Here is a 53,583-nt window from a genome sequence, read left to right on the forward strand (position 1 = left end):
ATGAAGAGAATGAAGCTGTGCCCGCAGGACAGGGCCTGGGCGTTTTCGGTGGCCAGCTGTACCAGATCCGGGTCCGTGCCGGAGGTGCGGATCAGGCAGGCGTCGGAGGCCTCGCAGAAGGCCAGGCCGAACTTCGCTCCGGGCACGGTGTTGACCATGGCCTCGTGCACGTCCTCCACGGTCTTGATGAAGTGGGACATGCCCAGAATCATGTTCAGGGACTGGGGGTTCTTGATCGGGACGATGGTCAGCTCCATCGGGTGCTCCTTGATGTGGAATTGGCTACTTCTGGACCCTGGACGAACCGTCGTTGGCGCGCAGGACGCGCACCCGTTCGCCGGGCGAGAACGGGACGTCTGCTTCCTGGACGATGGACAGGATCTGCCCGGTGTCGAGTTCAACCATGATTTCGAGGCCGTTGCGCCTGGTCAGGCCTTCTTCGGACACGGCGCCGATCGCCGCGCCGCCCAGGGCGCCGAGCACGCCGCCCACGACCCGTCCGGCTCCGCCGCCGACCTGGCTGCCGAGCACGCCGCCGGCCACGCCGCCGGCCACGGTCCCGAGGCCGGTCTTGGAGCCTTCGATCTGGACGCTGCGGACTTCACGAACGGTTCCGTAGTTTACGGTCATTTCCTGTCGCGCCTGGTCTCGGGAATAGACCTGCCCCGACCGGCTGGATGCGCAGGATGCCAGGAACCCTGTCCCGACAAGCAGAACGAAGGCGAGGATGCATGTCATGTTGCGTTTCAGCATTGTTCGCTCCTTGGTTTCGGTGTTCGGAAATGTCCGGCGTCCATGCGATGCACGGTCGAAACGAACCATACTCCATATGTATAGGAGTTTCGCAAGGCGGGTCAAGGCAAGCCCCCGTCTGGAGGCTTACTGACCGAATGCGGACGGCTGCGCGGCCTGGGCGGTCCTGTCGCTTGGCCGCAACGCGTCGTGGAGCACGGTCTCGGGGTCGGCGATGTTCTTTGCCCGCAGTACCTTGAGGAGCTTTTCATAGAGCGTGTCGAGGTCCACGTACTGGGCCACGGACTTGTACTCCGGCAGGGTCAGCACCGAGGAGTAGACGGGCAGGTTGTCCGCATCGTGGCCGTTCAGGATGACGAAGGAGAACGCGCGTTCGCCCTGTTCGAAATCCAGCTTGAACTCCTTGATGTCGGTGTTGGTGATGGTGCTCAGGTTGGAGATGGACTTGGCCCGGGCGAAGATGCCGGTCAGGATGCGCAGGCTGTCCTTCTTGACCTGAGCCAGGGCTTCGCGTTCGGACAGCTCGATGAGCAGGATGGACTTGTTCAGCTCGTAGTAGAGGTCCTCGAAGATGCCGTGCTGCTTGAGTTCGTCGTAGAGGGTCTCGAACTCCGTGTGGTTGATCTTGCGGAAGTGGGCCATGTCCGGCCGTTCGTTCTCGACGGCCTCGAAATCCTCGCACACGTAGGGCACGATGGACGTGGTCTCGTAGAGGTAGAATTCCAGACCGATGGACCCTTCCTCATCAAGCATGGCGGACACGGACAGGTCGGCCAGCAGGATGCCGCCGTCGATGTCCAGGCCGTAGCCCTCGTAGGCCTTGCGCAGCCTGGCGTCGGAGGCGTCGATGACGTAGTTGTAGATGGGGTAGGCCAGGCCGTCCTGGTCGTGGATGGCCAGCTCCTTCCAGGTTGAAAAGCGCGTGGCGACCATGTGCTGAAAAACCTTCTTGATGAATTTTTTCAGGCACATGGTAAAGAGCTTCAGTTCTTTGGCCCGGGAATTGGGCTCGTCGGATTCCTTGCCGGACGGCAGCTCGTCGAAATCTTCCTCTTCTGGCTTCATGCGTTTCCTCGTTTTCGTTCGCCGTAGGCCTTGGCCAGGCCGCCATGGGATGTCTCCCGGTAGAGACTCGGCAGGTCGTGCCCTGTCTCTTTCATGACTCGCACCACTTCGTCAAAGGGGATGCGGTGGGAACCGTCGGACAGGAGCACCATCTGCGCGATGCTCATGGCCTTGGTCGCGGCCATGGCATTGCGCTCGATGCAGGGGATCTGGACCAGGCCGCCCACGGGGTCGCAGGTCAGGCCCAGGTGGTGCTCCAGCCCCATCTCGGCGGCGTACTCGATCTGGCGGATGGTGCCACCCATGAGCTGGGCCGCGGCCGCCGCTGCCATGGCGCAGGCCGAGCCGACCTCGCCCTGACAGCCGACCTCGGCCCCCGAGATGGACGCGTTGTTCTTGATGACCAGACCGATGAGCCCGGCCGTGGCCAGGGCCTGGAGGATGGCCCTGGGGCGCGATTCCATGGTTTCCTTCAGGTAGCGCAGCACCGCGGGCAGGACGCCACTGGCCCCGCAGGTCGGGGCCGTGACCACCGTGCCGCCGGCGGCGTTCTCCTCGGACACGGCCAGGGCGTAGGCAGCCAGCAGGCCCGTGCGGCGCAGTTCGGCCCCGCCCAGGATGGCTTTCTGGTGGTACGAGCAGGCCTTTCGCGCCAGGCCGAGGCCTCCGGGCAGCACGCCTTCGGTGGTCAGGCCGCGCTCGATGCAGTCCCGCATGGTGTCCCAGACGGTCTGCAGGAAGTCCCAGATTTCCTCGCCCTCGTGCCGGGCCACGAACTCCCAGTAGGTCATGCCCTCCTCGGCGCACAGGTCCATGATTTCGGTCAGGGTGTGCAGGGGGTATACCTCGGGCGGGCGGCTCGACACGTCGTCGTCGCGCAGGGCGCCGCCACCGATGCTGAAGACGGTCCAGGAATCGATGACGTTCCCGTCGCCGTCCAGGGCCATGAAGTCCATGGCGTTGGGGTGCTCGGGGCGCCGCAGGCCCGGGGACCAGACGATCTCCACGGGCAGGGGGGCCAGGGCCTGGGTCACGGCCTTGTCCGTGAGGTGCCCCTTGCCCGTGGCGGCCAGGCTCTCGTAGAGCACGACGCGGAAACCGGCCGCCTGGGGCACGCGGGCCCGGAAACGCTCGGCCGCCAGTTTGGGGCCCATGGTGTGGCTGCTGGAGGGGCCAGCCCCGATGCGATACAATTCCCGGATGGATTCCATCCGCACCTCGCCAAAAATTGTGGTTGACCGGTCGAAAAAACCTGGGCCATGGAGTGCGTCACGGGCCGAAGAGCCGCGGGCGCTGGCCCTTGGACTAGCCGTCCCGCATAACTACGTCAACAAGGAGCCGAAATGAAACGACCGGAACTCGAGTTCCCGCTCCACTGGGAATTCAAGATCATCGCCGTGCGCACCGACGAGGCCTTCGCCGCCATCTGCGAGGTCATCCGCAGCCATGGCTTCGAAGAAAAGCTCGCGGCCAGCAACGTCTCGCGCAACGGGTCCTACGTGACCTACACCGTGCGCATGCGTCTCGAGACCCGCGAGGTCCTGGACAGTCTGAGCCGCGCCCTGGCTGCGTGCGAGGGCGTGAAGTATCTGCTGTAGAAGAAAGCCGGAGAGGGGAGAAACGGTAATGTGACAAAAGGTTTTTTTTTCCCCTTGACGAGCAACGGGGAAAACCGTAGAAGCCTCTTCGTTGTCGGCGCGAAACAAGTTTGTGTAGCTAATATGTTGACATGTTTCGCCTATTCCGACCTGTGGGCCAATAGCTCAATTGGTAGAGCATCTGACTCTTAATCAGCAGGTTCAAGGTTCGATTCCTTGTTGGCCCACCAGCTGAAAACATCGACCCCGCCAAAGACGTGAAGTCTTTGGCGGGGTCTTTCGTTATGGTCTGCGTCGTCCCGTTTGAGGTGGGCTACATAAAACGTTCAGCCATGCTTCCGCCCCACTCCCGCAACGGCCAGCAAGCCCAGGCCGAGGAGAAGCATGGTGGAGGGTTCAGGTACGGTTGGCGGTTGCTCGCCTGCGCCTACAACACCGACGGTGAAGCCATGCCAATTCTCCGAGGTGTGGGTGAATGAGATGGCGCTGTATGTGCCCGGCAATCTGATCACGCCGTGAACTTCGCCGTTTCCGTAAAAACCGTCCCTGTCGCTATTGAGAATGGGCGTCCCGGTGCCAAAATAGCCTGCGCCGTAGCTGAGAATTTCTATCGGCACTCCGAAGTCGACGGTGTTGAAGTTCCAACTCACCAACGCGATAAGAGGATCAAGCACCGCTTGGGAAAACGTGATGTTGACGGTTCCCCCAGTGCTCAGGGCAATGATGTCAGAGGCCGGTGGCGCGTTGCCGACGACTGGGGAGATATACGGAGTAGAAGGGTTCCAGTAGTTCGTTCCTCCGCTTGTCTGCGCAAAGGAATAAGTTCCGGAAAACGCGACGTTGATCGCTCCCGACCCTGGGTCAAGGGTGCCGATCACGCCGGGAGATGCCGACGTTACGCTTGTCCAGTCCGTCCAGTAGACGGTATCCGCACAAACAAGAGTTGCTGAGAGCAGTATTGCGCAACTAACTAATATACTGCTAAAAATTAACTTTTTGTTCATGGCTCACACCTCCTTGCCGGTGTCATGATATGAAAGGCATGCATCCGGCATACCACTGCGGTAACCTGCCAATCCGATTCATCTCTTCGATTTTAAATGTTTTTTACGTCTGGCGGTGTGTAAGCGATTCCGACAGGAAGAACGTCCCCGCGAGAGCGGTTCAATGAAGATATGCTTCTATTTCGGATGGATGCATGCGGAGGTTGGGTGTAAAAAAAGGAAAGACACCGAAAATCGGGCAACGGCTTGCCCGTCGGCGGGATGGGCCGCCTGGCGATGACGGATGTCGTCGAGAGATGATTGGTTGGCGTGTTTCGGAATGGCCCGACTACTCCCGTTCCCCAGAAGACCGACGACGCGATTTTCCCAAAGGAAAGGAAGAGACGGGGCAGGTCCGGCATCGCCGGAAGGTTTTTGCGGCGGGCGAAGGCCGGGTTATTCCGTCCGCGCCCGCCCGAGTTTCGGCAGCAGGGCCAGGACCAGGGCGCTGGTGGCCACGCCGACCAGGGCCAGGGTTAGGATCTTGTTGTCCCAGGGCAGGGCGATGAACCACATGGCCGTGGCGCCGCCCACGAAGTAGGTGAACATGATGAGCGACGCCGCCGAACCCGCGTCCTGCCGGACCTGTTCGAGCAGGAAGTTGCTGCTCGGCGGGCGGGTCATTCCCAGGCTCATGGTCAGGAAAGCCATGGGCACGGCCATGCCCCAGGGACCGAGTTCCGCGCAGAAGGCCAAGGCCACGGCTCCGGCCAGGATGCCGCAGTACCCCATGATGATGATCTTGAACCCGGGCACATGGCGCTTGAGCAGGCGGCCGCAGATCCAGAAGCCGAGCATCAGCGCCCCCGAATTGAAGGCGAAGAAGTAGCTGTAGACCTGTTCGCTGAGGCCGAAGTGGTCGATGAAGATGAACGCGGACCCGCCGATGAAGCAGAAGAGCGGGGTCATCCCCAAGGCGATGAGGGTGCACAGCGTCATGAAGCGCAGGTTGGCTATGAGCTTCACGTAGGCCGCCAGGACCTGCCCGAGGCTGCGGCCCGTGGCCGGAGCGGGTTCCTTCAGCCGCCACACGCCCCACATGGACACGACGCCGAGCACGACCTGGGTGTGGAAAATGAGCGGCCAGCCGGCGAAATTCAGGATGAGTCCGCCGAGCACCGGGGCCAGCATGGGCGCCAGGGACACGATGACGGCCATGTGGGCCATGACGCGCTCGCGCTCGGCTCCTTCGAAACAGTCCTTGGTCATGGCCAGGGAGAGGGTCGAGGCCGAGGCTGCGCCCATGCCCTGCAGGATGCGTCCGAACACGAGCATCCACGGGCTGTCGGCCGCGGCGCAGACCAGGCAGGCCAGGATGTAGATGGAAATGCCGGCCATGAGCACGGGCTTGCGGCCGTAGCGGTCCGAAATGGGGCCGTAGAAGAGCAGGGCCAGGCTGAAACTGACGAAAAAGGCCACCAGCGTCAGGTTGATGGTCGCCTCGGTGGTGTTCCAGAGGGCCGTCAGGGAGGGCAGGGCCGGCAGATACATGTCCGTGGACAGCGGCGGAAAGGCCGCCAGCAGGGCCAGGATGAGCAGGGCGCGGATTTTGGTCGGGGCTGATGTCGTCATGGTCTTTGTGTGGTGAAAGGGTGAGGGGCAGCCCTACTCCTCCGACCGCAGGCAGGCAAGGGAAAACCCCTTGCCCCGGTGAATTCCGGCCTTCTGGAACGCGGCCTGCAAGAGAAGGGGTGCAAGGAATTTTTTTCCGGAGGCATCCCATGACCATCGCTCCCCTGGCCGTCCTCGGCATAGCCAAAGCGGCGTTCTCCGTCATCGGCTCCCTGGCCGACGCCGTCAGCCGTCCCGACCCCCGTCCTTCCCAGACCATGCGGCAGGCGTTCCCGCAGGCGCAGGAGACCGTCTGGCATCAGCTCGGCAAGGGCGTCGACGTCCGCGCCCTGTCCCGGGACGAGTTGGCCGCCGTGTCGCAGCAGCTCTACCGCAGCGGGACCATCGGCCTGGACGATCACGCCGCCATGAGCCTCGACCCGAGCTTCGCCGGCTCCACCGAACTGCTGACTTCGCCCGACGGCAGCGGCCGGGTGGACTGGTTGGCTGAATTCCAGGCCCGCCTGGCCCGCCATCTGGAGCAGGGCGACGAGAGCTCCGCCGCCCAGGATCGGCGCGTTCTCGACATCCTGGGCCGCCTGCAGGCCGGCGGCAAGGGCGTCACGTCCATCAGAGTCTGAAACGGCAAAGTTTGCCCGTCACCGCTCAGGCCCGGGCGTTGTTCCCGCCTGAAGATTCTTCCTCGTCACCGTTCCCGCCCCTTGTCCAGAACCGCGCCAGGGTCATTCCGGCCAGGTTCTGCCACAGACTGAAGATCGCCCCGGCCAAAGCCGCGCCCGGTCCGAAAAACGTTCCGGCCAGGGCCACGGCGAGCCCCGAATTCTGTATCCCGACCTCGATGGAGATGGTCCTGGCGGCTTGCCGCGTGCCGCCCATGGCCTTGGCTCCCCAGTATCCGCAGAGGAATCCGAGCCCGTTGTGCAGGACCACGGCCAGCATGACCAGGGCCGGAAACTGCAGGATGGTCTTTTGGTTCAGAGCCACGACGCAGGCGATGACGGCGGAGATCGTCAGCACGGAGATCGATGGGAAGATGCCGATGACCCCGCTCAGCCGTTTGCGCAGAAGCCTGCGCAGCACGAGGCCGTCCAGGAGGGGGAAGAGCACGATCCAGAAGACGGACCGGACCATGGCCCAGAAGTCGACCTCGACCCGCGCGCCGGCCAGCAGCTCCACCAGGGCCGGAGTGACCAGCGGGGCAAGCAGCGTCGAGGCCAGCGTCATGACCACGGACAGGGGCACGTCGGCGCGGGCGAAGTAGGCCACGACGTTTGAGGCCGTGCCCGAAGGGCAGCAACCCACCAGAATGACGCCCAGGGCCGCTTCGGTCGGAAGGTTGAGCGCCAGGCACACGGTCCAGGCGATGGCGGGCATGAGCACATACTGCAACGCCACGCCCAGGCCCGCCGTGCGCCACTGCCTGCCCACGCGGACGAAATCCGAGAACTCCAGGGTCAGTCCCATACCGAACATGATGATGCCCAGGCCCAGGGAGATGTGCGGCCTGATCCAGGCGAAAAGCGGGGGATGCAGGAGGGCGAGGGCGGAAAAGCCGACGGCCAGGGTCAGGAAGTGCCGTTCGATCCATTGGGCCAAATTGCCAGGCATGGGAACTCCGGTATCTGTTGGTTTCGGTCCCGGATGTGGCCCGGAACGGCGGGGCGCGTCAACGTCCGCGCAGAAAAAGAAGGAAAGAAACGGCGCGCCCTGATGAGGCGCGCCGCGTTCCGGAAATCAGGAAAAGGGGGGCGGATTCAGATGATGTCTTTCCGGGGCTTCAGGGAGACGAGCTCAATACCGGCCTGGTACATGCCGGACCAGCCTCCCATCTGCTGGTTGCACCACCGGACCATCCCGACCATGAAGTCCGGTCGCTCGTAGTCGATGGCGCCGGTCGCCTCGTCGCCCGGGAAGACCTTGATCAGCACGTCTTCGACGGGCAACGGGTAATCGAGCTCAAGCAGCAGGCCGTAGGCGCTGTGGTTGATGATGCGGGCGGGGAAAGGCGAGTCGTAGGCCGGGGAGATGATTCCGCACCGTCTGAGGCTGGCCGAGCGCGGGTATTTTCTGTTTTCCGAGTTGTCCGGCATGGTTGTCTCCTGCTGTATTGACACAGGTGTGGCTCTCTGCATTCCCAGAGCATGCTGCCGCCAAGTTGCCGGGTCAGGAGTTGGCCCGGCCGTGTGTCACTTTGTCAACAATTCGGTATCATTCTCTTTTCAAGTTGCCAATCCTTGTCTTACATTTTTTCTCGCTGAGGATGTATTTTCGAGGGCGAGGCGCCCCCGTCAATTTCAGGAGGAGCGGAAACGCGGAAAGGCGATCATGTGCTGCGCATGATCGCCCCTGCGTCGTTGCCCCATGAAGGCAATTCTAGACCAGCACGTCCAACGGCTCGGCCACCGGTTCGGCTGCGGCCCCCGTGGCCGGTTCGGTCACGCCGCCGCCGATCAAGGTGTTGTATATTTCCAGAAACTTGGAGTAGGCCTGCCCGTTTCCCCGCGGCGGCGAAAGGGGAGGCAGGGCCTGGGTGTCCGTCACGCTCTTCCGCAAATCGGCCATGAGCTTCGTGAGTTCCGTGCGCAAAAGGTCGTAAGCGGAGGGACCGGGCGTATCCGCAGGCTGATCGGTGGATTCAATCCCCTCCTGGTCCTGGGCCGCGGCGGTGATCGTGGTGCTGAGGTCCTCGGTGTTCTCCACCGGCGCCTCGGCCTCGGCCGCGATGTCTGCAGCCATCTCCGGGATGGTGTCGGCTGCTTGATCGGCCGCCGGTTCGGTCGAGGGTTCCGCTGCCGGTTCGGCTGCAGGCACGGCGGGTTCCGCCAGGGACATCAGGGCGGCTTCGAGGGCGTCCAGCGCGCCGTTCAGGTCCGTTTCCCCGCTGCGGAATTGAGCGAGGATTTCTTCGGCGTCCTGCTTGAAGCCGTCGGCCAGCGCGGTAAGGTCGTCCGCCGTCATGTCGTCGGTTCCGAGCAGTGCGGCCAAGGGCCCCTCGCTGGTCTTGCCGAGGGTATCGATCAGGCCCTGCACGCCGCTGTCGAGTGTCCGTGCGGCATTGGCGGCTCCCGCGGCCTGAAGTTCGTCAAAGAAATTGATGCGCAGGCGCACATCCGCCACGCCCTTGAAGTGCCCTTCCTGCAGGAGGCGGATGACCCCTCTGGCGCCACCGCCCTCGCCATCCGCAACCGCCGCATCGACGGCAGACGGCCTGGCCGTTTCCCTGGCTGCATGCCTGGCCTCCCGGGCGTTCATGTCGCCCTGTTCCGGCCGGATATTTCCCCATGCCTGCGAATTTCCCGCACCGTGCACGTTCATGGCCTTGCCTCCCGTGAAACAGATACTCTTGCCATGTAACGTTTATCGGCATTGCGCGTGTTTTCTTTACCGCAGATGTCCCTCGCTTTTCCCGCTGGCATGGCGTTTACATTGTCCCGGCCATCGGGTAGGGCGCCCTTGTTTCGTGCGGCGTTTGGAAATGTAGTGTGAAATGAAAGTGTTATGATCGAAAATCGATAATGTGTAGTAGATGGGCAAGGAGCGTGCAGTGTCTCAGGAACTGAGCAAGAAATTCGGTCTGTTCACCGCCATCGCCATGGTCGTGGGCATCGTCATCGGCAGCGGCGTGTTCTTCAAGGCGGAGAAGATCCTCACCGCCACGGGCGGGAACCTGCCGCTGGGCATCCTGTCCTGGGTCATCGGCGGGCTGATCATGATCTCCTGCGCCTGCACCTTCGCCATCATGGCCACCAAGTACGAGCGGGTGAACGGCATCGTGGACTACGCCGAGGCGGCCATGGGGAGGACCTACGGCTACTATGTCGGCTGGTTCATGGCCATGATCTACTACCCGACCCTGACCTCGGTCCTGGCCTGGGTCTCGGCGCGCTACACCTGCGTGCTCTTCGGCTGGGACATCACCGGCGGGCAGTGCATGACCATCGCCGGCTTCTACCTCGTGGCCAGCTACGCCCTGAACGCCCTTTCGCCCGTCCTGGCCGGGAAGTTCCAGGTCACGGCCACGGTCATCAAGCTCATTCCCCTGGCGCTCATGGCCGTTGTCGGCACGGTTTTCGGCATGGGCAACGGCATGATCATGCGCAACTTCACGACCGTGGTGACCGAGGTCGAGCCCACCGTGGCCCTGTTCACGGCCGTGGTGGCCACATCCTTCGCCTACGAGGGCTGGATCATCGCCACGAGCATCAACGCCGAACTCAAGGACTCCAAGCGCAACCTGCCCATCGCCCTGGTGGCCGGCACCTTCGGCGTCATGCTCGTCTACATCCTCTACTACGTGGGCCTGGCCGGCGCCGTGACCAACGAGACCCTCATGGCTGGCGGCCAGGAAGGGGCCAAGCTCGCCTTCGAGACCGTGTTCTCGAACCTCGGCGGGACGCTGGTCTTCGTCTTCGTCATCATCTCCTGCCTGGGTACGCTCAACGGCCTCATGCTCGGCTGCACGCGCGGCGTCTACTCCATCGCAGCCCGCGGCGAGGGTCCGGCCGTGGCCATGTTCCGGCAGATCGACCCCGTCTCCAACATGCCGACCAACTCGGCCATCCTCGGGCTGCTGCTCTCGGCCGTCTGGCTGGTCTACTTCTACGGGGCCAACCTGACGGACCCGTGGTTCGGCTTTTTCTGCTTCGATTCCTCGGAGCTGCCCATCGTGACCCTCTACGCCATGTACCTGCCGATCTTCGTGTCCTTCATGCGCAACGAAGGCGACCTGCCCGTGCTGACGCGCTTCGTGCTGCCGGCCCTGGCCCTGTGCGGCAGCCTCTTCATGATCTACGCCGCCTGCTACGCCCACGGCATGGCCGTGGTGGCCTACCTGAGCATTTTCGCCGTGGTCATGCTGGCCGGGGTCGTGCTGGCGAAATCCAGGGCCCGGGCCTGACGGGCTGCGACGCATCCGGATGGCTGGACATCCCCCGTAAAAAGCGAAACCCCCGACCGATGGCCGGGGGTTTCTTTTTTCAGCGCAGTTCCACCGCCCACGATTCGAGGGGCGGCATCGTCGTGACAAGCTTCTCGCGCTGCAGGAACTCCGCGAAACGCATGTAGCGGGCCCGGTCCAGGGCGCCGGGGCGCAGGGCGAAGCGGGGCAGGGTGTCGCGCCAGGCGCGGCGGTTCAGTTCGTCGTCCAGGGATGCCCGGTCGCCGGAGACGAAGAGCTTCCAGCTCTCCTCGGGGTGGTTGACCAGGAACTGCACGCCTTCCTCCAGGGCGTCGACGAAGCGGCGCAGCCTCGGGTCGGCCGTATTCTTGGACGCGGCCACGAGGATGAGCTCGTCGTAGGGCGGCACGCCGTGTTCCTCCACGAAAAAGGCCCGGCCCGGACGGCCCTCGATGTCCATCTGGTTCAGTTCGAAGTTGCGGAAGGCGCCGATGACGGCGTCGGTCTGACCCGTGAACAGGGACGGGGACAGGGAGAAGTTGACGTTGACGAGCTTCACGTCATCAAGGGTCAGGCCTTCCTTTGCAAGCATCGCCTTGAGGATGGCTGTCTCGAAGCCGCCTACGGAATAGCCGATGGTCTTGCCCTTGAGGTCGGCGATGGTCTTGATGGGGCCGTCCTTCAGGACCACCAGGGAGTTGAGAGGCGTGGCGACCAGCGTGGCGATGCGCGTCAGGGGCAGTCCTTCGGCCACCTGCACCTGGTGCTGGTGCTGGTAGGACACGGCGATGTCGGCCTGGCCGGCGGCCACGAGCTTGGGCGGGTCGTTGGGATTGGACGGGGCGATGAACTCCACGTCCAGGCCGCGCGCCTTGAAGAAGCCCTTTTCCTGGGCCACGAAGAGGGGCGCGTGGTCGGGGTTGACGAACCAGTCCAGAAGCACGGTCAGCTTCTCGGCCTGGGCCGTCGTGGCGAAGAGGAGGAGGGAGGCGAGGATGATGAGTTTTTTCATATTGCGTCCTTTGGTTAGCGTTGTGAAATGACGGGAAAAGGGGGTGTGACAGGGCGGCCGCGCACCGGCTCGCTGCGGTCCGGGGCCGCCAAAACTCCTTCGCTGGCCTCGTACTGTTTTCCCGTCGCCGCTGTCGGACGAACACCTGCACTTCGGGCGGAAGGCGACGGGAAAACAAACGATGCCCGGCTCAGTCAGACAGTTGCCGGCCCCGGACCGCAGCGAACCGGCGCGCTGGGTCGGTACTGCGGGCGGTGCTGAGACGAAGATGGATCCCCGCCTTCGCGGGGATGACACCGATATGGGCCTTTGGGTGGAACCTTCGGATGTCGTCACTGAATCCCGCGCGTCACCCAGGAGTCATTCCCGCGAAGGCGGGAATCCATGCCTTTCCGACCATAATCCTGCGCGCCAATCAGGAGTCATTCCCGCGAAGGCGGGAATCCATGCCTTTTCTTCCACTGCGTCGCGGGCTCCCCGATTCCGTAGGTTTGACTCGGGGATATGGCGCACAGGCGTCTTCATTGCCCTGCATCCTTCGGCTGCCAGAAAACCAGCCTGTCCAGCAGCCGGTCCACGAGAAAGTAGAGGCTCAAGGAAGCCGCCGCCAGGACGGTCAGGGCGGCGAACATGAGGTCGATCTGCATGCGCGCGTTGGCGTGCAGCATGAAGTAACCCAGGCCCCGGCTCGAACCGACCCACTCGCCGACCACGGCGCCGATGGGGGCCACGGCCGTGGCCACGCGCAGGCCGGCGGCGAAGGACGGCAGGGCCGAGGGGACGATGATGCTGGTCAGGACCTTGAGGGGCCTGGCGTCCATGATGCGGGCCAGCTCCAGCAGGTCGGCGTCGGTGCGGCGCATGCCGGAGTAGAAGGACGAGGCTACGGGGAAGAAGATGATCAGCACGGCCATGGCCACCTTGGAGGCCATGCCGTAGCCCAGCCACAGGACCAGGATCGGGGCCATGGCGAAGACCGGGACGGCCTGGCTGGCCACCAGCACGGGGAGCATCCAGCGCTTGAGCAGCGGCGAGAGGATCATGGCCAGGGCGGCCGAGGAGCCCAGGAGCGTGCCCAGGGTCAGGCCCAGCAGGATCTCCGTCAGCGTCGCGCCCAGATGCCCGGCCAGGGCCGGCAGGTGCGCGGCCATGGCCCGGGCCACGGGCATGGGGCCGGGCAGGATGTAGGGCGGGACCCCCGTCAGTGTGACCAGCAGCTGCCACAGGCCCGTGAGGCCGACCAGCAGGGTCAGGGGGCGCAGGGCCTTCATGCGGCCTCCGCGTTCATGAGCCGTGCCAGCAGCTGCGCATACAGGGCCGCCAGCTCCGTGCCGGGTTCCCGCGGCGTCGGGCCTTGGGGTTCGACGATCTCCATGACCCGCGCGGGTCCGCCGCCCAGGACGACGATGCGGTGCCCCAGGCGCAGGGCCTCCATGGGGTCGTGGGTAACCAGGACCACCGTGGCCCCGGAGGTCAGCTTTGCCGCCAGGTTCTGCAGGCGCACGCGGGTCAGGGCGTCCAGGGCAGAGAAGGGTTCGTCCATGAGGATGACCGGCCGCTCCTCCATCAGCGTGCGCAGCAGGGCCCCGCGTTGGCGCATGCCGCCGGACAGGGCCGCGGGCAGCTTGTCCTCGCTGCCCGCCAGGCCCGCCTCGCGGATGAGGGCCAGGGCCTTGTCCCGCTTTTCCGGGCACAACTCCCCGCGCAGTCTGGCGCCCAGCAGGACGTTGTCCAGGAGGGACAGCCAGGGCAGGAGCAGGTCGTTCTGGCTCATCCAGGACACGGCCGCGTCCGCGCCCTCCTCGAAGCGCACGGAACCCGAAAAGGCGTAATGCGGCGTTCCGGCAATGATTTTGAGCAGGGTCGACTTGCCGCAGCCGCTGGGGCCGAGGATGCAGGTCGTCCTCCCGCCCGGTATGGCCAGGTCGAGGTCCCGGAAGATGGGCCGTCCCTCGAAATCGAAGGACAGACCGTCCAGGGTGATGGCGGATGCGCCGGGCGCCTGAGCGGAAAGCGCCGGGTCGGGGCGGCTTGAAATCTCAGGCATCACATGAAGAATTTGAAGAAGTGGTGCACGGGCCCGTGCCCTTTGCCGATGACGTACCCGGCTCCGGCGCGGATGGCGCCGCTGATGTACTCCTTGGCGTTGCGCACGGCCGTCTCCACGTCGTGGCCCTTGGCCAGGTTCGAGGCGATGGCCGAGGACAGGGTGCAGCCCGTGCCGTGGTTGTTGCGCGTAGGGATGCGCTCGCCGCGCAGGGTCACGATGCGGTTCTCCGGGCCGATGAGCAGCGTGTCGTCGCTGTCGCCGGACTCCAGATGCCCGCCCTTGACCAGCACGTTTTCGCAGCCCAGGGCCGCCAGGTCCATGACCGCGGCGCGGGCCGCCTCGGCCGTGTCGATGTCGCGGCCGAGCAGGACCGAGGCCTCGGGCAGGTTGGGCGTGATGAGGGAGGCCAGGGGGATGAGTTCGCGCTTCAGGGCGTCGATGGCCTCGTCCTGCAGCAGCTTGTCCCCGCTCTGGGCGACCATGACCGGGTCCAGGACGACGGTGCGCACGCCGTGGCGCGTCAGGCCGGCGGCCACGGTGCGGATCAGCTCCGGCGAGAAGAGCATGCCGATCTTCACGGCGTCGGCCCCGATGTCGCTCAGCACCGCGTCCATCTGCGCGGCCACGAAGTCCACGGGCACGGCGTGGATGCCCGTCACGCCCAGGGTGTTCTGGGCCGTCAGGGCCGTGATGACGCTGGCCCCGTAGCAGCCGTTGGCGGCGATGGTCTTCAGGTCGGCCTGGATGCCGGCGCCTCCGCCGGAGTCGGAGCCGGCGATGGTCAGGACGCGCGCGTATGTCTTGGGCTGGTTCATGATTCCTCCCGAGCCTTGCGGATGATGGTGAGAAGCTCGGCCGCAGCCCTCTCGGGGTCGGCCGCCGAGACGATGGCCGAGACCACGGCGATGCCGTCGCACCCGGCCCGGATGACCTCGGCCGCGTTGGCCGGGCCGATGCCGCCGATGCCCACGACCGGCAGAGACACGGCCGCGCGGATGGCCGCCACGCCGGCCAGACCCAGGGGCACGGCCGTGTCGGTCTTGGTCGGGGTGGCGAAGACGGGGCTCACGCCGATGTAGTCGGCGCCCTCGGCCTGGGCGCGCACTGCGTCCTCCACGCATTCGGCCGATACGCCGATGAGCATGTGCGGGCCCGTCAGGCGTCTGGCGTCGGCGAGAAGCATGTCGGTCTGGCCCAGGTGCACGCCGTCCGCGCCCACGGCCAGGGCCACGTCAACGCGGTCGTTGATGATGAGAGGCACGCCGGTTCCGGCCAGGATGTCGCGCACGGCCCTGGCCTCGCGCACGAACTCCCGCGTGCCGCAGCTCTTTTCGCGCAGTTGCACGCAGGTCACCCCGCCGGCCACGGCCGCCCGGACGATGTCGGCCGTGTCGCGGCCCAGGGACAGCCCGCGGTCCGTGACCAGGTAAAGGGAGAAATCAGGCATGGCGCTCCTCGCGGATGCGGCACGAGGCCGCCAGCTCCTCGGGGGTGATGGCGTAGAGGGCGTCCAGGAGGTGGACCTGGAAGGACCCTGGGCCCTCGGCCCTGGCACCGGCGCGCTCTCCGGCCAGGCCGAGGAAGGCCAGCGCCGTGGCCGCGGCGGTCAGCGGGTCCGGGTCCACGGCGTGGAAGGCGCCGACCAGGGCCGAGGCCGTGCAGCCCGTGCCCGTGACGAAGGGCATGAGCGGGTGGCCGCCCTCGATGAAGAACGCGCGCCGACCGTCGGTGACGAGGTCCGTGGGGCCGGTGATGGCCAGGGTGACGCCGAGTTCCAGGGCCAGGCGGCCGGCCACGCGCGCGGCATCGTCGACGGAGTTGCAGGAGTCCACGCCCCTGATGGCGGCCGACCGGCCGGAGAGGGACAGGATCTCCGAGGCGTTGCCGCGCACCACCGAGACCTTCGTCTCGGCCAGGATGGTTCTGGCCGCATCCGTGCGCAGCTTCGTCGCACCGGAGCCCACGGGGTCCAGGACGATGGGTTTGCCGAGCTGCGCTGCCTTTTTTCCGGCCTTGAGCATGGAAGCGACCCAGGCGTCGGTCAGGGTGCCGATGTTCAGCACCAGGGCCCCGGCGAAGGCGGCCATCTCCTCGACCTCGTTCTCGGCGTGGGCCATGACGGGCGACGCGCCGCAGGCCAGCAGGGCGTTGGCCGTGGCGTTCATGACCACGAAATTGGTGATGTTGTGGACGAGCGGTTTGTCCCGCCTCACGGCGGTCAGGTTCGCGGCGGCTCTGCGGGCCAGGTCGGACATGGGGATACCTCGCACTGCTTGAAGGATGGGAGCGGTGGAGGCGAGGACTGTGAGGGGGCGCCGGGAGACCCGGCGGACGTCTTGCAATTCCCTTCGCTGGCACGACCCAGATCAGGTTCAACGGGTATCATCTCAGGCTCCTCGCCACCCCTGCAAAAACTGCTTCCCGGCTAGGGCAAGCGCGCAGAGGTGTCAAGGGCCGGTTGCGCTACAGCCCCATGCAGCAGTTCCGCCCGGCGGCCTTGGCCTTGTACAGGGCCTCGTCGGCCCGCAGCAGGGTCGCGTCGATGTTCTCGCCGGGGCGGTGCAGGGTGTAGCCGATGCTGATGGTCGGGGCCGGGGTGTCGTCGACGAGAGGGGCTTCGTGAACGTTCCGGCGCAGGCGTTCGGCCACGGCAGGTACGTTCTCCCGCGCGCAGGACGGGAACAGGAGCAGGAATTCCTCGCCGCCCCAGCGCGCGCAGAGGTCGTACTCGCGCAGGGTGAGTTCCAGGGCGCGGGCCACGGCGTGCAGCACACGGTCCCCGGCGGCGTGTCCGAAGCCGTCGTTGACGGCCTTGAAATTGTCTATGTCGGCGACCATGACCGCAAAGGTCTGTTCCGGCCTGCGCGCGGCCTGGGCGGCTGCCTCCTCCAGTCGGACGGTCATGTAGCGGCGGTTGGGCAGGCCCGTGAGGGCGTCGTAGTTGGAAGCGTGCTCCAGGCGTTCCTTGAGCTGGTGCAGCATGGTCTGGTACTGGTCGCTGATGCGCACGATCTTCTCCAGCTGCCGCACCTTGCGCTCGTATCTGGTCAGGTAGGCCTGGCTGCGATCACGCTCCGCGGCCTGAAATCGGTCGGCGATGTGGGTCAGCCTGTCCAGCAGGCGCTGCTGGTCGCGATAGCGCTGGAAAAGCTCGGCCAGCGAGTCCTTCCACCCGTCGGGGGGTGTCTGGGCCGAGAGGATGGAGCCGATGCGCTCCTCCAGGCTGTCGTTGCCGGTGCGTTCGGTCATGGTCAGGGCCTCGGGGCGATGGTGAACGGAAAGGCGCAGTCTTCCTTGAATTCCTCGGCCAGTTCGCCGACGCGTTCGTTTTCCGGGTCGTAGCTCCAGTGCACGCTGATCCCGCGTCCCCCCTGGTGGGCCTCCTCCAGCCGGTCGAAGATGTCCATCATGGCCCGGATGCTGCTCGTGTTCAGGTAGACCAGGGCCAGGTCCAGGGACAGGGGCGCGCTGCCGTCCGCCAGGAAGCCCTCGACCCAATCGATGATGGGCTGGAAGAATTCGAAGGGGTTTTCGGGGTAGGAATCTCCGGCCATGGTCAACCGCCCCTCCCGGCTGTTCGTGCGGACCAGGGGGGTGCTGGGGGTCTGGGCAAGGTCTATATCGTTCATGTCGTTCTCGTTTTGTGCTGGGGGCGTTGGTTCTAGAGCATGACGCGCAGGCTCAGGAAGCTGCGCCCGGAGTCGATGTCGCGCAATGTGGCCCCCAGCGGGCAGGAGGCCTTGCGCGCCATGTCGATGAGGCCGAGGCCCGCGCTGCCGTTCAGGGCCTCCCTGGGCTGGCGCAGCTGGGTCTTGAAAAGGGCCTTGAGGGCGGAGCGGTCCATGGCTGCCAGCTCCTCCACGCGCCGCACCAGCTCACGCCCGTCCTGCGGGGCCACCACGTTGCCCGCGCTGATGACGTAGCGCCCGTCCTCGCGGGACACGACGATGGCGGCGTTGGCCGCGCCCGGGAGCTCCGGGTGCTGGTCGGCGTAGCGGCGGATGTTTTGGGTCATCTCGATGTAGACCGCGAAGATGTCGGCCACGGCGCTGGGCGCCTCCTGCTGGTGCTGGAGGTAGTCGCGCAGGGCGCGTCCGATCTCCTCGATGAGGGCGGCGTTGATGGGTCCGTTGAAGCAGACCATGATCTGCTTGCGGTCGAAGATTTCCCGCAGGTCGTAGAGGTCCGGGGTGGTCATGAGTCGGTCTCCTTCGAAGTGGCCGGCGTCGCCTGGTCGAAACGGAAGGCCAGGACGGTGATGTCGTCGCGTTGCGGCTTTTCCCCGCGGTAGTCGTTCAGGGCCCTGGTCAGGGCCTCTTCCTGCCTCTCCAGGGGGAGGGCGGCGTTGTCCCGCAGCCAGGACGTGAAGCCGCCGCGGCCGAAGGGCAGGTCCCTGTCGCCGCCGGACTGGTCCAGAATGCCGTCCGTGACGAGATAAAAAACGCAACCCGGCTCCAGGTCAAGGGTCAGTTGCGTGAAGGTTCTCGGTTTGCGGTCATTGATCCCGCCCCGATCGCCCCTGAAATTCCTGATTTCCCCGTCGCAGGCCGCGAAGAGGTCGATGTGCGCCCCGGCGAAGCGGACCGTCCTGGAAGCCCACTCCACGTAGCACAGCCCTATGTCCATGGACGTGGCCAGGCGTTCCAGACGCTGCGTGTCGGGCAGCATGTCGCGCACGGCCCTGTCCGCGCGCTCCAGCAGCGCCGCCGGCTGGCCGAGGCCGAGTTCCACGGTGGCGCGCTCCAGGGCGGCGTGGGCGATCATGGTCATGAACGCCCCCGGCACGCCGTGCCCCGCGCAGTCCACCACGCCGAAGAGGCACCCGTCCTCGTCCTCGCGGTAGAGGTAGAAATCGCCGCCGACCACGTCGCGCGGCTGCCAGACCACGAAATAGCGGCCCTGCATGCGCGTGTCGAGCCGCCGGTCGGGCAGGATGACGCGCTGGATGAGGCTCGCGTAGCGGATGCTCTCGGTCAGCTGGCGGTGGGTGGCGGCCAGCCTGGCGTGGGTTGCTTCCAGTTCGGCCGTGCGCTCGGCCACCCGCCGCTCCAGGTCCTCGGTATGGGCCTGGACTTCGGCCGCCATGGTGTCGAAGGCGCGGGACAGGGCCCCGATCTCGTCGTCGCGCTTCGAGCGCATGCGGATGCCGTACTGCCCCTGGGCGATCATTCCGGCCGAGGCGGTCAGTTCCAGCAGGGGGCGCAGCACGAGGCGGTCAAAGCCCAGGGTCAGGCCCAGGATGACCATGAGGATGATGATTCCTCCCCCGATCAGGGCCAGGCGGATGAACCCCGAGGACAGGACCTCGGCCGCCTCGGGGTTGACGCTGCTGACCACCGTCCACCCCAGCTCAGGAAGATGGGCCAGGGCCATCATCCGCCTGCCTGCGGGGGTGATCTGCTGCATGACCTCGACACCCCCGGCCCTTCGCCGTACTTCGGCCAGCAGCCGGGAAGCGGTTTCCCGCCCGGCCTCGGTGCTCAGGCCGGCAAACAGCGTCCGGTCCGAGTCCTGCTTGCCCAGAGCGCCGTATTCGATCTTCGACGGGTCGGGATGGGCCACGATGCGGCCCGCCTTGTCCACGATGAAGCTCATGCTTCCCTGGGTTCTGGGCGCGAGCATGCTGGCCAGGAAGCGGTCGAGCTGCATGCCGGTCCCCACGAGGCCGAGAGGCTCGCCGGCCGAGTTGCGGACCTGCACGTTGATCCAGAGGTTCGTGACCTTGAGCGTCGCGTCGGGATTGACGTTCAGCGTGTAGGGCTCTACCCGGTCCATGGTCGAAAAATACCAGGAGTCCCCGGTGTTGTTGCGGTCAAGCGTGTAGCGGTAGATGGCGCGGGGACGCTCCGCGTCCGCATAGTAGTAGGCCAGGGTGCGGTGGTGGATGACGAAATAGGCCCCGTCGGCGAAAGCCGGGCGGAAGCCGGCGGCTTCGGCCAGGAATCGTCCCCGGGCCAGAGGGTCCTGCTCGGCCAGGAGCCAGTCGCCCAGGGCGGTCAGGCCGGCGAAGCGCTGGGCGATGGCCAGCTCGCGTCCGACCAGGGACTGGATCTTCTCCCGGGTCAGCTGCGCTTCGGACACGGCCAGCCTGCGGCTCAGGTCCGCGGTCAGGTCGTGCAGGATGCGCTTGCCGACGGCGGCCGACATGAGGAGCACCGCCACGGAAATGGCCAGAAGCAGGACGCCGATCTTGCGGCGAAGACCTGGTTGGCGTCGGGCGTGATCCGATGAGGAGGGGTGGTGCATCTGGAACCTCTGGCGGCGGTGTCTGACGTCCGCTTTGTATATGATTTTCAGCATAGTGCAATGACCAAAGCGCGTCGGAAGACACCCTCTCCCCCTGGTGCGAAGCCTCCGGACTTGTGCTCCACATGGTTCATGCCTAAAGTCATACGTATGCTGCGTGCCGGGTCCGGCGGGAGTGACCGGCACATCGTTGTCTGACGGGAAGGGGAGGGGTCATGATCAGATTTGGCAATGGTTGTTTCAGGGCGGTTCTCGGCGCTCTCTGCATGCGCTGGCCGGCGGGGCTGCTGATCGCGCTGGCGCTGTGCTTCCCCTCCCGGGACGCCGCCGCCCAGCAGCACCGCCCGGAACCCGTCCGGGTGGGCAGCGTCTTCGCCAGGACCGGCCCGGGCGCCGAGGAGAATTCCCCCAACTACCGCATCGTCAAGCTCGCGGCCGGCAAGATCAACGCCGCGGGCGGGGTGCTGGGCCGTCCGTTGGAAATCGTGGAACTCGACACCATGAGCACTGCCCTCGGTGCGCGCCAGGCCGCCCACGACGCCGTCAAGGCCGGGGTCGTGGCCGTGGTCGGTCCGTCCTGGAGCTCCCAGGCCATGGCCATGGGGCCGGTCCTGCAGCAGGCAGGCATCCCCATGCTCGGCGCGACGACCACCGCCCCGGACGTCACGGCCATCGGGGACTACATCTTCAGGGTCTGCTACACCGACGCCCTGCAGGCCAGGGTCCTGGCGCGCTTCGCCAGGCAGGACCTCGGCGCCGCCCGCGCCGTGGTCGTTACCATCGCCGGCGACGTCTACAGCGAGGGGTTGAGCGCCGGCTTCACGCAACATTTCACGAATCTGGGCGGGGTGGTGGCCGGACAGGTGCGCTACCTCCAGGACGCCATGGATTTCACCGGACAGATCGAGGCCGTCAGGCGGGAGGCCCCCGATCTGGTCCTGGTGGCCGGGTACACGCGGGACTCGGGCCTCCTGCTCAAGCAGGCGCGCGGCGCGGGGCTCGACATGCCGTTTTTGGGGGGCGACGGCTGGACCGCCCTCGAACACTACCCGTACCTCGATCCGGCCAAGGGCGAGAACTACTATGTCTCGCACTGGCATCCCGACGACGCGTCGCCGGCCAGCCGCGAGTTCGTCGATCTGCTCCGCCGCGAGTTCGGGCCCGACGCCCTGGAATCCACCGACGCCGGCAACGCAAACGCCTACGACGCCCTCTGCCTGGTGGCCGACGCCATCCGGCGCGCCGCAAGCGCAGAGCCTGCGGCCATCCGCGACGCCCTGGCGGCCACGGACGGTTTTCCCGGCGTCACGGGGACGATCTCCTTCAGAGGGTCCCGCGATCCCGTCAAGCCCCTGGTCGTTCTTCGCATCACGCCGGATTCCGTGGAATTCGTGAAGAAAGAGGAGCCCTGATGGCGAGGAAAAGCATCGCCCAGCGCATGAATCGGGACATCCTGGTGACCATCGCGGTCATCGCGGTCCTTTTCGTGGCCATGGGGAGCCTCATGCAGCTGCGCTGGAAAAACGACAACATCCAGTCCGTCTGCCGGTTCCTGGACATGCTCGTGGCCCGCGAACAGAGCCAGATGGCCAACGAACTCTTCGAACGCAGGCTCTCGGCCCTGGGGATGCGCGTCACGCAGATCGCGGCCCTGGATGAGGTGCTTGAGGTCGTGCTCTACGATGCCTCCGGCAGACCCCTCGTCCGCGTTGCGGGCGGGACGCCCGACCCGTCGCCGTCGGACGTGCCGGCCCTCGACGACTTCCGGCCCGAGCCGGGGGAGCCCTACCGTTTCGAGCACGATTTTACGGCCCTGCGTTTCACCAAGGCCGTCACCGCCGCCGGGGAAGTCCTGGGCTGGGTCCGCATCAGCCACGACCTGTCGCTCCTGCGCAGGCAGATGCTCAGCTTCTTCGCCTTCTTCTTCGTCCTGCTGACCATCACCCTCATCTGCATGCTGACGCTTCTGCGCAGGAGGCTGCGCCAGTCCGTGGTCGTCCCCTTGCGGGAGCTCGGCTCGTCCATGCGGGCCACGGACTCCGAAAGCCTGTCCCGCGGCGTGTCCCTGCGCCAGGGCGACCTCGAGATCGCGAACCTCGGCGAGGCCTTCGAGGAACTGCTGGCGCGCCTCGACCTGTCGTACCGTGAACTCGACGAGGCCAACGCCGCCCTCAGGCGCAGCGAAAGCCGGCTCTCGCGGGCCATCGGGGCCAGCACCGACGCCATCTGGGAGTGGTCCTACGCCACGGGGGAATGCTATTTCAGCCCCCGCTGGTACGAGATGCTCGGCTACGCCGATCAGGAGCTGCCCATGAGCTACGACACGTGGCGCAGCCTCTGCCATCCCGACGATTACGGGCTGGCCGTGCGGGAAATCCGGGATGCCGTGGGATCCGGAGGCCTCAAGTCGTACCAGGCCGAGTTCCGCATGCGGGCGAGTGACGGGGGCTGGAAGTGGATCCTGGGCCGGGGCGACGTCATCGAGCGCGACGGGGACAGAAACCCCGTCCTCCTGAGCGGCACCCACACGGACATTTCCGAGCGCAAGCAGGCCGAGGAGCGGCTTCGGCAGTCCGAGGAGAAGTTCTTCCGGCTCTTCCGCCTCTCCCCGGACACCATCATCCTCGTCAACGCCGAGACCGGGCAGCTCGTGGACGTCAACGATTCCTTCGTCGCCCTGTCTGGCTACACTCGCGACGAGGCCCTGGGCAGGACCCTTCTGGAACTGGGCCTCTACCGCGACCCGGCCCAGCGGGAGCTGCTCTACGGGCTGCTCGAACACGAGGGCACGGTGCGCAACCTGGAAATCGACGTCCGGTGCAAGGACGGTTCCGTCACGGCCTGCGCCGTCTCCAGCCAGCTCATGCAGATCGACGGGACGACCCATCTGCTGGCGGTTGTGCGGGACATCTCGCAGATGAAACAGATGCAGGAGCTCATGATCCAGAGCGAAAAAATGCGCTCCGTGGGCGGCATGGCCGCGGGCATCGCTCATGAGATCAACAATCCCCTGGGCATCATACTGCAGGCTTCCCACAACCTCGTGCAGCGCACGCGTCCCGATTTTCCGAAGAACATCGAGGCGGCCGAACGCATCGGCCTGCGCATGGAGCTTCTCGAACGCTACATGCGCGAACGCAAGCTCGACGTGTTCATCGCGGACATCCAGACGGCGGGCGTGCGCGCCGCGGAGATCATCCGCCGCATGCTCGATTTCAGCCGGATGAGCGAATCCGGCCACGCTCCATGCGACCTGCGGCGGCTGATCGAGCAGTCGGTTGCCCTGGCGTCCACGGACTTCGATCTCAGAAAAAACTACGATTTCGGCCGGATCGGTGTGGAAATCGACGTCGAGGACGGCCTGCCGCCCGTGCCTTGCACCGAGACCGAGATCGAGCAGGTCCTGCTGAACCTCCTGCGCAACGCCTCCCAGGCCATGGCCACGGCCGCCTCCCCGGCCGCGCAGCCGCGAATCCGCATCCATGCCTCGGCCCTGACCGAAGGCGTGCGCATCGTGGTCGAGGACAACGGGCCCGGCATGGACGCCGAGGTCAGCCGCCGCGCCTTCGACCCGTTCTTCACGACCAAGGCTCCGGGGCTGGGTACGGGGCTGGGTCTGTCGGTGTCCTACTTCATCGTCACCAAGAGCCACGGCGGGGACATGCGCGTCGAGTCCGAGCCGGGGAAGGGGGCGCGGTTCATCATCGATCTGCCCGCAGCCAAGGGGGAAGCGGCGTGACCCTCGACGACAAGGTCCGTCTGGCCAGGGAGCGCATGGCCGACGCCCTGGCTCGTTTCGGGGTCCGTGCCGCCGTGGGCTGGACGGGCGGCAAGGACTCCACCGTGGTCCTGGCCCTGTGGCGGGGCGTGCTGCGCGAGGCGGGGTGCGGGGAGGCGCCTTTCGCCATCAACCTCGACACCGGCTGCAAGTTCCCGGAGGTGCTGGCCTTCCGCGACAGGTTGGCGCGGGAGTGGGGCGTGGACGTGACCGTGGTCCGCCCGGAGGTCGACCTGGCGCGCTACCCTTTGGCCGCGGACCCGGTGCAATGTTGCGGCGAGTTGAAGATCCGTCCCCTGAATGAGGCCATCTCCCTCCTGAAGATACCGGCCCTGCTGACGGGCGTGCGCGCCGACGAGAACCCGGACCGCGCCCATCGCCCGTGGTTCGAGGACCACGGCGACCACGTGCGAATCCTGCCCATCCTGGAATGGACGGAACTCGACGTCTGGACCTTCCTGGTGCGCGAGGGCATCCCCTGGTGCCCGCTCTACGACCACGGCTACCGGTCCCTGGGCTGCATGCCCTGCACCTCCCGTTCGGGCCGCGGCGAACGCTCGGGCCGCGACGCGGCCAAGGAGGAGCGCATGGCGCAGCTGCGCAGCCTGGGGTATTTTTAGGCTTTTCACTTCTTCCTGAACCAATTCATACGTCGTGCCCACAGAGGCGGGTTCCCATCCCTGCAGGGAGGGGGCCGTCGCAACGCGGCCGCGCTCCCGCCCGGGACGGGCAGGAACGCTCGGGGCTGTGCTTTGGACGGATTTTTAAGCGCAAGGCGGGATGATGCTTGCTTTGGCTCAGTCCATCCCTGTCTGCGCCTCGAGCGCGTTGATGTCGGGGATGCAGATCACGCCGCGGCCTTTCAGCTCGATGACGCCGTCCTTGGCCAGGGCGTTGAGCAGGGAGGACACGGTCTGGCGCGAGGAGCCGATGATGCTGGCCATCTGTTCGGTGTTGAGGCCCAGGGAGACCATGCCGCCGTCCTCGCACCTGCCGCAGTGACGGCACTCCCGGCAGCGGGGCAGGCGCCTGGCCTCGTAGGCCAGGAATTCCAGGAGGCGGTTGCGCACGTCCTTGAAGGCCAGGGTGTCGATGACGGAGATGGCGTGGGACAGCAGGTCGCCCAGGACGTGGATCATGGCCGAGTTGAAGCTCGGCATGGAGCCGAGGTGGCGGCGGACCTCTGCCACGTCGGCCACGAGGATTTCGAGGTCGTCCAGGGCCTGCACCCAGGCCCGGGTGTGGGTCGCGTAGACGTCCCCCGCGTCCAGCACGGCCATGGTGAATTCCTTGTCGCGGTAGGACAGGAAGACGCGGGCCCTGCCCCGGGTGACGATGAAGATCCGGTTGTCCTGCCTGGGGTGGAAGACCATGGCGCCGCGGACGAAGGCGCGGGCGTGGAAGGCCTGGCGGACGGGGGCCATCTCGGGGCGTTCGAGGTCCTGCAGCAGGGTGGTGTCGGTCAGGCGCATGATCGGCTCCGTTTCCGCGTCTAGGGGGTGGATCGCCCGGCTGCCGATGGAAGCGGACTCAGGGCGGTCCAGCCGTCATGCGTTCTTTTGGCCTTCATGTCCAGGGCCTCGCCACCTGCGCGGCCTTCTACGACATTGCGTTGACGAGGCGTGCGCACACCGCGTCGATGGCGGGCCTGTCGTCCAGCCCCAGGACGCTGGCCTGTTCGAGCTGACGTTCGGCCAGGCCGGCCAGGGCCGGGACGTAGACCACGCTGCCGGGCAGCCCCTCCAGACTGGGGAGCCGGGGTTCGCCGACAACCCGGTTGACGGCCAGGACCTGCCGCGGCAGGCCGAGTTCCCGGGCCAGGGCGCCGACACGCGCCGCCGTCTCCAGGGACCGGCGGCTGGGTTCGCTGACCACCGCCAGCCCGTCCACCCCGGCCACGGTGCCCCGTCCCAGGTGTTCCACCCCGGCCTCCAGGTCCACCAGCACATGGCTTCGCTCTCGCAGCACCAGATGGGCCAGCACGGACTTGAGCAGGGCGTTGGCCGCGCAGGCGCAGCCTTCGCCGGCCCCGGTGATGGAGCCCATGGTCAGCAGGCGCTTGCGGCCCGGCCGGACGCCTTCCGCGGCCCCGACGTGCAGTTCCACGCCGAGTTCCCCCGGCAGGTCCGAGACGTCGGGGTTGAGGCTCAGGAAGCCCGAGCCGATGCGCTCCCGGATCAGATCCTCGCGGGCGCTCAGGGGAACGGGCAGGTCGCCCGGCTCCAGCCCGCAGGCCTGGCCCAGGCTCAGGGCCGTGTCCGCGTCCACGAGGATGACGTCGTGTCCCTGCCGGGCGAGATAGTCCCCGAGCCACGCGCACAGGGTGGTCTTGCCCACGCCGCCCTTGCCGGCGAATGCGATTTTCATTCGTTCCTCCTTTCGGGGTGCGGGGGAGCCGCGGCTCCCCCGCGTGTTTCCGGCCGGTTCCCGACTAGGCGGACCAGCCCAGGGCCAGGCGCTTGGCCGTGATGCGTTCGTCGATGAGCCCTGCGGCCTTCAAGGGGTCGGGCTCGACGCTGAAACAGGCGCCGAACACGTCGTCGAGGCCCTTGAGGGCCAGGTCCGTGATCATGGCGCTGCCCAGGATGTGCGGCGGCAGCCCGAGGTGGGTGTAGACGCCGCTGGCCACGGCGTAGAGGCCGATGGCCGCCGCCTTCTCGGAATACCACTCGGGGGCGCTGGCCGCCACGGGCAGGTCGCTGATGTCCAGGCCCGCGTGATTGGCCAGGACCGCGCAGAGGTGCAGGATGCGCGAGTTGTCCACGCAGCTGCCCACGTGCAGTACCGGCGGGATGCCCAGAGCCCGGCAGATGCCGGCCAGTCCTTCGCCGGCCTGGTCGGCCGCCTCGGGCTCCAGCAGCCCGGCCTTGCCCATGGCCACGGTGGCGCAGCCCGTGACGATCACCAGGATGTCGCGGCGGATGAGCTCCCGCGCCAGGCCCACGTGCACGTGGTCGTGCTTGAGCTTGGGGTTGTTGCAGCCCACGATGCCGGCCACGCCGCGCACCTTCCCGGCCTGCAGGGCCTGGATCAGGGGCTCGGGCGTGCCGCCCAGGGCGCCGAGGATGGCCTCGTTGGAGAAGCCGGAGGTGATGGAGACGGGCTTGGACGGGATCTCCACCTTGGCCGGGTCGCGCCGGGCGAAGGCCTCGATGGCCATGAGCACCGCCTCGCGGGCCTTCTCGCGGGCGTTCTTGTAGCTGAACTCCATGTGGACGCCGCCGGGGAACTTGGCCTTGTCCGACGTGGACACGAACTTCGTGTGGTAGCATCCCGCCACGTTGACCAGGCTCGGCATGATGCACTGGTAGTCGACGATGACCATCTCCACCGCGCCGGTGACGATGGCCAGTTCCGTCATGAGATGGTTGCCGGCCATGGGCACGCCCTGGCGCATGAGCACCTCGTTGCCCGTGCAGCACAGGCCCGCGATGTTGATGCCCGTGGCGCCGGCCTCTTGGGCTCTGGCCAGGATTTCGGGCTCCCGCGCCGCGGCCAGGATCATCTCCGAGACGATGGGGCTGTGGCCGTGGACCAGGATGTTGACCTGGTCCTCCTTCAGCACGCCCAGGTTGACCACGGCTTTGACGGGTTTGGGCGTGCCGAAGATGATGTCCGAGACCTCCGTGGCGATCATGGACCCGCCCCAGCCGTCGCCCAGGGCCACGCGGCCGGCGTGCAGGCAGATGGACACGGGGTCGCAGTCCACGCCCATGTGCGTGCGGTGGAGCATCTCCACGCAGTCGCGGTCGATGCCGCGCGGCGTGCAGCCGAGGCGCTCCCAGACGTCCTTGCGCTTCTGCGGGGCGCGGCCGCTGAAGGCCACGTGGTGGGACCGGCAGCCGTAGTCCTCGAAGAACAGGTCGGCCAGGGCCTTGGCCCGCTCGCGGACGGAGAGGCCTTCGACCGCGATGCCCAGTTCCGTGCAGATGCGTTCGAGCTTGGCCTCGTCACGGATGCCGTAGTCCGTGGTCTTGCCCTCGCCGATGGCGGCCAGGGTCTCCAGCAGGTCCCGGCCGTGGTCCGAGTGGGCGGCCGCGCCGGCGGCCACGAAACGGCCGAAGTTGCGCGCGACGGTCAGGTCGCCGTCGGCGCCGCATACGCCGTGCGTCTTTTTAGGCCCCTTGGGGTTGATGCGGCAGGGGCCCATGACGCACTTGCTGCAGGTCAGACCCTGGTCGCAGAAGGTGCAGTGGGGCGTCTGTTCCCTGAGCCGGTCCCAGATGAGATTCACGCCCTCGCGCCGTGCCTTGGCGATCATCTTCTGCGCGTCTTCCCACGGGCTCAGATCCTGAATTTCCCTTTCCTTGGCCATGCGAACCCTCCTTCAGTTTAACGGCCTGCGCCGGGTCCTTCCGATGATGGATGCAGCCTTGCCGCCCTGTGGCGGCCCATGGGACTGCCGTAGGCCACAGCATGCCGTTTTGTCTGTCGCCTAGCTGACAGGAGGGGCGAATTTTCGGATTTCCCCCACCTTGGCTTTGACCGCCAAATTCATTACGCTCCCCCGCCATGACACAGACAGACGCATCCATCCTCGCCCCCCGGCGCGCGACCCGCACCATCTCCGTCGGCGGGGTGGGCATCGGCGGCGGCAACCCCGTGCGCGTGCAGTCCATGACCAACACGGACACCCGCGACGTCGAGGCCACCCTGGCCCAGATCGAGGCCCTGGCCCGGGCCGGCTGCGAGATCGTGCGCCTGGCCGTGCTTGATCTGGAAGCGGCCATGGCCCTGAAGAAGATCTGCGCGGCCACGGGCGTGCCCCTCATCGCCGACATCCATTTCGACTCCCGTCTGGCCGTGCAGGCCGTGGAGGCGGGGGTGCGCGGCCTGCGCATCAACCCCGGCAACATCGGCGGCCCCGACAAGGTCGACCGCGTGGTCCACGCCGCCCGCGCGGCCGGCGTGCCCATCCGCATCGGCGTGAACAGCGGTTCCGTGGACAAGGATCTGCTGAAGAAGCACGGCGGCCCGACCCCGGCGGCCATGGTCGAGAGCGCCATGGAGCATGTGCGCCTGCTGGAGGAGCGCGGCTTTTACGACACCAAGATTTCGCTCAAGTCGTCGAGCGTACTGGGCACCGTCGCAGCCTACCGGCTCATGTCGAAGACCGTCGACTACCCGCTGCACATCGGCGTGACCGAGGCCGGCACGGCCATGCGCGGGGCGGTCAAGTCGTCGGTGGGCCTGGGCATCCTGCTGGCCGAGGGCATCGGCGACACGCTCCGGGTTTCGCTGACTGCCGATCCCGTCGAGGAAATGCTCGTGGCCTGGGAGATCCTGCGCGCCCTGGGCCTGCGGGCCAGGGGGCCGGAGATCGTGTCCTGTCCGACCTGCGGCCGGACCGAGATCGGACTCATGGAACTGGCCGCGGCGGTTGAGGATCGGCTGCGCGGGGTGGAGGAGGTCTTCACCGTGGCGGTCATGGGCTGCGTGGTCAACGGCCCCGGCGAGGCCCGCGAGGCAGACATCGGCGTGGCCGGGGGACGCGAATCAGGGCTCATCTTCCGCAAGGGCGAGGTGGTGCGCAAGGTCAAGGGCAGGGCCGAGCTGCTGCCGGCCTTCATGGAAGAGCTTGAGAAATTTCTGGACGAGCGGCGAGGCGGGGCGTGACCCGGCCTCTTCCGGCGTCCGTGGCCGTGTGAACTGAAGGGAGGGAACATGCCGGGAAAGGACATCAGGGACCGCGCCGCCGGCGCCGTCATGGGAGCCTTCATCGGGGACGGCCTGGGGCTCGGACCCCATTGGTATTACGACCTGGACGAGCTGCGCCGCGACTACGGCGACTGGATCACCGATTACACGGATCCCATGCCCGGCCGCTACCACGACGGCATGAGGGCCGGGCAGCTGTCCCAGGCGGGCTTCATCCTGGAGCTGACCGCGCGCTCCCTGGTCGAGTGCGGCGGTTACGACGAGCCGGATTTCTGCCGCCGCATGGACGAGGAGCTGTTTTCCCTCCTCGACGGCTCGCCTGTCAGCGGACCGGGCTTCTACACCAGCCAGTCCATCCGCGATGCCTGGCGGCGGCGCGTAAGGCAGCGCCTGCCCTGGGGACGGACGGCCGGTCCGGCCGATACCACCGAGGCCACCGAGCGCACCCTGGCCATTGCCGTGCGTTATGCCCTGGAGCCTGCCAGACTGGCCGAGGCCGTGTCCGGCAACGCCGCCCTGACCCAGAACGACGAGACTGTCCTGTCCCTGACCGTGGCCTACGGCGCCGTGCTGGGGCAACTGGTGCAGGGGCATCCGCTGGACACGAATATTTCCGGTCGGCTCATGAAGCTGGTCAAGAGCGGCGAGCTGCCGTTCCACGCCGTGACGCGCGACAACCTCCAGCCCCCGCGCCCCGGCGACCCGGACCCGCCGCGGGCCGGCCGCTTCGCCTCGCCCGACGCCCTGCTGTCCCCGGCCTACTTCGCCGCGGCGGCCGCGGACCCGGCCGTGCGCATCGAACCGGCCTGGAAGGTCTCCCTGGTCTACGGCATGCCGTGCGCCATCTACCACCAGCTCCCGGCGGCCTACTACCTTGCGGCGCGCTTCCGGGACGACTTCGAGTCGGCCGTGCTCCACGCCGTCAACGGCGGCGGCCAGAACCAGGCCCGCGCCATCCTGACCGGCGCCCTGGCCGGTGCCCAGACCGGCCTCTCGGGCATCCCGTGGCGCTTCGTGGATGGCCTGCAGAGGGGCAGCGAACTGCTGGAACTGGCCGAGCGGCTGGCGGAGCAGACGGCCGTCTGATTCAACCGTCCGGATTTATTGCCGGTAAAATATCGTACGCACCAAGAATTCAACCATTTCTTTACATATTCATATCGAGGAGACATTTCATGCTGTTCAGCAAGTTCTACGCGCCCACCCTGAAGGAAACCCCGGCTGAGGCCGAGGTCATCAGCCACAAGCTGCTGCTGCGCGCGGGCATGATCCGCAAGCTGACCAGCGGCATCTACACCTACATGCCGCTGGGTCTTCGGGCCATCAACAAGGTCGCCAACATCGTGCGCGAGGAGATGAACCGGGCCGGGGCCCAGGAAATCTCCATGCCCATGGTCCAGCCGGCCGACCTGTGGCAGGAGAGCGGGCGCTGGGAATTCTACGGCAAGGAACTCCTGCGCCTGAACGACCGTCACGGCCGCGACTACTGCCTCGGGCCCACCCACGAGGAGGTCATCACCGACCTCATCCGCGGCGAGGTGCGCTCCTACCGGCAGCTGCCCCTGAACCTCTACCAGATCCAGACCAAGTTCCGCGACGAGATCCGCCCGCGCTTCGGCCTCATGCGCGGCCGCGAGTTCATCATGAAGGACGCCTACTCCTTCGACAAGGACGACGAGGGCGTGAACGCCAGCTACCAGGCCATGTACGACGCCTACGAGCGCATCTTCACCCGCCTGGGCCTGCAGTTCCGCGCCGTGAGCGCCGACTCGGGCGCCATCGGCGGAAGCTTTTCCCACGAGTTCATGGTCCTGGCCGACACGGGCGAGGACACCCTGGCCGTGTGCACCTCCTGCTCCTACGCCGCCAACCTCGAGAAGGCGGAGCTCAAGCCCGGCGCGCCCTGCACCGAGACGTGCGCGCCTTATGAGCAGGTGGCCACGCCTGGCAAGCACACCGTCGAGGATGTGGCCGGCTTCCTGGCCGTGCCTGCGACGAAGATCATGAAGACGCTCCTCTTCGACGTGGACGGACGTTCCGTGGCCGTGCTCCTGCGCGGCGACCGCGAAGTGAACGACGTCAAGCTCAAGAACATGCTCGGCGCCACCAACGTCGATCTGGCCAGCCCCGAGCAGGTCAAGGCCTGGACCGGCGCGCCCGTGGGCTTCGCCGGCCCGGTGGGCTTGAAGGTCGACGCCGTCTACGCGGATTTCGAGATCGCCTCGGCCACGGATTTCGTCTGCGGGGCCAACGCCGCCGACGCGCACCTCCTGCACGTGGACCCGCGCCGCGACATCACCCTGTCCACGGACGCCACGCCCACGGGCTACGCCGACCTGCGCTCCATCACCCTGGACGACCCCTGCCCGGCCTGCGGCGGTCCCCTGACCATGCCCAAGGGCATCGAGGTCGGCCACGTCTTCAAGCTCGGCACCAAGTACTCCAAGGCCATGAACGCCACCTTCCTGGACGAGAACGGCAAGGAGCAGGTCATCATCATGGGCTGCTACGGCATCGGCGTCAGCCGCGTGGTGGCCGCCAGCATCGAGCAGAACAACGACGCGAGCGGCATGATCTTCCCCCCGTCAATCGCCCCCTTCGAGGTCACGGTCCTGGCCATGTCCACCAGGGACGAGAAGGTCATGACCATGGGCCGCGAGATCCACGACTGGCTGGAAAGCCAGGGCATCGACACCCTGTTCGATGACCGCGACGAGCGCCCGGGCGTCAAGTTCAACGAAGCCGACCTCCTGGGCTCCCCCATGCAGATCGTAATCGGCGGCAAGGGCTTGGAGAAGGGCGTGCTTGAGGTGAAGAACAGGAAGACCGGCGAGAAGCGGGAGCTGCCGGTGGCCGACTGGCAGAACACCGTTCTGGAATGGCGCAAGGAAGTTATGAAGGAGTGGGGATTGGCGTAGCCTGCAAGAGTGCACAGGCGGCGGCTGGCGCAGTGGTTTTTCCGGCCCGGAGGAGTCGAGGGATGAGGAAAAAGATCATCATAATCGGCGGTCCGAACGGAGCCGGAAAAACCACGTTTGCCCGAACGTTTCTCCCAGTTGAGGCGCAATGCTTGAATTTCATCAATGCCGATCTGATCGCCGCAGGGCTGTCGCCTTTCGCCCCGGAGGCTGCGGCCATCAAGGCTGGGAGGCTGATGCTGGAAGAAATGTCCGACTTCTCCCGTCGGGGCGAGAGTTTTGCCTTTGAAACTACGCTTTCGGGTTTGAGTTATCGAAAGCATATCCGAAGGTGGCGGGATGAAGGCTATTTGATCAGTTTGTTCTTTCTTGCGTTGCCAACGGTGGAAACCGCCATCGCCCGCGTGGCGGAACGGGTGAAGCAAGGCGGTCACGCCGTTCCCGAATCCGTGATTCGGCGTCGTTTCGTCGCCGGTCTCCGCAATTTCGAGGAAATTTACAAAAAAGAGGTTCACTCCTGGATAGAGTTCGATAATTCCGGCGTCGAGCCTGTCGTGATCGCTTGGGGAGAAAACGGATGAGCACACCTGACATTGCCGAAGCCAAGGATGAGGTCCTGCGTGCGTCATTTGCCGCGCTCCAGCGTGCTTCACTTCTGGCTCGTGAAACGGCCATTCTGACGGGCACCAACCTTGTGCTATTCAAGGACGGAAGGCTGCTGCGGATTCCCGCCCACGAGCTGCGCTCGCAATCATCTGTATCCATTCACGAAGCTCCATGCACATATTCTCCGTCCGAACCCTGACCCAAGCCATCAAGGATGTCCTTGAAGGCGAATTTCCTTTCGTCTGGGTCCGGGGCCAAGTATCGAACCTTTCCAAGCCGCCTTCGGGGCATGTCTACTTTTCCCTCAAGGACGAGGAGGCGACGCTTAACGTCGTGTGGTTCAAGGGGACCCAGCCCAAGGCCGGGAAGGATGACGGGGAGCGGGTCAACCCGCTGACCGGCGAGGTGGAGAGCGGGGCGCCGCTGCGGCTGGCCGACGGACTCGAGGTGCTCGTGGCCGGGCGCATGAACGTGTACCCGCCGCGCGGGGCCTACCAGCTCGTGGCCGAGCTGGTGCAGGGTCAGGGCATGGGCGAGCTGGCCGTGGCCTTCGAGGCCATGAAGGCCAAGCTGGCGGCCAAGGGGTATTTCGACCCGGAACGCAAGATGACGCCGCCGCGCAACCCGCGCCGGGTGGCCGTCATCACCGCGCCCCAGGGCGCGGCCCTGCAGGACTTCCTGCGCGTGGCCGGGGACCGGGGGTACGGGGCCGTCGTGCGGCTGTATCCGAGCCTGGTGCAGGGCGACAGCGCGCCGGCCCAGGTCGCCTCCGCCCTAGACAGGGCGGACCGGGACGGCTGGGCCGAGGTCGTCGTGCTCATCCGCGGCGGCGGGTCCCTGGAGGACCTGTGGGCCTTCAACACCGAGCCCGTGGCCGAGGCCCTTTTCCGCTGCCGCCTGCCCGTGGTTTGCGGCGTGGGGCACGAGGTGGACACGACCATCGCCGACCTCGTGGCCGACCTGCGCGCGGCCAATCCGTCCCATGCGGCGCAGGTGCTGTGGACCGAGCGGGCGGTGCTCAGGCAGCAGGCTGACGAGATTTTCCTGGCCCTGTCCCGGGGCATGGGGCGCTTTCTGGACGAGCGCGAGGGCGTGTTGAACCGGCTGGCGCAGGGGCTCATGTGGAACTCGCCGGCCCGGCGCATCGAGCGCGGCGGGTTCGAACTGGAGCGCCTGACGGACCGGCTGCGCCAGGCGGCCCTGCGCATGGCCGGGGAACGGCGCGAGGTCCTGTCCCGCCTGGACGAGCGCCTGCGCCGCGCCTTGGGTCCGGCCCGCATCGTGTCCCTGCAATCCGAGCTGGACCGGACCCGTTCGGCTCTGGCACAGTCCGCTTCGGCCCTGGTCGGCCGCCGCCGGGACGCCCTGCGCGACCTGGAGGGCCGCCTGGCCGCCCTGGACCCGGCCGCGCCCCTGGCCCGCGGCTACGCCCTGGTGCGGGGCCGGGACGGGTTCGTGCGTTCGCGTCTGGATGTGCGGCCCGGCGACACGATCCGCGTGCAGGTCTCGGACGGCGAGTTCGGGGCCGAAGTGCTGCCCGAGGAGCTTTCATGATGTTTCGTTTGCTCATGGCGTTTCTTCTCCTGGCCTCCGTCCTGCCGCTTTCGCCCGCCCGTGCCGCCCAGCTGAGGGTGGAGTGCCCGGAGGTCATCGGCATCGGCCTGCCCTTCGTGGTCCGGGTCGAGTCCGACGAGCCCATGGGCAAGCTCCTGGTGGAGTGGGACGGCCGCAAGCTGCAGGTGCCTGCCGCCGGCGAGCGGAGTGTGGAGTTCCTGCTCGGCTCCGATGTCCTCAAATCCAAGCCCGGTCCGCGTGACCTGCGCGTGACCAGGCTGGGGCTGAGCCCTGTGGCCGTGTCGACGCACGTGCTGGTCGAGAAGCGCGAGTTCCCCGAGCAGCGCCTGACTGTGCCGCCGGAGATGGCTACACCGCCGGCCGCCGTGCAGGAGCGCATCGCCCGCGAGCAGGCCGAGGTGCGGGAGATTCTGGCCGGGGTCTCGGCCGTGAACCACCTCTCCCTGCCCCTCATGCGACCCGTGCCGGGGGCCGTGAGCAGCGCCTACGGGCTGCGCCGCTTCTTCAACGACCTGGAGCGCAACCCCCACCGCGGGCTGGACCTCAGGGCCGAACTCGGCGAGCCGGTGCGGGCCGCGGCCGCCGGGCAGGTTGTGCTCGCGGCGGATCATTATTATGGGGGGCGTTCGGTCTTCATCGACCACGGCCTGGGCGTCTACTCCGTGTACATGCATCTCGACGCGTTCCGCACGGAGCGGGGCGCCATGGTCGAGGCCGGGCAGGTCATCGGCCTGGCCGGGCAGTCCGGCCGGGTCACGGGGCCGCATCTGCACCTGGGCTTCTACGTGCTGGACATGGCCGTGGACCCGTCGGCCCTCTTTTTCCCCAAGACCGGGCAATAACCGCAGGACAGGATATGGCGAAGACACTGAGTTTCGAAAAGCGGCTGGAGCGGGTCAGGGAGATCACGGCCCTGCTTGAGGGCGGGGAACTGCCCCTGGAACAGGGGGTCAAGCTCTTTCAGGAGGGTGTGCGCCTGTCCAGGGAGTGCTCGGCCGAACTGGAGCAGGCCCGCGTCATCGTCGAGAACGCCGGGCAGGAGCCCGGACCGGAAGCGGGGGGGGACGCATGACGCCGCAGGACATGAAGGCCGAGCTCAAGGCGCTCGGCGCGGTGGTGGAAGGGCGTCTGGCCACGGTTTTCGGCGACGGGGCCACGCCCGCGCATCTGGTCGCTTCCATGGAGTATTCCCTCATGGCCGGCGGCAAGCGCCTGCGGCCCGTGCTCTGCCTGGCCTGGGCCGAGCTTGTAGGGGGGCGCCTGGAAGCGGTGCTCGATTTCGCCTGCGCCATCGAGTGCATCCACACCTACTCCCTCATCCACGACGACCTGCCTGCCATGGACGACGACGACCTGCGCCGGGGCAAGCCCTCCAACCACAGGCAGTTCGACGAGGCCACGGCCATCCTGGCCGGCGACGGCCTGCTGACCGAGGCCTTCACCCTGGCCTCGTCCCTGAAGCTTCCGGCCGATCGGGTTCTGAGGGCCATATTTCACCTTTCGACCGCGGCCGGCCCGCGCGGCATGGTCGGCGGCCAGGTCCTGGACATGGACCTCACGGGCAAGGGCGCCGACCTCGCGCAGCTTCGGACCATGCACGCCATGAAGACCGGGGCCCTCATCGAGTCATCCTGCGTGACCGGCTGCATTCTCGGCGGCGGGGACGAGGCCGCCCTGGCCCGGGCCTCGGAATACGGCAGGGCCGTGGGCCTGGCCTTCCAGGTCACGGACGACATCCTCGACGTGGTCGGGGATACGGCCGCACTGGGCAAACCCGCCGGCAGCGACGAGGCCCAGGGCAAGTCCACCTACCCGGCGCTCTTGGGCATCGACAAGAGCCGCGCCCTGGCCCGCGAGAGCGTGGACCGGGCAGTGGGCGCCCTGGACGGCTTTTCGCACCCGCGCGCCGATTTCCTGCGCGCCGTGGCCGGGTACATTCTGGATCGAACGCACTAGGAGCATCCATGACCGAGCAAACCCTGCAGGAACTTTTCCCCACCCTGGCCGGCATCCGGCAGCCCGGCGACATCCAGGGCCTGGACGAGAAGGGACTGACCAGGCTGGGCGAAGAGATCCGCCGCATGATCATCCAGACCGTCTCGTCCACGGGCGGGCATCTGGCCCCGTCACTGGGCGTGGTGGAGCTGACCATGGCGCTCCTGCGCGTCTTCAACCCCGCCCATGACCGCATCGTCTGGGACGTGGGACACCAGGCCTACGCCTACAAGCTGCTGACGGGCCGCCTGTCGCGCTTCCACACCCTGCGCCAGCTCGGCGGCATCAGCGGCTTCCCGCGTCCGGCCGAGAGCCCCTTCGACCATTTCGGCGTGGGGCACTCCTCCACGTCCATCTCCGCGGCCCTGGGCATGGCCGCGGCCCGGGACCTGGCCAGGCGGGACAACAAGGTCGTGGCCGTCATCGGCGACGGCTCCATGACCGCCGGCCTGGCCTACGAGGGCCTGAACCAGGCCGGAGGCCTGGGCAAGGACCTCATCGTCGTCCTGAACGACAACGAGATGTCCATCTCCCGCAACGTCGGCGCCCTGTCGTCGTTTCTGAGCCGCAAGCTGTCCATGCGCTGGGTGCAGCGGTTCAAGAAGGAGGCCGAGGCCATCATGCGCCAGATCCCCAAGATCGGCGACGACCTGGCCGACTACGCCCGCCGCAGCGAGGACTCCTTCAAGAGCTTCTTCACCCCCGGCATGCTCTTCGAGGCCTTCCGCTTCACCTACATCGGGCCCATCAAGGGGCACGACCTGCGCCAGCTGACGAGCGTCCTGGAGCAGGCCAAGGGCCTCGAAGGGCCCATCCTGATTCACGTCCTGACCAAGAAGGGCAAGGGCTACGAGCCGGCCGAGACCAACCCGACGTATTTCCACGGCGTGGGCTGCTTCGAGCCCGAGACGGGTGTGGCCCTGAAGTTCGGCGCGTGCGCCTTGCCGACGTACACCGACGTCTTCGGCAGGACCCTCTGCGACCTTGCGGCCGCGGACGACAAGATCGTGGCCATCACGGCCGCCATGCCCGAAGGCACCGGCGTGGCCGGGTTCTCGGAGCGCTACCCGGACCGCTTCTTCGACGTGGGCATCTGCGAGCAGCACGCAGTGACCTTCGCCGCCGGCCTGGCCTCCCAGGGCATGAAGCCCGTGGTGGCCATCTACTCGACCTTCATGCAGCGCTCCTACGACCAGATCGTGCACGACGTCTGCCTGCAGAACCTGAACGTGACCTTCTGCCTGGACCGCGGCGGCCTGGTGGGCGAGGACGGGGCCACGCACCACGGCGTGTTCGACCTGTCCTTCCTGCGCCACATCCCGAACCTCGTGCTCATGGCCCCGCGCAACGAACCCGAGCTGCAGCACATGCTGGCCACGGCCCTGGCTTACGAAGGCCCCGTGGCCGTGCGCTACCCGCGCGGCGTGGGCGAAGGCGCGCCCCTGGCCGAAAAACCGGAAATCCTGCCCATCGGGCAGGGCGAGATGCTGCGCGAAGGCGCAGACGGGGTCATCGTGGCCGTTGGCAGCCGCGTCGCCCCCGCCCTGGAGGCGGCGCGGGTCCTGGCCGAGGAGACGGGGAAGCAGGTGGCCGTGTTCAACGCCCGCTTCGTCAAGCCCCTGCCCGAGGCGCAGCTCCTGGAGTTGGCCGCGTCGCAGCCCTTCATGCTGACCGTGGAGGAGAACGCCTTGGCCGGCGGCTTCGGCTCGGCCGTGCTGGAGCTTCTGGCCGACCGCGGCGTCCTGGGGAGCCTGCGCGTCCGGCGCCTGGGCGTGCCGGACCAGTTCGTGGAACACGGCAGCCAGAGGGAGCTTCGGGCCCGGCTCGGCATCAACCGCGACGGCATTCTGGAGGCGTTGCGCGGCCTGGTCTGAGCCCGCTGCTACATCGTCACGAAAAAAGGCGTCCGACGGGGCGCCTTTTTTCGTGAGCATTTCCCCCCCGGATAGCGAAGAAACGTTATTCGGAGGGGGTATCGTGAAACGCGGACCCCGATCTGGAGTCGGGCCGCGTCCGTGGCGGGATGACGAGGGCCTGACGCCGCCGTCGGCAATTCAGGCCCTGTCGCGTCGCTACTTCTTGACCACCAGCACCGAGCACGGCGCGTGGGTCACGACCTGGCTCGAAACGCTGCCGATAAGGAAGCGCTCCACGGCCCCGGCGCCCTTGTTGCCGATGACGATGAGGTCAATGTTGTTCTTTTCTGCGTACTTGACGATGGCGTCCGCCGCCGACGGGCTCTCCTCGACCGCGACATTGACCTTGGCACCTGCTGCCTTGGCTTGCTCCTGGGCGCGGCTGACGGTCTTCTGCACGCCTTCGCGCATCTTTTCGATAAACTCGCCCGAGATTTCGCCGAGATACAGGTTTGTGTACGGCGCGTTGGAGATGGTCAGGGCCGTGAGCTCCGCGCCTTCCTGAGCCGCGAGCTTCATGGCCTTCGTCAGTACCAGCGTGGCGTATTCAGATTGATCGATGGCTGCCAGAATCTTCATGACGTCCTCCTTTTCTCGTTGTGAAACCGTTACGGGGAAAATGGCTCCATCAGGTCCGTTTAGTGGCTCCTCGGGCCCGGGACCTGGAATATCTTGGCCTCGGTCTTGTCAGGGTGCTTGGTCGCCAGATGCTTGTATCTGTTGAGGGCCCGGCCGGACAGCAGGGCCAGTATGGTCGAGAGATCCGATCCTTCGTCGATCCGTCTGAAAATCTCGTTGTCGAGCATGCGCGGACTGAGGCGGTAGGCCGGTTCGCTGTCCGGGTCGAAGGTCACGTCCCCGGGCTGGATCTCGATCTGGTCCCCGATGGCTTTTTCCAGAAAACTGTAGACGGTGCGCTCGAAAAACTTGCGCACGTCTTCCGTCGATTCCGCCGCGTCGATCTGGATGCGATAGCGCGGCTCGACCTCTCGCTGGTGCATCTTGAAGGACATCTGATGAGTCATGTGTTCCTCCTCTGAGTATGTCACCCGGCCGGAAAGCTGGCCGGGACTGTCGTTTGCTGTGCTGCTGCGTGCGTGTGAGGCGGTGCGGGAGGTGCTGAATGTCAGGCGGAACATCAGGTGGCATTTGAGAAAAACATAACGCCCCGGGAACCTTTTGGCAATGATTTGCTGAAAATCATTCGTCTCGGTCGTATTTTCCCTCGAAATACGCGGGCCGGGAGCGGATGGCGCAGGCGACCCGGCCGGTCGGGAGTGTGCTGCCGTGGTTGCGGAACATGGTTTGCGGCCTTGTGTCGCGGCGTTGGACCGAAGTCCGGTTCGGGCGCCGTTGAGCGCGCGGCGGGGGGCCGGAGAAGCCCGCTGACTCGGCCGTTGCGGGTTGCAAAGATGGCTTCGATTGCGTAGCCTGATCGAGCACTGGATCAGGCCTCTTGTCATTTGCCGAATACGCGCGGGGCGAAGCATTGAAAAACGCAAAAAATTTCAAAATACTCCTTTTCCTGTCTTTGTTTGTGTTCGTGCATATGTTTTGCGCGTTCGCGAATGAGCTGTTGCTTACTGCACAAGAGGCGCAGTCGCTCATTGAACAGAACAAAGGCGACGATAAGTTTGTCATTCTGGATTTGCGAAGTGTGGATGAATATCGTCAGGGGCATATCGAAGGCGCGCGCTCGGTGAATTACTACGCCACGAATTTTCAGCGCATGGTCTCCCTGTTGGACCGCGACGCGACGATACTGCTCTACTGTCAGAAGGGCAGGCAGAGCACCCTGGCTTTGCGGGCGATGACGAAACTCGGCTTTTCAAGGATGTACATCCTGGACGGAGGGATTGCCGAGTGGGTCAGGGCCGGGCTGCCGCTGACCGGGCCCTGACGCGGTTGCGACGGGGCGCGGTTCAACCGCGCAGGGGAAAGGGCAGGGGCGGCAGGGTCCAGGCGTGGTGCGTGCGCGTGAAGGGGCAGGTCAGGCTCAAGCCCACGGCCAGAAGCTGCAGGCCGTGAGGGCAGGCGTTGTTGCGGCCGTAGCGCGGGTCCCCCATGACCGGATGCCCCAGGCCGGCCAGGTGGCGGCGGATCTGGTGCTTGCGGCCCGTGTCGATGCGCGCCGTCAGCAGTGTGGTTCCCGATTCAGGATCGCATTGCACGACCTTGAATTCGGACCGGCTTTCCCTGCCGTCCATGGGCTCCCCGACCGTCAGTTCCGTCCAGTCCGGGACGCCGCGCACGATGGCCATGTACTCCTTGTGTACCCCTCCCTGCCGGAACAATTCTCCCAATCTCGCCGCTGCCGCCGCGTCGTGGGCCAGGAGGATGAGTCCGCGTGCTTCGCGGTCCAGCCTGTGCACGGGGTGCAGTTCGTTTCTGGCCCCGAGGGCTGCCTGGGCCAGGCGGGGCAGGGCGCAGTGGTCCGCGAAGCGGGTGCCCTGGGACAGCACTCCCGCCGGCTTGTTCCAGACGGACCAGCGCCCGCCGTTGAAGACGAGTTCCGGTTCGGCCGGAACCAGGGCCAGCAGGGCCGGGTCGTAGTTCATCTCCAGATTATCGCCTGGTTTCACTTCGGCCGTCGCCCGGCGCAGGCGCGACGCCTTTCGGCCGGGCCGCTGCCACCACACGCCCCCCTTGGCCATGCAGTCCTTGACGCGGGCCTTGGGCAGGCCGGTCAGCCGGGCCAGGGCATCGCAGGCCGTTGACGCTTCCGTGACGGCCAGGGTGCGGGAAAAGGCTCCGGAGGTCATGGCTTGCCGCACCCGGGGCCGAATTTGTCGATGTGCAGTTCGCCGCCTGTGGCCCAATTTTCCCGGTCGAATTCCTCGATCTGGATGGAGACCAGTTCCGGCGGGAGAGCCAGGGACTGCGCCACGGCCCTGGTCACTTCGGCCGCCAGCCTGCGCTTCTGGTCGACGTCGCGGCCCTTGGCCATGCGGATGCTGACGATGGGCATGCTATCTCCGCGCGGGCAGGAAGGGGATGTAATCCTCGCGCACCGGGCTGAAGACCTCGATGGCGAGAGCCGTTTCGTGGACGACGGCGCCGTGCTCGACGCCCGGGGCGATGCACCAGCTGTCGCCGGGGCCGAAACGGTGCTCCACGCCGCCGATGGTCATGGTCATGCTTCCGGAGACGAGGTAGCCGGTCTGCTCGTGCGGGTGGGAGTGCATGGGCAGGAAGGACTTCTCCTGCAGCTCGAAGCGGGCCATCAGGGTCTTCTCCCCGTGGACGAGGGTGCTGACCCGGATGCCGGGGATGAGGTCGTGCCAGACGGCCTGGTCGTTGGTGGTGATCATGCGTGCGCTCCTGGGAGTGTTGGTGAGGCCCTCACATATACGATCGATTATCCCTTGACAAATGCCCGGTGCGCAGGCACTCGGTATGTCCATGAATATCAAGGTCACGACCCTTTCCCTTCTTTGGTGGCGGCATGAGGAACATGCCGTGGGATGCGTCTTGGCCTGAAAACCCGACCCGTAAGGGAAGAAGCGAACATCAGCCGCGGCAGTGCACACTGACCGCGGTTTTTTTTTACCCGAACTCCAAGGAGACACCCCATGACCATGCCCACAGCCGACGGATTTTTCGGCGCCTACGGCGGCCAGTACGTACCGGAACCCATCAGGGACATCCTGAACGAACTGGCACAGGCCTTTGAACGTTACCGCAACGACCCGGAATTCATCGAGGAATACGAGTATTACCAGCGGCAGTTCACCGGGCGGCCCAACCCGCTCTACTTCTGCGCCAACCTGACCAAGCGCTGCGGCGGGGCCAAAATCTACCTCAAGCGCGAGGACCTGAACCACCTCGGCGCCCACAAGGTCAACAACACCATCGGCCAGATCCTGCTGGCCAAGCGCATGGGCAAGAAGAAGATCATCGCCGAGACCGGCGCGGGGCAGCACGGCGTGGCCACGGCCGCCACTGCGGCGCTCATGGGCATGGAGTGCACCATCCACATGGGCGCCGTGGACGTGGAGCGCCAGAAGCTCAACGTCTTCCGCATGCAGATGATGGGCGCCAGGGTCGTGCCGGCCGAGAGCGGACAGAAGACCCTCAAGGAGGCCGTGGACGAGGCCCTCATGGCCTGGGTCCAGGACGCTCAGAACACGTTCTATCTGCTCGGTTCGGCCGTGGGTCCGCACCCGTACCCCCTCATGGTCCGCGAATTCCAGTCCATCGTCGGCCGCGAGGCCAAGGCCCAGATCCTGGAGGCCGAAGGGCGCCTGCCCGACTACTGCATCGCCTGCGTCGGCGGCGGCTCCAACGCCATGGGCCTCTTCGCCGAATTCATCCCCCATCCCGAGGTCAGGCTCGTGGGCGTGGAACCCGCGGGCCGGGGGCTGGGCTACGGGCAGCACGCCGCCACTCTCTGCCTGGGCGAACCCGGCGTCATGCACGGCTTCAACTCCTACATGCTCAAAGATGAAAAGGGCGAGCCCGCGGAGGTCTACTCCATCTCCGCCGGCCTCGACTACCCGAGCGTCGGCCCCGAGCACGCCCACATGAAGGACACGGGCCGGGCCGAGTACGTGCACGCCAGCGACAAGGAGGCCCTGGACGCCTTCTTCCTCCTGTCCCGCACCGAGGGCATCATCCCGGCCCTGGAGTCCTCCCACGCCCTGGCCCACGCCCTGCGCATCGCGCCGGGGCTGCCGCCGGAGACCATCATCATCGTCAACCTCTCGGGCCGCGGCGACAAGGACGTGGACCAGATCGAGCGCATGGTAGCCAGCGGCGAGGTCGTGCCGCCGACGCTCTAGAACGGCGCAAGGCCCGGTCGGTCTCCCCGGCCGGGCCTTGATCGCGGTCGCGCGCGACGGGCCTGCGCGGGCCTACCTCACCAGCCCCACGGGCACGCCTACCTCGAGCTGCATCAGGGCGTCGCCCAGCTCCAGCTTGTCCAGCTCCCTCCTGAAGGCGTCCACGTTCTGGTCCAGGACCGGGAAGGTCCCCCAGTGCATGGGGGCGACCTTCTTGCACCGAAGCATCATGGTCGCCATGGCGGCCTGGGCCGCGTCCATGGTGAAGACGCCGCCGATGGGCAGCAGGGCCAGGTCGATGCGGTGGAGCTTGCCCCACAGGGCCATGGACGAGAAGATGCCCGTGTCCCCGGCGTGGTAGACCGTGTAGCCGTCCTCCAGGCGGACGATGAAGCCCGTGGGCACGCCCGACTCGCAGGAGTGGTGGGCCTGGGTCATGGTCACGCTGATGCCCTGGTGGGTCACGGTGCCGCCGATGTTGAAGCCGATGCCGTTCAGCACCTGGCTGTCGGGCAGGCCCTGGGACTTGAGCTTGGCGGCCAGTTCCACGATGCACCCCAACGACGCGCCGGTGCGCTTGCAGATGTCCAGGGCCTGGCCCACGTGGTCGCCGTGGTCGTGGGTCACCAGGACCAGGTCGGCCTCGACGTTCTTGGCCGTGGTCTTGGCCGAGGGGTTGCCGTCGAACCAGGGGTCGATGAGGATGGTTTTGCCCTTGGATGTTATGGCGAAGGCCGAGTGGCCGTGCCAGGTCAGCGTGTTCATGTTGCCTCCTTGTGGTCGTTGAGGGCGGACCGAAGCTCCGCCGTGATGCCCGCGGTCAGGTCCAGAAGGCTCCCGGCCGCCGGGGAAAAGGTCTCGAAATCCGTTCCGGCCCTGGCCAGATCCTCCACCGCCTTGGCGGCCAGCCCTTCGGGCGTGAGCCCCATGTTCAGCAGCAGCCCCTTGACGGCGTGGGCGTGCCGCCCGGCCCCGGCCACGTCGGATCCGGCCAGGCAGACCTCCAGGCCCGCGAGGTGTTCCTTCAGGGCGTCGAAAAGGCTTTGCACCAGCGGCATGGCTTCGTCCCGCTCCAGTTCGTACTGGGCGTTCAGGGCGGCCAGGATGCGCTCGAAGAAGCCCCTCCCGCAGGCCGCGTCGGGTGCCGCCGCCTCATCCCCGGCCGTTCCGCCATGCCCGGGCTGCGCAGGATCCGCCAGTGCGGGGGCGTCCTTCCCGTCTCCGGAGCCCGCGAAGGTGCCGAGCACGGCGTACACCTCCTCGGCGCGCAGGGGCTTGGTGAGGTAGGCGTCCATGCCGATGTCCATGCAACGCTCTTTGTCCTCCAGCAGGGAATGGGCCGTCATGGCCACGATGGGCGTGAACGTCCCTGCGATCTTTTCGCGCAGGGCCCGGATGAGGATGCTGCCGTCCAGGTCCGTGGGAGCGGGCCGGCCCTGCTCGCAGGCGCGGATGACCTGCGTGGCCGTGAAGCCGTCCATGACGGGCATCTGCAGGTCCATGAAGACCAGGTCGTAGGTGTGGCGGCCAAGCATCGTCAGGGCGTCGAGGCCGTCGCGGGCGTGGTGCATGGTCTGGCCCATGCGCCGCAGCAGGAGTTCGGCCAGCTCCCGGTTGGTGGGAACGTCGTCGACCAGGAGGATTTCCAGGGGCCGCAGCCGTGCCAGCTCTTCCCCGGCCGGTTCGTCCGACGCAAGCTCCAGGCGCAGGCCGAAGGCCCCGGCCAGGGCCTTCAGCAGCTCGTCCTGCATGAGGGGCTTGGCCAGCACCGCCTTCACGCCCCCCTGGCCGGCGGTCACGGAGCGGTCGCCGATCTGGGTCAGGACGATGGTCGGCTTGTCGTGGAGGGTCCCGCCGGGGTCCATGAGCTCCATGCAGGCGAAGTCGCCGAAGTCCGTGTCGAGGATGACGAGGTCGAAGCCGCCGCCATCAAGCCCCAGGCAGTCCATGCATTCGGCCGTTTCGCAGGGCAGGCCCCAGAATTCGAGCAGGCGGCGGACCTGGCGGCGGATGAGGCGGTTGTTGGCCACGACCAGGACCTTGGCCGCGTCGTCGAAGACCCCGGCGTGGGTCGTGTCGGCCGGGGAGACGAGCCCCATGCGCGCCGTGAACTCGAAGGCGCTGCCGTGGCCGGGGGAGCTTTCCACGCTGATGTCGCCGCCCATGAGCCGTACGAGCTTGCGGGCGATGGACAGGCCGAGGCCCGTGCCGCCGTAGACGCGGGTGGAGGAGCTGTCGACCTGGGTGAAGTCCTCGAAGATGGCGGAGAGCTTGTCCGGGGGGATGCCGATGCCCGTGTCCTCGACGCGGAAGCGCAGCAGGCACCAATCTTCGGCGGTTTCGGCGACCTCGCAGGAACAGCAGACATGGCCCGAAGGCGTGAACTTGAGGGCGTTGCCGAGCAGGTTGATGAGGATCTGGCGCAGGCGGATGGGGTCGCCGCGCACCTCGCGGGGCAGGTCGCAGGGCAGGAGGCAGAGCAGTTCGAGCCCCTTCTCGGCGGCGGTGAGGCCCAGGGTGCCCACGGTGCGCTCGATGGCGGCGCGCAGGTCGAAGTCGCGAGGTTCGAGCTCGAACTGGCCGGCCTCGATCTTTGAGAGGTCCAGGACGCCGTTGATCAGGTCCAGCAGGGCCTCGGAAGCCGTCTTGACGATGTTCAGGGCGCGGCGCTGGTCGGCGCCCAGTTTCGTGTTCAGGACCACGTCCGTCATGCCGATGATGGCGTTCATGGGCGTGCGGATTTCGTGGCTGAAATTGGCCAGGAACTGCGATTTCACGCGGCTGGCAGCCTCGGCCTGCCGCCTGGCTTCGTCCAGTTCGGCCACCAGTCTGGCCAGGCGCTCCGCGTTTTCGGGCAGGTGCGTGCTTTCGGTGTTCATGAGGCTACTCCCTGGCGCGGCGCCTTGGCGGCGTGAACTGCCTGTGTGCGGGCGCGACTGCGAGAGCATATCCGAAACCGCCTCCGATTCCAACCGCGGGACCCCGGCCGGCGGAGAAACGGCGGCGAGCCGAAATTCGAAATCTCAAATTGTTTTCTTTTGCCGGAATCTTAGGTAGGGTCGCCGTGATTCGAGCATCGTCAAACCGATGGATGTCACTCGCTCATGAACACACTGCCCATACGCGTAGCCGTTTTCCTGTTCTGCATTTTCGCTGCCTGCCCGACCGGAGCCTTTTCAGCCGGTCCGGAGACGATCCGCCACAAGGTCGTCGCCGGGGACACGATCCGCGGCGTGATCCTGAAGGCCAACTGCATCTCGTCGATGTCCGATTACTCGCGCGTCCGCGAGGCCTTCGCCGGGCTCAACCCCGGCCTCACCCATTCCGAACTGCTCAAGCCCGGAACAGAGGTCCCGGTCCCGGTCCTTTTCCGGAACAAGGGCTGCCTGGACTTCCGCGAGCAGCGCGTGGTGCGGGTCGACTTCGAGAGCCGTGGGGCCATGGAGAAGGTGCTCGTCTATCTCGACGGTCCGGTGCTGCCCGATGTCTTCACCCTCAGGCAGACGCAGCCCGTGCGCGTGGTCTGCGATTTCGACGGCGCCCTGCCCGAGGCGGGGCTTCAGCGCGACGTCGAGGTGCAGGGGCGCATGATCCGCAGGATCCGCCTCGGGCACGAGGACAAGCCCTTCAAGCGCGCCCGGGTCGTGCTCGACGTGGACGACGCGGTGGCCGGGCGTATCGAGCAGGAGTTCTTCGAACAGACCAGCCTCTTTGTCCTGACGATCCACGAGGCCGCGAAGAACTGACCCTCCTCACAGAACCCCTTCCCGGGCCTTCCCGGCCCGTCCCTCAAGGACTTTTGCATGTACGTCCACGTCCCGCCCGAGGAGATCGAGCCCCGGTCCCTGGCCATCATCGACGCCGAAGTCCCCGAGCCGCGTCCCTTCGAAGGAGCGCAGTGGGCCGTGGCCCGGCGCATGGTCCACACCACGGCTGATTTCGACCTCCTGAACCACATCCGCTTCCACCCGGACGCCGTTCGCGCCGGCATGGACGCGCTGCGCGCGGGCGCGGACATCGTCACGGACACGCGCATGGCCCTTTCGGGCATCCCGGCCCGCCGCCTGACCCCGCTGGGCTGCGCCGCGCGCTGTCTCATGGACGAGCCGCGGGTGGCGGCCAGGGCGAAGGCAGATGGCGTGACGCGGGCCTGGGCGGCCGTGGACGAGGTCATGGACGGCGGCGGGGCGGACATCTTCGTCATCGGCAACGCGCCCACGGCCCTGTACCGCCTGCTGGAGCGCGTCGCCCTCGGCGCGCGGCCGCCGAAGCTCGTCGTCGGCATGCCCGTGGGCTTCGTCAACGCGGCCGAGTCCAAGGAACTGCTCCTGGCCCAGGACGCCATCCCCTACATCGCCGTGGCCGGCCGCAAGGGCGGGTCGAACCTGGCCGCCAGCGTCGTCAACGCCCTGCTCATCCTCGCCGCCGGGTAACATCCGCCGCAAAAAAAAACCGCCCCGGCCGGACGTTCGGCAGGGGCGGTTCGCATTCGCGCGGACCCTTCAGACTTCTTCGACAATGCTCAGGGACACGTTCAGGACGATGTCCGAAACCCTCTCCTGGAAGCCGCGCATGTGCCCCGAGCGCAGGTGCCTTTCCAGGGCGGACCGGTTGGCCCATCTCTCGACGATGGTCACGCTGTCCGGGTCGTAGCGCTGGCTGTCCATGCCCATGCGTACGTCCCGGGTGGGGAAGTAGTCCAGGCAGCCGGCCTCCTGGCGCACCAGCGTCGCCAGTTCGCGGAATTCACGCAGGAAAAGCGGGGATTGACCGGGCTTCAGGGCGACGCGCGCCGTGACGTGGATCATGCCCCCTCCTTGCGGCCGCCCTGGCCGCTCAGCAGATAGACGCCGAAGATCACGGCCACGCAGCCCGTGGCGAAGCAGAAGAGTCCCGCCCCGGCCTTCAGCAGAAAAAGGGGCAGGTGCAGGTGCCGGTACAGGACGGAACGCTCCGGCTTGTCCGGGTCCACCAGCACGGCCACGGTGCGGTTTTCTGCCTGGGCCGCGCGCAGGGTTTCGTGCAGGTCGGGCTGGGGGCACTCGTCCCCGATGCACGAGAACTGCCCTTCGTGACTCCGCTCCCCGAACTCGTAGGCGTAGCGCGCCACGGTCTGGTTGCCCAGAGCCTGGTCGGGGCCCGAGAGGTGTTCCACGGTGATGATCCGAGCGGACTGGGGCGTCCAGGCTTCGGCCGCGCGGAAGGTCAGGTAGCTCTGGCCGGCGTCGAGGAGAAAGCGGGTGCCCAGGATGACGAAGGGGATGCCAAGGAGCAGCAGGATCAGCTTGCGCAGCGTCGAGAACATCCGGCTAGTCCTGGGGCTCGAAGCCGATCTTGCGGATGGCGTTCTTCACGGCCGCGAGGTCCACGTCCGGGGCGGCGTCGAAGGTTGCCTGGCCGGGCGTCAGGGTCACGGAGACGTTGGTGATGCCGGGCATGGACGAGAGCAGCTTGGTGACGGAGCCGGTGCAGTGGGCGCAGGACATTCCTTTGATGGCGATGGTCGGCATGGTTTCCTCCTGTGTTTCGGACACCATGGCCCAAAGCACCGTGGAAGGCAACGGCCGGGGGCACTGGACAGCCGGGGAATTCTGCGCCAAGGTCGGTCGAACAACCAACGCAGGACCGCCATGCTTTTTCGTAACGCCAAAGCCCGTCTCAACCGCCGCAAGCTCAGTCCCGACCTGGAGTCCGAGTACTGGAAGCGCTACCGCATCCGCCTCAAGGACCAGGCCGCCATCGACGGCATCGCCCGTGCCGGAGATCTCGTGGCCCGCACCCTGGAAGTGGTCCAGGCCGGAATCCGTCCCGGCGTCACCACCGACAGCCTGAACGCCCTCGTGCACGAGTTCACCCTGGAGCACGGCGCGACGCCTGCGCCCCTTGGGTACCGGGGCTTCCCCAAAAGCGTGTGCGTGTCCGTCAACGACGAGATCTGCCACGGCATCCCCGGTTCGCGGGTCATCGCCGAAGGCGACATCGTCAACGTCGACGTGACGAGTATCCTGGACGGCTGGTACGCCGACGCCAACCGCACCTTCCTCGTGGGCGAAGTCTCGCCCGCGGCCAGGCGTCTGGTGCAGGTCACGGCCGAATCCCTGGCCCGTGGCATGGCCGCCGTCAGGCCAGGCGCGACGCTGGGGGACGTGGGGCACGCCATCCAGGCCCACGCCGAGGCCGCCGGCTATTCCGTGGTCCGGGAACTGGTCGGCCACGGAGTCGGGCACGCTTTTCACGAGCCGCCCCAGGTCAACCACACGGGCCGGCCGGGTTTGGGCATCGTCCTGGTGCCGGGCATGGTCTTCACCATCGAGCCCATGATCAACCAGGGCGGACTCGGGATCAAGCGCCTGGACGACGGCTGGACCGTGATCACGGCCGACGGCAGCCTGTCGGCGCAGTTCGAGCAGACGGTGCTGGTCACCGAGAAGGGCGTGCGCAGCCTGACGCCGTACCCCCTCTAGCCCTGTTCCCTTCCCGGCATGAAGAGAGGCCCGCCACCGTCCTGCGGTGGCGGGCCTTCTCAATGAAGAAGTGGCCGGGAAGACGGCTTCCCGGCCTGCCGATGGAGGAGGGCCGTTAGGCCTTGCTTCTGGATTTCGAGCCGAACAGCTTGGCGAACATGGCCTTGCGGTTCATGAGGCCGGGCATCGTCGCGTCGGCCACCGAGTACGGGTGGTACGACTTGGGGTCAGCCTGGTACAGGTAGATGACCCTGGTGGCCTCGGCGTCGCCCAACACCGCGTCCGGGTATTTCTTCTGCACCTCGGCCAGCCGTTTTTCGGCCAGCGCCAGCATTTCGTCCCGATCTCCGAAGTTCATTGTTCCGGTGGGGCATGACTGCACGCAGGCGGGCTTCAGGCCGTTCTGCACGCGGTCAAGGCACATGGTGCACTTGGTCATGACCTTGGTTTCCGCGTTCTGGCGCGGGATGTTGTAGGGGCAGGACTCGCGGATTTCGTTGAAATCCGGCAGGTCCTTGGTCTTTTCCGTGAAGATGATGGCGCCCGTGGCCTCGTCCTGGTAGATGGCCTTGTCGTCATAGGCGTCAGCGGTCATCTTGCAGGGGGGTTCGGTGCAGTGCCGGCACTGTTCCGGGAAGAACAGCCAAGCGGCCATGAAGCCCTTGTCGTCGGCCACTTCCTTCATGTGCACGGTCTTGTAGGTGATGGCCGAGACGTCCATGGGGTTCTGATGGGACCCGTGGTTTCTGGTCTCCTCGGCCGGGAGTTTGTTCCACTGCTTGCAGGCCACCTGGCAGCCGCGGCAGGCCGTACACTTGGTCAGATCGACGAAGAATGATTTTCCTGACATATCGACTCCTTACGCTTTCTTCACGTTGACCATGAAGGCCTTGCTTTCCGGGATGCCGGTATTCGGGTCGCCGACGGCCGGGGTGAGCAGGTTGGCGGCGTCGCCGCCGTCCTTGGGCCAGACCCAGCCGAAGTGCCAGGGAATGCCGACCACGTGGACCGGGTTGCCCATGACCTCGAAGGGCTTGAAGCGCTTGGTCACGATGGCGATGGCCCAGAGCTGGCCGCGCGGGTTCTCCAGGATAACCTTTTCGCCGTTCTTGATGCCTTTGAGTTCGGCCAATTCTTCGCTCATTTCGCAGAACATCTGCGGCTGGGCTTCCGTCAGCCAGGGCAGCCAGCGGGTCAGAACGCCCGTCTGCCAGTGCTCGGTGACGCGGTAGGTCGTACAGACGAACGGGAACCGCGGGTCGCAGGTCGTGCGCTTGTGGGCGTCTTCCGCGAACATCAGGGCAGTCGGGTTGTTGAGCGTCTTGGAGAAGGGATGCTCGGTGACCGGGCACTCCAGGGGCTCGTAGTATTCGGGGAAGGGGCCGTCGTTCAGGCCGGGGCCGTACAGGGCGCCCAGGCCGTGCGTCTGCATGATGAAGGGGTGCTTGGCGCCGGCGTCGCCGCCGCCGTCGACCACGTCGATGAGCCACTTCTTGTTGGCCCCGTCCCAGGCCAGGACCGGCTTGTTCGGCGCCCAGGGCTTGCCGGTGAGGTCAACGGAGGCCCTGTTGTAGATGATGCGGCGGTTGACCGGCCAGGACCAGGTCCAGTTCGGGAAAAGGCCGATCTTTTCCTGTTCGGGCGTCTGGGTCTTGTCGCGGCGGGCGGCCATGTTGCCCTTGTCCGTGTAGGAACCGGCGTAGATCCAGTTGCCTGAGCAGGTCGAGCCGTCGGCCTGCATGATCAGGAAGTTCGGCAGCTGGCTGCCGGCCTTGTACACGGTTTCCTTGCCGTCGGGTCCCTTGATGGTCGTGTCCTTCAGGAAGTAGCCGTTGATGAGCTTTGCGACCTTGTGCGGGTCGAAGACGTGTCCGTCGCCCCAGTCGTCGACGTTGAGGCCGAGGATCGGGTCGGGGAAGGCGCCCTTTTCCTTTTTGTAGAGTTCGCGGATCTTCAGCGCCAGTTCATAGATGATGTCGCCGTCCGGCTTGGTCTCGCCCATGGGCTTCGGACCGGCGTAGCGCCACTGCATCCAGCGGCCGGAGTTGGAGATGGAGCCTTCCTTTTCCACCGAGACGCAGCAGGGCAGGAAGAAGACTTCGGTCTTGATCTTCTTGGGGTCCACGCCCGGGCCCTTCCAGAAGGAGCCGGTCTCGTTCTCGAAGATGTTGACGTTGACCATCCAGTCCAGCTTGGCCAGGGCTTCGCGGGTCTTGTTGGAGTCCGCGCCGCTGGCTGCCGGGTTCATGCCCCAGGCGAAGAAGCCCTTGAACTGGCCCTTGAGCATCTTGTCGAAGAGGACCAGCCAGGAGGCGTTCTGGCCTTCATCCAGCTTGGGCATCCATTCATAGGCCTGTGCCGGCTCGGCTTCCTTGTAGAATGCCTTGAGCATGCTGGTCATGTACTTGGGCTGGTGCTGCTTCCAGTTGACGCTCTTGGGATCCTTGCTGACCGGGGTGATGGCCTTCAGGTAGTCGTCGTAGACGGCCTGGTTGGCCCTGGGGGTCGGCAGGTAGCCGGGGATGATGTGGAAGAGCAGGGCCTGGTCCGTGGAGCCCTGGACGTTGGATTCGCCGCGCAGGGCGTTCACGCCGCCGCCGGCCACGCCCATGTTGCCCAGCAGCAGCTGGATGATGCTCATGGCGCGGATGTTCTGCACGCCGACGGTGTGCTGGGTCCAGCCCATGGCGTACAGGATGGTGCCGGCCTTGTCGGGCTTGCCCGTGGCCGTGTAGGCCTTGTAAAGGGCCAGCAGCTTGTCTTCGGGCGTGCCGGAGATGGAGGACACCTTCTTGGTGTCGTAGCGGTCGTAGTGCGCCTTCAGGAGTTGGTACACGCAGCGGGGGTCCTTCAGGGTCATGTCCCGCTTGGGAACGCCGTTCTCGTCCATCTCGAAGGCCCAGGACTTCTTGTCGTACTTGCGTCCGGCCTCGTCGAAACCGGAGAACAGGCCGTCCTTGAAGCTGAAGTCCTTGCCGACGATGAAGGAGGCGTTGGTGTACTCGAGGACGTACTCCTTCTGGGTCAGGTCATTGTCCAGAATGTACTTGATCATGCCGCCCAGGACACCGATGTCGGAGCCGGAGCGCAGGGGGACGTACAGGTCCGCCTTGGAGGAGGTGCGTGTGTAGCGCGGGTCGACATGGATGACGGTTCCGCCCGCCTCCTGCGCCTTGGTCACCCACTTCCAGCAGATGGGATGGTTTTCGGCAGCGTTGCTGCCCATGATAAGAATGCAATCACTGTTCTTGAAGTCGATCCAGTGGTTGGTCATCGCGCCGCGTCCGAACGACTCTGCCAGAGCCGCAACAGTTGCGCTGTGTCAAATACGTGCTTGGTGCTCTATGTATGTCAGCCCCAGGCTGCGGAGGAACGCCTGGTAGATCCAGCACTCCTCGTTGTCCATGGCGGCCGAGCCGACGGAGGCCAGCCCTTCTGTGCGGTTGACGATCTGGTCCTTGGCGTTCTTGACGGCAAAGGACTCGTCACGGACTTTTTTCACGCGCTTGGCGATTTCCGTGATGGCCCAGTCCCAACTCTTCTCTTCCCACTTGTCGCTGCCGGGGGCGCGGTACTGGACTTTGGTGATGCGTTTGGGGTTTTCCGCCAGCTGGTAGTGGGCGGCGCCTTTGGCGCACAGGGCGCCTTCATTGATG

General features: G+C 66.3%; 55 protein-coding genes and 1 tRNA gene (2 of these 56 cut by a window edge). 22 read left to right on the forward strand and 34 right to left on the reverse strand.

Annotation, left to right across the window (positions count from 1 at the left end; translation table 11 throughout):
• The 4 genes from ACZ5AC_RS04675 to ACZ5AC_RS04690 all read right to left on the reverse strand — a co-directional run.
• Positions 1–257, reverse strand: the 5' portion of a protein-coding gene (locus ACZ5AC_RS04675; RefSeq protein ID WP_464249794.1) for an adenosine-specific kinase. It extends 226 nt beyond the left edge of the window; 257 of the gene's 483 nt are visible here — the first part of the coding sequence; its start codon is at positions 255–257; its stop codon lies beyond the left edge, outside the window.
• A gap of 25 nt (positions 258–282) precedes the next feature.
• On the reverse strand, positions 283–753 hold the full coding sequence (locus tag ACZ5AC_RS04680) for an outer membrane lipoprotein (protein ID WP_464249795.1): 471 nt from the start codon (positions 751–753) through the stop codon (positions 283–285).
• A gap of 126 nt (positions 754–879) precedes the next feature.
• Entirely contained in the window at positions 880–1,818 is a 939-nt protein-coding gene (locus tag ACZ5AC_RS04685) for a hypothetical protein (RefSeq protein WP_464249796.1), read from the reverse strand.
• A complete protein-coding gene (locus ACZ5AC_RS04690; RefSeq protein ID WP_464249797.1) occupies positions 1,815–3,029 on the reverse strand; it encodes an L-serine ammonia-lyase in 1,215 nt (404 codons plus the stop codon). The genes ACZ5AC_RS04685 and ACZ5AC_RS04690 overlap by 4 nt, the downstream gene beginning before the upstream one ends.
• 132 nt (positions 3,030–3,161) lie before the next feature.
• Between ACZ5AC_RS04690 and ACZ5AC_RS04695 the strand changes: the two genes are divergently transcribed.
• A complete protein-coding gene (locus ACZ5AC_RS04695) occupies positions 3,162–3,416 on the forward strand; it encodes an HP0495 family protein (RefSeq protein WP_464249798.1) in 255 nt (84 codons plus the stop codon).
• Positions 3,417–3,570: 154 nt separating this feature from the next.
• Positions 3,571–3,646 (forward strand) — tRNA-Lys (locus tag ACZ5AC_RS04700).
• Positions 3,647–3,742: 96 nt separating this feature from the next.
• Here the strand turns inward: ACZ5AC_RS04700 and ACZ5AC_RS04705 are convergent.
• Positions 3,743–4,420 carry a PEP-CTERM sorting domain-containing protein gene (locus tag ACZ5AC_RS04705; RefSeq protein WP_464249799.1) on the reverse strand — a complete coding sequence of 226 codons (678 nt, stop codon included), beginning with the start codon at positions 4,418–4,420 and terminating at the stop codon, positions 3,743–3,745.
• 435 nt (positions 4,421–4,855) lie between these two features.
• On the reverse strand, positions 4,856–6,031 hold the full coding sequence (locus ACZ5AC_RS04710; RefSeq protein WP_464249800.1) for a multidrug effflux MFS transporter: 1,176 nt from the start codon (positions 6,029–6,031) through the stop codon (positions 4,856–4,858).
• A gap of 149 nt (positions 6,032–6,180) precedes the next feature.
• Here ACZ5AC_RS04710 and ACZ5AC_RS04715 point away from each other — a divergent pair, with 149 nt between their 5' ends.
• On the forward strand, positions 6,181–6,651 hold the full coding sequence (locus ACZ5AC_RS04715) for a hypothetical protein (RefSeq protein ID WP_464249801.1): 471 nt from the start codon (positions 6,181–6,183) through the stop codon (positions 6,649–6,651).
• Positions 6,652–6,676: 25 nt separating this feature from the next.
• Here ACZ5AC_RS04715 and ACZ5AC_RS04720 read toward each other — a convergent pair whose 3' ends face one another.
• From ACZ5AC_RS04720 to ACZ5AC_RS04730, 3 genes are all read right to left on the reverse strand, one after another.
• Positions 6,677–7,639: a bile acid:sodium symporter family protein gene (locus ACZ5AC_RS04720; protein ID WP_464249802.1), complete on the reverse strand. Its 963-nt coding sequence runs from the start codon at positions 7,637–7,639 to the stop codon at positions 6,677–6,679.
• A 146-nt stretch (positions 7,640–7,785) separates the two neighbouring features.
• Positions 7,786–8,121 carry a hypothetical protein gene (locus ACZ5AC_RS04725; RefSeq protein WP_464249803.1) on the reverse strand — a complete coding sequence of 112 codons (336 nt, stop codon included), beginning with the start codon at positions 8,119–8,121 and terminating at the stop codon, positions 7,786–7,788.
• A 283-nt stretch (positions 8,122–8,404) separates the two neighbouring features.
• Positions 8,405–9,346: a hypothetical protein gene (locus ACZ5AC_RS04730; protein ID WP_464249804.1), complete on the reverse strand. Its 942-nt coding sequence runs from the start codon at positions 9,344–9,346 to the stop codon at positions 8,405–8,407.
• 229 nt (positions 9,347–9,575) lie between these two features.
• Between ACZ5AC_RS04730 and ACZ5AC_RS04735 the strand changes: the two genes are divergently transcribed.
• Positions 9,576–10,928: an APC family permease gene (locus ACZ5AC_RS04735; RefSeq protein WP_464249805.1), complete on the forward strand. Its 1,353-nt coding sequence runs from the start codon at positions 9,576–9,578 to the stop codon at positions 10,926–10,928.
• A 79-nt stretch (positions 10,929–11,007) separates the two neighbouring features.
• Here the strand turns inward: ACZ5AC_RS04735 and ACZ5AC_RS04740 are convergent, their stop codons facing one another.
• The 10 genes from ACZ5AC_RS04740 to siaA form a co-directional block, all read right to left on the reverse strand.
• Positions 11,008–11,940 (reverse strand): ABC transporter substrate-binding protein, encoded by a 933-nt coding sequence (locus ACZ5AC_RS04740; RefSeq protein WP_464249806.1) that lies wholly within the window; start codon positions 11,938–11,940, stop codon positions 11,008–11,010.
• 521 nt (positions 11,941–12,461) lie between these two features.
• On the reverse strand, positions 12,462–13,211 hold the full coding sequence (locus ACZ5AC_RS04745; RefSeq protein ID WP_464249807.1) for an ABC transporter permease: 750 nt from the start codon (positions 13,209–13,211) through the stop codon (positions 12,462–12,464).
• On the reverse strand, positions 13,208–13,987 hold the full coding sequence (locus tag ACZ5AC_RS04750; protein ID WP_464249808.1) for an ABC transporter ATP-binding protein: 780 nt from the start codon (positions 13,985–13,987) through the stop codon (positions 13,208–13,210). The genes ACZ5AC_RS04745 and ACZ5AC_RS04750 overlap by 4 nt, the downstream gene beginning before the upstream one ends.
• Positions 13,987–14,805, reverse strand: a complete 819-nt coding sequence (thiD, locus tag ACZ5AC_RS04755; protein ID WP_464249809.1) for a bifunctional hydroxymethylpyrimidine kinase/phosphomethylpyrimidine kinase — start codon at positions 14,803–14,805, stop codon at positions 13,987–13,989. Before thiD ends, ACZ5AC_RS04750 begins: the two co-directional genes overlap by 1 nt.
• The gene (thiE, locus tag ACZ5AC_RS04760) at positions 14,802–15,437 is read right to left on the reverse strand and encodes a thiamine phosphate synthase (protein WP_464249810.1); all 636 of its coding nucleotides are present in this window, start codon (positions 15,435–15,437) and stop codon (positions 14,802–14,804) included. Before thiE ends, thiD begins: the two co-directional genes overlap by 4 nt.
• Positions 15,430–16,245, reverse strand: a complete 816-nt coding sequence (gene thiM, locus ACZ5AC_RS04765) for a hydroxyethylthiazole kinase (RefSeq protein WP_464249811.1) — start codon at positions 16,243–16,245, stop codon at positions 15,430–15,432. The genes thiE and thiM overlap by 8 nt, the downstream gene beginning before the upstream one ends.
• 208 nt (positions 16,246–16,453) lie before the next feature.
• Positions 16,454–17,239, reverse strand: a complete 786-nt coding sequence (siaD, locus tag ACZ5AC_RS04770) for a biofilm regulation diguanylate cyclase SiaD (RefSeq protein WP_464249812.1) — start codon at positions 17,237–17,239, stop codon at positions 16,454–16,456.
• Positions 17,240–17,241: 2 nt separating this feature from the next.
• Positions 17,242–17,619, reverse strand: a complete 378-nt coding sequence (gene siaC, locus ACZ5AC_RS04775; RefSeq protein WP_464249813.1) for a biofilm regulation phosphoprotein SiaC — start codon at positions 17,617–17,619, stop codon at positions 17,242–17,244.
• A 32-nt stretch (positions 17,620–17,651) separates the two neighbouring features.
• Entirely contained in the window at positions 17,652–18,188 is a 537-nt protein-coding gene (siaB, locus tag ACZ5AC_RS04780; RefSeq protein ID WP_464249814.1) for a biofilm regulation protein kinase SiaB, read from the reverse strand.
• Positions 18,185–20,236 carry a biofilm regulation protein phosphatase SiaA gene (gene siaA / locus ACZ5AC_RS04785; protein WP_464249815.1) on the reverse strand — a complete coding sequence of 684 codons (2,052 nt, stop codon included), beginning with the start codon at positions 20,234–20,236 and terminating at the stop codon, positions 18,185–18,187. Before siaA ends, siaB begins: the two co-directional genes overlap by 4 nt.
• Before the next feature lie 215 nt (positions 20,237–20,451).
• On the opposite strand from siaA, the gene ACZ5AC_RS04790 reads away from it, so the two are divergent.
• The 3 genes from ACZ5AC_RS04790 to ACZ5AC_RS04800 are packed head-to-tail and all read left to right on the forward strand — an operon-like array spanning position 20,452 to position 24,634.
• The gene (locus ACZ5AC_RS04790; protein ID WP_464249816.1) at positions 20,452–21,648 is read left to right on the forward strand and encodes an ABC transporter substrate-binding protein; all 1,197 of its coding nucleotides are present in this window, start codon (positions 20,452–20,454) and stop codon (positions 21,646–21,648) included.
• Positions 21,648–23,975: a PAS domain-containing sensor histidine kinase gene (locus ACZ5AC_RS04795; protein ID WP_464249817.1), complete on the forward strand. Its 2,328-nt coding sequence runs from the start codon at positions 21,648–21,650 to the stop codon at positions 23,973–23,975. Before ACZ5AC_RS04790 ends, ACZ5AC_RS04795 begins: the two co-directional genes overlap by 1 nt.
• Complete coding sequence (locus tag ACZ5AC_RS04800) at positions 23,972–24,634, forward strand: phosphoadenosine phosphosulfate reductase family protein (RefSeq protein WP_464249818.1); 663 nt, start codon at positions 23,972–23,974, stop codon at positions 24,632–24,634. The genes ACZ5AC_RS04795 and ACZ5AC_RS04800 overlap by 4 nt, the downstream gene beginning before the upstream one ends.
• 177 nt (positions 24,635–24,811) lie before the next feature.
• Here ACZ5AC_RS04800 and ACZ5AC_RS04805 read toward each other — a convergent pair whose 3' ends face one another.
• The 3 genes from ACZ5AC_RS04805 to cooS form a co-directional block, all read right to left on the reverse strand.
• Positions 24,812–25,486, reverse strand: coding sequence for a Crp/Fnr family transcriptional regulator (locus ACZ5AC_RS04805; RefSeq protein ID WP_464249819.1), 675 nt, complete (start codon positions 25,484–25,486; stop codon positions 24,812–24,814).
• A gap of 127 nt (positions 25,487–25,613) precedes the next feature.
• The gene (locus ACZ5AC_RS04810) at positions 25,614–26,381 is read right to left on the reverse strand and encodes an ATP-binding protein (RefSeq protein WP_464249820.1); all 768 of its coding nucleotides are present in this window, start codon (positions 26,379–26,381) and stop codon (positions 25,614–25,616) included.
• A gap of 64 nt (positions 26,382–26,445) precedes the next feature.
• On the reverse strand, positions 26,446–28,329 hold the full coding sequence (gene cooS / locus ACZ5AC_RS04815; protein ID WP_464249821.1) for an anaerobic carbon-monoxide dehydrogenase catalytic subunit: 1,884 nt from the start codon (positions 28,327–28,329) through the stop codon (positions 26,446–26,448).
• A 197-nt stretch (positions 28,330–28,526) separates the two neighbouring features.
• On the opposite strand from cooS, the gene ispG reads away from it, so the two are divergent.
• From ispG to dxs, 10 genes are all read left to right on the forward strand, one after another.
• The gene (gene ispG, locus ACZ5AC_RS04820; RefSeq protein WP_464249822.1) at positions 28,527–29,630 is read left to right on the forward strand and encodes a flavodoxin-dependent (E)-4-hydroxy-3-methylbut-2-enyl-diphosphate synthase; all 1,104 of its coding nucleotides are present in this window, start codon (positions 28,527–28,529) and stop codon (positions 29,628–29,630) included.
• A 48-nt stretch (positions 29,631–29,678) separates the two neighbouring features.
• Positions 29,679–30,758, forward strand: coding sequence for an ADP-ribosylglycohydrolase family protein (locus tag ACZ5AC_RS04825; protein WP_464249823.1), 1,080 nt, complete (start codon positions 29,679–29,681; stop codon positions 30,756–30,758).
• 89 nt (positions 30,759–30,847) lie between these two features.
• Positions 30,848–32,590, forward strand: a complete 1,743-nt coding sequence (locus tag ACZ5AC_RS04830) for a proline--tRNA ligase (RefSeq protein ID WP_464249824.1) — start codon at positions 30,848–30,850, stop codon at positions 32,588–32,590.
• 62 nt (positions 32,591–32,652) lie between these two features.
• Positions 32,653–33,171 carry a zeta toxin family protein gene (locus ACZ5AC_RS04835; RefSeq protein WP_464249825.1) on the forward strand — a complete coding sequence of 173 codons (519 nt, stop codon included), beginning with the start codon at positions 32,653–32,655 and terminating at the stop codon, positions 33,169–33,171.
• Positions 33,168–33,395: a hypothetical protein gene (locus ACZ5AC_RS04840; RefSeq protein ID WP_464249826.1), complete on the forward strand. Its 228-nt coding sequence runs from the start codon at positions 33,168–33,170 to the stop codon at positions 33,393–33,395. Before ACZ5AC_RS04835 ends, ACZ5AC_RS04840 begins: the two co-directional genes overlap by 4 nt.
• Positions 33,368–34,750, forward strand: coding sequence for an exodeoxyribonuclease VII large subunit (gene xseA / locus ACZ5AC_RS04845; RefSeq protein WP_464249827.1), 1,383 nt, complete (start codon positions 33,368–33,370; stop codon positions 34,748–34,750). Before ACZ5AC_RS04840 ends, xseA begins: the two co-directional genes overlap by 28 nt.
• Positions 34,747–35,613 (forward strand): M23 family metallopeptidase, encoded by an 867-nt coding sequence (locus ACZ5AC_RS04850; RefSeq protein ID WP_464249828.1) that lies wholly within the window; start codon positions 34,747–34,749, stop codon positions 35,611–35,613. The genes xseA and ACZ5AC_RS04850 overlap by 4 nt, the downstream gene beginning before the upstream one ends.
• Positions 35,614–35,627: 14 nt before the next feature.
• A complete protein-coding gene (xseB, locus tag ACZ5AC_RS04855) occupies positions 35,628–35,843 on the forward strand; it encodes an exodeoxyribonuclease VII small subunit (RefSeq protein ID WP_464249829.1) in 216 nt (71 codons plus the stop codon).
• Entirely contained in the window at positions 35,840–36,727 is an 888-nt protein-coding gene (locus ACZ5AC_RS04860) for a polyprenyl synthetase family protein (protein ID WP_464249830.1), read from the forward strand. The genes xseB and ACZ5AC_RS04860 overlap by 4 nt, the downstream gene beginning before the upstream one ends.
• 8 nt (positions 36,728–36,735) lie before the next feature.
• On the forward strand, positions 36,736–38,640 hold the full coding sequence (gene dxs / locus ACZ5AC_RS04865; RefSeq protein ID WP_464249831.1) for a 1-deoxy-D-xylulose-5-phosphate synthase: 1,905 nt from the start codon (positions 36,736–36,738) through the stop codon (positions 38,638–38,640).
• Between the two features lie 198 nt (positions 38,641–38,838).
• Here dxs and ACZ5AC_RS04870 read toward each other — a convergent pair whose 3' ends face one another.
• Both ACZ5AC_RS04870 and ACZ5AC_RS04875 read right to left on the reverse strand, forming a co-directional pair.
• Entirely contained in the window at positions 38,839–39,261 is a 423-nt protein-coding gene (locus tag ACZ5AC_RS04870; RefSeq protein ID WP_464249832.1) for a universal stress protein, read from the reverse strand.
• A 59-nt stretch (positions 39,262–39,320) separates the two neighbouring features.
• A complete protein-coding gene (locus tag ACZ5AC_RS04875) occupies positions 39,321–39,707 on the reverse strand; it encodes a hypothetical protein (protein ID WP_464249833.1) in 387 nt (128 codons plus the stop codon).
• A gap of 431 nt (positions 39,708–40,138) precedes the next feature.
• Here ACZ5AC_RS04875 and ACZ5AC_RS04880 point away from each other — a divergent pair, with 431 nt between their 5' ends.
• A complete protein-coding gene (locus tag ACZ5AC_RS04880; protein ID WP_464249834.1) occupies positions 40,139–40,582 on the forward strand; it encodes a rhodanese-like domain-containing protein in 444 nt (147 codons plus the stop codon).
• Positions 40,583–40,604: 22 nt separating this feature from the next.
• On the opposite strand, the gene ACZ5AC_RS04885 is transcribed toward ACZ5AC_RS04880, so the two are convergent.
• The 3 genes from ACZ5AC_RS04885 to ACZ5AC_RS04895 are packed head-to-tail and all read right to left on the reverse strand — an operon-like array spanning position 40,605 to position 41,993.
• Positions 40,605–41,444 carry a pseudouridine synthase gene (locus ACZ5AC_RS04885; protein ID WP_464249835.1) on the reverse strand — a complete coding sequence of 280 codons (840 nt, stop codon included), beginning with the start codon at positions 41,442–41,444 and terminating at the stop codon, positions 40,605–40,607.
• Entirely contained in the window at positions 41,441–41,650 is a 210-nt protein-coding gene (locus tag ACZ5AC_RS04890) for a tautomerase family protein (protein WP_464249836.1), read from the reverse strand. Before ACZ5AC_RS04890 ends, ACZ5AC_RS04885 begins: the two co-directional genes overlap by 4 nt.
• Position 41,651: 1 nt before the next feature.
• Complete coding sequence (locus ACZ5AC_RS04895; protein WP_464249837.1) at positions 41,652–41,993, reverse strand: cupin domain-containing protein; 342 nt, start codon at positions 41,991–41,993, stop codon at positions 41,652–41,654.
• Between the two features lie 261 nt (positions 41,994–42,254).
• Between ACZ5AC_RS04895 and trpB the strand changes: the two genes are divergently transcribed.
• Positions 42,255–43,463 (forward strand): tryptophan synthase subunit beta, encoded by a 1,209-nt coding sequence (trpB, locus tag ACZ5AC_RS04900; RefSeq protein ID WP_464249838.1) that lies wholly within the window; start codon positions 42,255–42,257, stop codon positions 43,461–43,463.
• Between the two features lie 72 nt (positions 43,464–43,535).
• Here trpB and ACZ5AC_RS04905 read toward each other — a convergent pair whose 3' ends face one another.
• Entirely contained in the window at positions 43,536–44,228 is a 693-nt protein-coding gene (locus ACZ5AC_RS04905) for a metal-dependent hydrolase (protein ID WP_464249839.1), read from the reverse strand.
• Positions 44,225–46,342 (reverse strand): hybrid sensor histidine kinase/response regulator, encoded by a 2,118-nt coding sequence (locus ACZ5AC_RS04910; RefSeq protein ID WP_464249840.1) that lies wholly within the window; start codon positions 46,340–46,342, stop codon positions 44,225–44,227. Before ACZ5AC_RS04910 ends, ACZ5AC_RS04905 begins: the two co-directional genes overlap by 4 nt.
• A gap of 225 nt (positions 46,343–46,567) precedes the next feature.
• On the opposite strand from ACZ5AC_RS04910, the gene ACZ5AC_RS04915 reads away from it, so the two are divergent.
• Both ACZ5AC_RS04915 and ACZ5AC_RS04920 read left to right on the forward strand, forming a co-directional pair.
• Positions 46,568–47,209: an AMIN domain-containing protein gene (locus tag ACZ5AC_RS04915; protein ID WP_464249841.1), complete on the forward strand. Its 642-nt coding sequence runs from the start codon at positions 46,568–46,570 to the stop codon at positions 47,207–47,209.
• 57 nt (positions 47,210–47,266) lie between these two features.
• Entirely contained in the window at positions 47,267–47,896 is a 630-nt protein-coding gene (locus ACZ5AC_RS04920; RefSeq protein ID WP_464249842.1) for a precorrin-8X methylmutase, read from the forward strand.
• 69 nt (positions 47,897–47,965) lie between these two features.
• Here the strand turns inward: ACZ5AC_RS04920 and ACZ5AC_RS04925 are convergent, their stop codons facing one another.
• The 3 genes from ACZ5AC_RS04925 to ACZ5AC_RS04935 are packed head-to-tail and all read right to left on the reverse strand — an operon-like array spanning position 47,966 to position 48,973.
• Complete coding sequence (locus tag ACZ5AC_RS04925; protein WP_464249843.1) at positions 47,966–48,271, reverse strand: putative quinol monooxygenase; 306 nt, start codon at positions 48,269–48,271, stop codon at positions 47,966–47,968.
• Entirely contained in the window at positions 48,268–48,768 is a 501-nt protein-coding gene (locus ACZ5AC_RS04930; RefSeq protein WP_464249844.1) for a DUF3592 domain-containing protein, read from the reverse strand. The genes ACZ5AC_RS04925 and ACZ5AC_RS04930 overlap by 4 nt, the downstream gene beginning before the upstream one ends.
• A gap of 4 nt (positions 48,769–48,772) precedes the next feature.
• Positions 48,773–48,973, reverse strand: a complete 201-nt coding sequence (locus tag ACZ5AC_RS04935; protein ID WP_464249845.1) for a heavy-metal-associated domain-containing protein — start codon at positions 48,971–48,973, stop codon at positions 48,773–48,775.
• A 120-nt stretch (positions 48,974–49,093) separates the two neighbouring features.
• Between ACZ5AC_RS04935 and map the strand changes: the two genes are divergently transcribed.
• The gene (map, locus tag ACZ5AC_RS04940; protein WP_464249846.1) at positions 49,094–49,927 is read left to right on the forward strand and encodes a type I methionyl aminopeptidase; all 834 of its coding nucleotides are present in this window, start codon (positions 49,094–49,096) and stop codon (positions 49,925–49,927) included.
• Between the two features lie 115 nt (positions 49,928–50,042).
• On the opposite strand, the gene ACZ5AC_RS04945 is transcribed toward map, so the two are convergent.
• Both ACZ5AC_RS04945 and fdnG read right to left on the reverse strand, forming a co-directional pair.
• Positions 50,043–50,777, reverse strand: coding sequence for a 4Fe-4S dicluster domain-containing protein (locus tag ACZ5AC_RS04945; RefSeq protein ID WP_464249847.1), 735 nt, complete (start codon positions 50,775–50,777; stop codon positions 50,043–50,045).
• A gap of 9 nt (positions 50,778–50,786) precedes the next feature.
• A protein-coding gene (fdnG, locus tag ACZ5AC_RS04950; RefSeq protein WP_464249848.1) for a formate dehydrogenase-N subunit alpha crosses the window boundary here: on the reverse strand, positions 50,787–53,583 show its 3' portion. Its footprint extends 239 nt past the window's final position; 2,797 of the gene's 3,036 nt are visible here — the last part of the coding sequence; its start codon lies beyond the right edge, outside the window; it ends in the stop codon at positions 50,787–50,789.

This window comes from Desulfomicrobium aestuarii, from assembly GCF_055385525.1.

What these genes read in the sequence shown, in the direction of transcription:
- ACZ5AC_RS04680 (WP_464249795.1), bottom strand. Translation starts at nt 753, where the DNA reads ATGCTGAAACGCAACATGACATGCATCCTCGCCTTCGTTCTGCTTGTC.
- ACZ5AC_RS04685 (WP_464249796.1), bottom strand. Translation starts at nt 1,818, where the DNA reads ATGAAGCCAGAAGAGGAAGATTTCGACGAGCTGCCGTCCGGCAAGGAA.
- ACZ5AC_RS04690 (WP_464249797.1), bottom strand. Translation starts at nt 3,029, where the DNA reads ATGGAATCCATCCGGGAATTGTATCGCATCGGGGCTGGCCCCTCCAGC.
- ACZ5AC_RS04695 (WP_464249798.1), top strand. Translation starts at nt 3,162, where the DNA reads ATGAAACGACCGGAACTCGAGTTCCCGCTCCACTGGGAATTCAAGATC.
- ACZ5AC_RS04705 (WP_464249799.1), bottom strand. Translation starts at nt 4,420, where the DNA reads ATGAACAAAAAGTTAATTTTTAGCAGTATATTAGTTAGTTGCGCAATA.
- ACZ5AC_RS04710 (WP_464249800.1), bottom strand. Translation starts at nt 6,031, where the DNA reads ATGACGACATCAGCCCCGACCAAAATCCGCGCCCTGCTCATCCTGGCC.
- ACZ5AC_RS04715 (WP_464249801.1), top strand. Translation starts at nt 6,181, where the DNA reads ATGACCATCGCTCCCCTGGCCGTCCTCGGCATAGCCAAAGCGGCGTTC.
- ACZ5AC_RS04720 (WP_464249802.1), bottom strand. Translation starts at nt 7,639, where the DNA reads ATGCCTGGCAATTTGGCCCAATGGATCGAACGGCACTTCCTGACCCTG.
- ACZ5AC_RS04725 (WP_464249803.1), bottom strand. Translation starts at nt 8,121, where the DNA reads ATGCCGGACAACTCGGAAAACAGAAAATACCCGCGCTCGGCCAGCCTC.
- ACZ5AC_RS04730 (WP_464249804.1), bottom strand. Translation starts at nt 9,346, where the DNA reads ATGAACGTGCACGGTGCGGGAAATTCGCAGGCATGGGGAAATATCCGG.
- ACZ5AC_RS04740 (WP_464249806.1), bottom strand. Translation starts at nt 11,940, where the DNA reads ATGAAAAAACTCATCATCCTCGCCTCCCTCCTCCTCTTCGCCACGACG.
- ACZ5AC_RS04745 (WP_464249807.1), bottom strand. Translation starts at nt 13,211, where the DNA reads ATGAAGGCCCTGCGCCCCCTGACCCTGCTGGTCGGCCTCACGGGCCTG.
- ACZ5AC_RS04750 (WP_464249808.1), bottom strand. Translation starts at nt 13,987, where the DNA reads ATGCCTGAGATTTCAAGCCGCCCCGACCCGGCGCTTTCCGCTCAGGCG.
- thiD (WP_464249809.1), bottom strand. Translation starts at nt 14,805, where the DNA reads ATGAACCAGCCCAAGACATACGCGCGCGTCCTGACCATCGCCGGCTCC.
- thiE (WP_464249810.1), bottom strand. Translation starts at nt 15,437, where the DNA reads ATGCCTGATTTCTCCCTTTACCTGGTCACGGACCGCGGGCTGTCCCTG.
- thiM (WP_464249811.1), bottom strand. Translation starts at nt 16,245, where the DNA reads ATGTCCGACCTGGCCCGCAGAGCCGCCGCGAACCTGACCGCCGTGAGG.
- siaD (WP_464249812.1), bottom strand. Translation starts at nt 17,239, where the DNA reads ATGACCGAACGCACCGGCAACGACAGCCTGGAGGAGCGCATCGGCTCC.
- siaC (WP_464249813.1), bottom strand. Translation starts at nt 17,619, where the DNA reads ATGAACGATATAGACCTTGCCCAGACCCCCAGCACCCCCCTGGTCCGC.
- siaB (WP_464249814.1), bottom strand. Translation starts at nt 18,188, where the DNA reads ATGACCACCCCGGACCTCTACGACCTGCGGGAAATCTTCGACCGCAAG.
- siaA (WP_464249815.1), bottom strand. Translation starts at nt 20,236, where the DNA reads ATGCACCACCCCTCCTCATCGGATCACGCCCGACGCCAACCAGGTCTT.
- ACZ5AC_RS04790 (WP_464249816.1), top strand. Translation starts at nt 20,452, where the DNA reads ATGATCAGATTTGGCAATGGTTGTTTCAGGGCGGTTCTCGGCGCTCTC.
- ACZ5AC_RS04795 (WP_464249817.1), top strand. Translation starts at nt 21,648, where the DNA reads ATGGCGAGGAAAAGCATCGCCCAGCGCATGAATCGGGACATCCTGGTG.
- ACZ5AC_RS04805 (WP_464249819.1), bottom strand. Translation starts at nt 25,486, where the DNA reads ATGCGCCTGACCGACACCACCCTGCTGCAGGACCTCGAACGCCCCGAG.
- ACZ5AC_RS04810 (WP_464249820.1), bottom strand. Translation starts at nt 26,381, where the DNA reads ATGAAAATCGCATTCGCCGGCAAGGGCGGCGTGGGCAAGACCACCCTG.
- cooS (WP_464249821.1), bottom strand. Translation starts at nt 28,329, where the DNA reads ATGGCCAAGGAAAGGGAAATTCAGGATCTGAGCCCGTGGGAAGACGCG.
- ispG (WP_464249822.1), top strand. Translation starts at nt 28,527, where the DNA reads ATGACACAGACAGACGCATCCATCCTCGCCCCCCGGCGCGCGACCCGC.
- ACZ5AC_RS04825 (WP_464249823.1), top strand. Translation starts at nt 29,679, where the DNA reads ATGCCGGGAAAGGACATCAGGGACCGCGCCGCCGGCGCCGTCATGGGA.
- ACZ5AC_RS04830 (WP_464249824.1), top strand. Translation starts at nt 30,848, where the DNA reads ATGCTGTTCAGCAAGTTCTACGCGCCCACCCTGAAGGAAACCCCGGCT.
- ACZ5AC_RS04835 (WP_464249825.1), top strand. Translation starts at nt 32,653, where the DNA reads ATGAGGAAAAAGATCATCATAATCGGCGGTCCGAACGGAGCCGGAAAA.
- ACZ5AC_RS04840 (WP_464249826.1), top strand. Translation starts at nt 33,168, where the DNA reads ATGAGCACACCTGACATTGCCGAAGCCAAGGATGAGGTCCTGCGTGCG.
- xseA (WP_464249827.1), top strand. Translation starts at nt 33,368, where the DNA reads ATGCACATATTCTCCGTCCGAACCCTGACCCAAGCCATCAAGGATGTC.
- ACZ5AC_RS04850 (WP_464249828.1), top strand. Translation starts at nt 34,747, where the DNA reads ATGATGTTTCGTTTGCTCATGGCGTTTCTTCTCCTGGCCTCCGTCCTG.
- xseB (WP_464249829.1), top strand. Translation starts at nt 35,628, where the DNA reads ATGGCGAAGACACTGAGTTTCGAAAAGCGGCTGGAGCGGGTCAGGGAG.
- ACZ5AC_RS04860 (WP_464249830.1), top strand. Translation starts at nt 35,840, where the DNA reads ATGACGCCGCAGGACATGAAGGCCGAGCTCAAGGCGCTCGGCGCGGTG.
- dxs (WP_464249831.1), top strand. Translation starts at nt 36,736, where the DNA reads ATGACCGAGCAAACCCTGCAGGAACTTTTCCCCACCCTGGCCGGCATC.
- ACZ5AC_RS04870 (WP_464249832.1), bottom strand. Translation starts at nt 39,261, where the DNA reads ATGAAGATTCTGGCAGCCATCGATCAATCTGAATACGCCACGCTGGTA.
- ACZ5AC_RS04875 (WP_464249833.1), bottom strand. Translation starts at nt 39,707, where the DNA reads ATGACTCATCAGATGTCCTTCAAGATGCACCAGCGAGAGGTCGAGCCG.
- ACZ5AC_RS04885 (WP_464249835.1), bottom strand. Translation starts at nt 41,444, where the DNA reads ATGACCTCCGGAGCCTTTTCCCGCACCCTGGCCGTCACGGAAGCGTCA.
- ACZ5AC_RS04890 (WP_464249836.1), bottom strand. Translation starts at nt 41,650, where the DNA reads ATGCCCATCGTCAGCATCCGCATGGCCAAGGGCCGCGACGTCGACCAG.
- ACZ5AC_RS04895 (WP_464249837.1), bottom strand. Translation starts at nt 41,993, where the DNA reads ATGATCACCACCAACGACCAGGCCGTCTGGCACGACCTCATCCCCGGC.
- trpB (WP_464249838.1), top strand. Translation starts at nt 42,255, where the DNA reads ATGACCATGCCCACAGCCGACGGATTTTTCGGCGCCTACGGCGGCCAG.
- ACZ5AC_RS04905 (WP_464249839.1), bottom strand. Translation starts at nt 44,228, where the DNA reads ATGAACACGCTGACCTGGCACGGCCACTCGGCCTTCGCCATAACATCC.
- ACZ5AC_RS04910 (WP_464249840.1), bottom strand. Translation starts at nt 46,342, where the DNA reads ATGAACACCGAAAGCACGCACCTGCCCGAAAACGCGGAGCGCCTGGCC.
- ACZ5AC_RS04915 (WP_464249841.1), top strand. Translation starts at nt 46,568, where the DNA reads ATGAACACACTGCCCATACGCGTAGCCGTTTTCCTGTTCTGCATTTTC.
- ACZ5AC_RS04920 (WP_464249842.1), top strand. Translation starts at nt 47,267, where the DNA reads ATGTACGTCCACGTCCCGCCCGAGGAGATCGAGCCCCGGTCCCTGGCC.
- ACZ5AC_RS04925 (WP_464249843.1), bottom strand. Translation starts at nt 48,271, where the DNA reads ATGATCCACGTCACGGCGCGCGTCGCCCTGAAGCCCGGTCAATCCCCG.
- ACZ5AC_RS04930 (WP_464249844.1), bottom strand. Translation starts at nt 48,768, where the DNA reads ATGTTCTCGACGCTGCGCAAGCTGATCCTGCTGCTCCTTGGCATCCCC.
- ACZ5AC_RS04935 (WP_464249845.1), bottom strand. Translation starts at nt 48,973, where the DNA reads ATGCCGACCATCGCCATCAAAGGAATGTCCTGCGCCCACTGCACCGGC.
- map (WP_464249846.1), top strand. Translation starts at nt 49,094, where the DNA reads ATGCTTTTTCGTAACGCCAAAGCCCGTCTCAACCGCCGCAAGCTCAGT.
- ACZ5AC_RS04945 (WP_464249847.1), bottom strand. Translation starts at nt 50,777, where the DNA reads ATGTCAGGAAAATCATTCTTCGTCGATCTGACCAAGTGTACGGCCTGC.